Source organism: Ornithinimicrobium jinqii (assembly GCF_045032595.1).
GTDB lineage: Bacteria > Actinomycetota > Actinomycetes > Actinomycetales > Dermatophilaceae > Ornithinicoccus.
The window spans coordinates 114,564-172,234 of the sequence record NZ_JBJFZS010000012.1 but is presented as its reverse complement, the minus strand read 5'-3'; the positions used below and the strand labels follow the sequence as shown (position 1 = coordinate 172,234).

Here is a 57,671-nt window from a genome sequence, read left to right as displayed (position 1 = left end):
TCACCGGGCTCGAGACCGTAGATCCCGAGCATCGCGTCGCTCAGGCCGAGAGTGCCGGGCACCAGCGACGCCAGCTGCTCGCTGCCCCGGAGGACGTCGCCGTCGCGGGACGGGTCGATGCCCACCGCCTCGGTGGCGCCGGCCTCTCCCACGCTCAGGTATGCCGTGTCCGCCGCGTGGGCGGTCTCCACCCCCGCCGCGGCGCGGACCTGGTCGAGCACGTCCGGGGCGACCGCGCTGGCGTCGACCCGGTCGGTGCCGTCCTCGGCGTACTGCGCGCCTGCGCTGACGACGACGTCGACCGAGTACTCCTCGTCGATCTCCCCCAGGGCGGTGCGCTGCCCGGAGGCGGCACCGACGGAGGTCATCGTGATGAGGGTGACACCGACGATGAGCGCCGCGCTGGTGGCGGCCGCCCGGCCGGGGTTGCGCACGGCGTTGTCCACGGCCAGCCGGCCCGGGACGCCGGCTGCCCGGGCGAGCACCCCCAGGACCCGCACCGCCACCGGCACGACGAGGACCGCCGCGACGAGCACGCCGACGAAGGACACGACGCCGCCGGCGACACCGACGAGCACGTCACGGGAGGTCGCGGCGTGCACCATCGCTGCCACGCCCCCGGTGACCAGCAGGAGCGCCAGGAGGACCCGCACCCGGCCGACCCGCTCCCTCTCCCCCGACGGGCCGGACGGGCGCAGGGCCGCGAGCGGCGAGACCCGGGTAGCCCGGACGGCGGGCCACAGGCTGGCCAGGAGCGTGACGACCGAGCCGACCAACAGCGGCACGAGGAGGACCGTGGGGGTGATCGCGAGGCCGTCCGGCAGCGGGATCCCGAGGCCCAGCCGGCGGCCGACCACGAGGAGCCCCAGCGCGGCGAGCAGGCCGGCCCCCACCCCGCCCGCCGAGGCGACCAGCCCGAGGACGACCGCCTCCAGGACGACCAGCGAGCGCACCTGACGGGTGGTCGCCCCCACCGCGCGGAGCAGGGCCAGCTCGCCCGTGCGCTGCGCCAGGGTGATCGTGAAGGTGTTGGCGATGACGATCGCCGCCGTCAGCAGCGCGACCGCGCCGAAGCCCAGCAGGATCGCCCCCAGGACGTCGGTGCCCCCGGTGAGCATGCTCACGCGGTCGGCGGCGGCCTCCGGACCGGTCATCACGGTGGCCTCCGGCACCGCGTCGGCCAGCGCCTCGCGGGCAGCGGCCTCGTCGGCACCCTCGGCCAGCTCGACCATCACCGACCCGTAGGTGAGCATCGGGTCGACCTGCCTCAGGGTGGCGTCGGTCGCCGCGAAGGCAGGGCCGAAGGAGAGCATCGGGTTCGTGTCGCCGAAGTCGGCCACGCCGACGACGTCGACCCCGGCCTGGTCCCGTGCCACCACCTCCTCCTCCGCGTCGAAGACGACCGGCGTCAGCCGCAGCTCCTCCCCGACGCCGACATGCTCGGCGAGCTCGGTGTTGACGACGACCTCGCCGGCCACGTCCGGCATCTCGCCCTCGACCAGGGTGGTTCCGGTGGTCGGCACCGAGGCCCCGGTGACCCACTCGTCCGGCGTGCGCTCGGCCGTCACGACGGTCTCGCCCCGCACCCCGGCGACCTCGTCGAGGGCGGAGGCGGCGTCATACCCGGCCGTGCCGATCCCGGACCCGTCGACGGTGAGGACCAGGTCGGCGTCGCGCACCCCCGCGGCGACGGCGTCCTCCATGCCCTGGCGCGCGGTGGTGAGCAGGGCGAGGCTGGCGGTGAGGAAGGCGACGCCGATGACGATGGCGACGGCCGCCGACAGCAGCCGGCGCCCACGGGAGGCGATCCCGGCGGTTCTCCACGACGTGGCCATCAGGCCCTCCCGAGGTCGCGCACGGCGGCGAGGACGGCGTCGACCTGCGGGGCGACGATCTCGCCGGCGACCTGGCCGTCGGCCAGCAGCACGACGCGGTCGGCGAGGGCGGCGGCGTTGGCGTCGTGGGTGACCATCACCACGGTCTGGCCCCACTCGTCGACCGAGCGTCGGAGCAGCGCCAGCACCTCGGCGCCCGTCGTGGAGTCGAGGGCGCCGGTCGGCTCGTCCGCGAAGATGACCTCGGGGCGGGTCACGAGCGCGCGGGCCAGCGCGACCCGCTGCTGCTGGCCGCCGGAGAGCTCGCCGGGACGGTGGCCCAACCGGTCCGTAAGACCGAGACCGTCGACGACCCGCTCCTCCCACTGCAGGTCCGTCCCGCGGCCGGCCAGGTCGAGCGGCAGCCGGATGTTCTGCCGCGCGGTGAGCGTCGGCAGCAGGTTGAACGACTGGAAGACGAAGCCGACAGCCCGCCGCCGCAGCGTCGTCAGCTGCTTGTCCGACAGCGAGGTCAGCTCGGTGTCGCCGAGGAAGACCCGGCCAGAGGTGGGTGTGTCGAGCCCCGCCAGCAGGTGCATGAGCGTCGACTTGCCTGAGCCGCTGGGCCCCATGACCGCGGTGAACCGCTGGCTCTCGACGCCGACGGACACCCCGTCGAGGGCGTGCACGGCGGTCTCGCCGCTGCCGTAGGTCTTGGTCAGGTCGACGGTGCTGGCCGCCAGGGCCGCTCCGCGTCGGGGGCCGGTCGCGCCCTGGGCCGGCTCGGTGCCGGTCGTGGTGGTCGTGCCGGTCGTGGTGGTCGTGCCGGTCGTGGTGGTCGTCATGGTGGGAACGCTAGGAGCCTGCGGGCGGACCTCGCGTCGGCCCGTGGGCCCGACCCGGCACCGCAGGAGTCAGACCTCGGTATGACGTCGAGCGGCACGTCCTGGTCCTCCGGCGGAGCGGGACGGCGGCGCCAAGGTCGCCGGGTCAGTCGCGCCCGACCAGACCCGTCTCGTAGGCCGTGATCACCATCTGGACCCGGTCGCGCAGGTCGAGCTTGAACAGGACCCGGCCGATGTGGGTCTTGACCGTCGCCTCGGCGAGGAACAGCTCCGCCGCGATCTCGCCGTTCGTCAGCCCTCGACCGACGGCCTCGAGCACCTCGCGCTCGCGGACGGTGAGGGGGGCGAGACGGGCGGCGACCGCCCGGCGCTCCGCGGCCTGCGCGCGCTCCAGCTCGGCGTCGGGGAGGTGCGGGACGAAGCGCTCCAGCATCCGGCGGGTCGTCGACGGTGCCATCGCCGCGTCGCCGGCGTGCACGGACCGGATCGCGGCGAGCAGCTCCGCCGGCCCGGCGTCCTTGAGCAGGAAGCCGGAAGCGCCCGCCCGCAGCGCGGCGAACGCGTAGTCGTCCAGGTCGAAGGTCGTCAGGACCAGCACCCGGGGCGCGTCGGCGCTCGTCCGGATCCGCCGCGTCGCCTCCACGCCGTCGAGCCTCGGCATCCGGATGTCCATGAGGACCACGTCAGGGCGGGTGGCGGCCACCCCGTCCACCCCGGCCAGCCCGTCGCCGGCCTCGCCGACGACCGTCATGTCCGGCTGCGCGTCGAGGACCATCCGGAAGCCGGCCCGCACGAGCTCCTGGTCGTCGACGAGGAAGAGACGGACGGGCGGGTCGGTGGGCGTGCTCACGGGTGCTCCTTCAGGTGGGCGGTCACGAGGGTATGCCGTCGCGCCCGACGACCGGGATCGTCGCCACGACCTCCCAGCCGCGGCGCGCGGGGGCGCCCGTGCCGCCACGACCGGAGGCGTCGCGGGGCCCGGCGTGCACGGTGCCCCCGAGCACCTCGACCCGCTCGCGCATCCCGACGAGCCCATTGCCGTCGGTGTCCGCCCGGCCCTCGCCGCCGTGCAGGCCGCCGTGCGGGCCGACGGCCGCACCGTCGTCGGTGACGCGCACGAGCAGGACCTCCGGGGTCCGGAGCAGGTCGACGTCGACCGAGGCGTGCGGTCCCGCGTGCTTCATCACGTTGGTGAGGCCCTCCTGCACCACGCGGTAGGCCGCCAGGTCGACCTCCCAGGGCAGGTCCTCGGTCTCGCCCCGCACGGCGAGGTGGACCGGGACGCCCGAGTCACGGACCCGCTGCACCAGCTCGTCGAGCGAGGCCAGCCCCTGGGTCGGCCCCAGCTCCGCCCCGGACCCCTCGTCCCGCAGCACCCCCACGAGGCGGCGGGTGTCTGACAGCGACGTGCGCGCGGTCCTCGCGAGGGTCTCCAGCGTCTGGGACGCGCGCTCCAGCGCCTCCCGGTCAGGCCCGGTCGAGGGCGGCCGGTCGAGGGCGGCGCGAGCGGCATACAGCGCCCCGTCGGCCTGCACCACGACGACGGCGAGCGAGTGGGCGACGACGTCGTGCATCTCCCGGGCGATCGAGGCACGCTCGCCCTGGGCGACCAGCCGGGCGCGCTGGGCCTGGTCCCGGGCGAGGGCGGCGTTCTGCTGCTCGAGCCGGGCGAGGACCGCCCTGCGCCGGCGGACCACGTCCCCGAGCACCCAGGCGACCGCGACGAAGAGGGCCGTGAAGGTCGCCTGCGTCGCGACGACGACCAGCCACGCACCCATCCCCGGGTAGGCCACCGACCAGTCCAGGGCCGCCACGACGGCACCGACGAGACCGAGCCCGAGCACCAGCCGGGAGTCGCGTCGCGTGCCGTGCACCGCCGCGCTGTAGACCGCGACGAGCACCGCGACGTTCGCCGGGTGCGGGTTGTCGGTCAGGACCACCTGCAGCAGGCAGGCGGCGGCCACGCCGAGGGCCGCCTGCAGCGGGTGCCGTCGCCGCCAGAGCAGGGGCAGCACCTGCACCGCCCCGAGGGTCAGGTAGCCGACGCCGCCGACCGACGAGGTCAGCAGCAGCCACGCCAGGAGACCCCCCACGACCACCAGCTCGGGCCACCAGCCGCGCTCGCGCAGCGGCTGCCCGCCCCACAGGTCCAGCCACGACTCGCGCGCCGCCTCCAGGGTCACCTTCACCCGTGCACTCTAGGTCGGGGCGGGCGGCGACCACGTCATACCAGGGTCTGGTCCGGGTCCCGCCGCTGTCAGTCCTCGGGCTGAGCCGGCAGGAGGCTGACCACCTCGCCGTGCCTCGGCACGACGGCGTTCCAGTCGAGCTCGGCACCGATCCGCCCGGCGAAGGTCCGCGCCACGTCCAGCTCGCCGTGGGTCACGAAGACGGTCTCGGGCTCCTGGTCCAGGGCCCGCAACCAGTCCATGAGGTCCGAGGCGTCGCCGTGCACGGAGAACTCGTGGTCCTGCACGATCTCGGCACGGACCTTGATGTAGTGCCCGTTGATCTTGACCGACCCGGCGCCGTCCTCGATCGCCCGGCCCCGGGTGCCGGAGGCCTGGAAGCCGGTGAGGATCACGGTGTTGCGCCGGTCGGGCAGCAGCCGGGCGAGGTGGTGCAGGACCCGGCCGCCCTCGGCCATGCCCGAGGAGGCGACGATGATCATCGGGTCGAAGCGCCGGTTCAGCGCCCGGGAGTCCGCGGACGAGGCGGCCTCGATGAGCTCGGGCAGCCCGGTGAAGTCCTCCACGTCCACGTCCTCGCGGAGCTCGCCGAGCGACTCGTCGCGGTAGGCGTCCAGCACCTTCAGCGCCATCGGCGAGTCCACGACGACCGGCACCTCGGGGATGCGCCGCTCCCGCATCATCGTCACGAGGTCCTTGAGCACCCCCTGCGTCCGGTCGACCGCGAAGGCGGGGATCACCACGAGCCCGCCCCGCTGGATCGTGCGGGTGATGGCGTCAGCCATCTCCGCGTGCGCGACCTGCGGCTCGGGGTGCTCCCGGTCGCCGTAGGTGGACTCGCACACGACATACCTCGCGCCCCGGGGGGTGCCGCGGGCCTTGAGGATCGGGTGGTCGTGACGGCCGAGGTCGCCGGAGAAGAGCACGCTGGTCCCCTCGACCTCCAGGCGCACGCTGGCCGAGCCGAGGATGTGCCCGGCCCGGGTCCAGCGTCCGACCAGGCCGTCCCCGAGGTCGACGTCCTCCTCGAAGTCGACGGACCGGAACAGGGGCAGGGTCGCCTCGACGTCCTGGACGTCGAACAGCGGCTTGGGGTGCTCGTGCTTGGACCAGCCGCCGCGCCGCGCCTCCTCGGCCTGCTCCTCCTGCAGCTTGCCGGCGTCGCGCAGCACGATCTCGCCGATGCGGCGGGTGCCCTCCGTCGCCCACACCGGGCCGGCGAAGCCGCCGCGCACGAGCGCCGGGAGGTAGCCGACGTGGTCGGTGTGCGCGTGGGTGAGGACGACGTCGCTGATCGAGGCCGGGTCGACCGGGAACTCCGCCCAGTTCCTCAGCCGCCACTGCTTCTCGCCCTGGAACATCCCGGCGTCGACGAGGACCCGCCGGTCGCCGATCGTCAGGAGGTACTTGGAGCCGGTGACGGTGCCGGCGGCTCCCAGGAAGGTCAGGGTCACGCTGCGCTGTGCCATGCCTCCGACACTCCCACAGGTCAGGTGAACTGCGCCTCGATGCGCGCCAGCTCGTCGGTGGTCAGCTCCAGGTCCGGGGCCTGGGCGGAGTCGGTGACCGACGCGGGACGGCTCGCCCCCGGGATGGGGATGACGTGCTCGCCGAGGGAGAGCTCCCAGGCCAGCACGACCCGCTGCGGGCTGACGCCGCGCGCCGCACCGATGTCGGTGAAGACGGGGTAGGTGAGGCCGACGTCCTTGCTGGCCGCGCCGGTGCCGCCGAGCGGGCTCCACGGCAGGAAGGCGATGCCGTGCTCGCCGCAGTGCTCGAGCGTGTCGCGGCTGCAGCGGAAGCGCGGCGAGAACTCGTTCTGCACGCTGGCCAGGCCCCCCTCGCCGAGCACCTCCAGGGCCACGTCGATCTCCTCGACATCGGCGTTGGAGATGCCGATCGCCCGGATCTTGCCCTCCTGCTGCAGCTGCCGGAAGGTCTCGACCACCTCGCCGTAGACCCGCCAGCGGTCGGGCCGGTGCCACTGGTAGAGGTCGAGAACGTCACGGTCGAGCGCGCGCAGGGAGGCCTCGACGGCCCGGCGCAGGTAGTCCGGAGACCCGTCGCGCCCCCACGTCTCCCCCTCCCCGCGGGTGATCCCGCCCTTGGTCGCCACGACGACGTGGCTGGTGTCGCCGTAGGAGCGGAGGGCCTCGGCGACGACCTGCTCGTTGTGCCCCATCGTGTCCCAGGAGGGGGCGTAGATGTCGGCGGTGTCGATGAGGGTGATGCCCGCGTCCAGCGCCGCGTGCACGGTGGCGACGGCGCGGTCGCGGTCGGGGCGCTCGTTGGCGCCCATCGACAGCGGCATCGCGCCCAGGCCGACGGCGGAGACGGTGAACGGGCCGAGGGCGCGGGTCTTCATGGTGCCCAGCCTAGAAGTCTGCGCACCACCGCGGAGCAGCCCCTACTGCTCGACCCGGTCGGTCGGCGCGTCGTCCGGGGTCGCACCGTCGTCCGCGGTTGCCCCGTCGTCCGCCGCGCTGAGCTGCTTCGCCAGCGACATCATCATCACGCCGCCGATGAGGTCGAACACGCCGATGGCGAGCACGAGCCACGTCAGCCAGCTGCCCTGACCGTCGAACAGCCGGAAGACGCCCAGGACGGTGAGCACGACACCGATGCCCAGGTAGAGGTAGGCCCGCCGGCGCATCGCCGCGGGGTCCCGTCGCATGGCCGTCAGGGACTCCGCCCGCAGCGAGGTGGCCGGCTGGTCGTCCGGGACCCCGCTGTCGACGGCGACGGCCGACTCGTCGACGGTCCCGTCGAACGCGGCTCCACGCTGAGGGTCGTAGGCCTCGTAGCCGGTCTCCTCGGCCACGATCCGCACCGCCTGCCGCAGCTGGTCGTGGATCGCCTCGCGGTCGACGGCGTCTGCGGCGGGCGCGGCGTCGTCAGCCACCGTCGTCGCGTCGCCCAGGGTCGCGTCACCCAGCGTCTCGTTGCCCAGCGTCTCGTCGCCCAGCGTCTCGTCGTCAGACAGCACCTCGGCGTCAGGGTCCGAGAGCGAGACGGACGCCGACCGGTCGTACAGCTCGACCTGCAGCCCGCTGCCCGGCACCGTCAGCTCGCCGAAGACGTCCCCGCCGACCTCCTCGGCCACCCACGTCTCCACGTGCACGGTGAGCTGCTCACGCAGCCGCGCCTCGATCCGCCGGAAGACCGCCACCCCGGCGTCGAGGTCGCCCTGGTCACCCTCGGGCGACTCCACCTCGTCGGCGGCGAGGGCCTCGTCCCAGTCCTGGTCGGGCTGCCGCGGGAGAAGAAGGATGTCGTAGCTCATGGGTCCATCCTCCCAGGGAGGAGGCCCACTCCCGGAATGCACGCGCCGCCACGACGTTGACCACTGCCATGAAGCGCATCGGCTTTCTGTCCTTCGGTCACTGGACCCCCCACCCGCAGTCCGCGACGCAGTCGGCCTCCGACGTGCTGCTGCAGTCGATCGACCTCGCGGTGGCGGCGGAGGAGGTGGGCGCCGACGGGGCCTACTTCCGTGTCCACCACTTTGCCCGTCAGCTGGCCTCCCCCTTCCCGCTGCTCGCGGCGGTCGGGGCGCGGACCAGCCGGGTCGAGATCGGCACCGGCGTCATCGACATGCGCTACGAGAACCCGCTCTCCATGGCCGAGGACGCCGGTGCCGCCGACCTCATCTCCGGAGGCAGGCTGCAGCTGGGCATCAGCCGAGGATCGCCCGAGCAGGTCGTCGAGGGCTACCGCTACTTCGACCACCACCCCGCGGACGGCGAGACCGACGCGGACATGGCGCGACGGCATACCGCCCGGTTCCTGGAGGTGCTCTCGGGCGAGGGGTTCGCCGAGCCCAGCCCCCGGCCCATGTTCCCCAACCCTCCGGGGCTGCTGCGTGTCGAGCCGCACTCGGAGGGGCTGCGCGAGCGGGTCTGGTGGGGCGCCGGCACCCGGGCCACGGCCGAGTGGGCTGCGGCACAGGGGATGCACCTGATGAGCTCGACCCTGCTGACCGAGGACGGCGGGGTGCCCTTCCACGAGCTCCAGGCCGACCAGGTCCGGCGGTTCCGGTCGGCCTGGAGCGAGGCCGGGCATGCTCACGAGCCACGGGTCTCGGTGAGCCGCAGCATCTTCCCGCTGGTGACGCCGCAGGACCACGCCTACTTCGGGCTCGAGCGGCGCAGCACCGACCAGGTCGGGATGATCGACGGCGGGCGCGCGACGTTCGGGCGGACGTATGCCGCCGAGCCCGACGAGCTGGTCCGTCAGCTGGAGGAGGACACGGCGATCGCCGAGGCGGACACGCTGCTGCTCACCCTGCCGAACCAGCTCGGTGTGGACTACTGCGCCCACGTGCTGGAGACGGTGGTGAAGGAGGTCGCCCCGGCGCTGGGCTGGCGCTGAACGTCCTGCACCTGTGTCCTGCACCCCCGGGGCCCGAGCACCGGAACTGCCAGACGGTGCCCACGTCGCGCGTCAGACCTCCAGCGCGCGCACCAGCGGGACACCGACGCGGTAGGGGATGTGCAGCCAGCTGGGTGCGTCGACGAGCGCCATGTCGGCGCGCATGCCCACGGCGATCCGGCCGATGTCCGTGCGGCGCAACGAGGTCGCTGCCGTGAGCGTCGCGGCCCGCAGCGCCTCCGCCGGTGTCATCCCCATCTCGCGGACGGCCAGGGCGATCATCAACGGCATCGACGAGGAGTAGCAGGTGCCCGGGTTGCAGTCGGTGGCGATGGCGACCTGCACCCCGGCGTCGAGCAGCCGGCGGGCGTCCGGGTAGGGCTGCCGGGTGGAGAACTCCACGCCCGGCAGCAGGGTTGCCACGGTGTCGCTGCCGGCCAGCGCCTCGACGTCGGCAGTGGTGAGGAAGGTGCAGTGGTCCACGCTCGCGGCGCCGAGCTCGACGGCCAGCTGCACGCCCGGCCCCTGGCCGAGCTGGTTGCCGTGGACACGCAGCCCCAGACCCGCGTCGCGACCGGCCTCCAGCACGCGGCGCGACTCCTCCCCGTCGAACGCGTGCGGGCTGGCCGGCTCGCAGAAGACGTCGATCCAGCGGGCGTGCGGGGCGCACGCCTGCAGCATCTCCCCGCAGACCAGGTCCAGGTAGGCAGCGCGCTCGGCGGCCGAGCCCCTCGCCTCGGGCGGGACGACGTGGGCACCCAGGTAGGTCACCTCGGGGGTGACCTCCCGGGCGAGCCGCAGGGCCGTGACCTCGTCCTCGACCGTCAGCCCGTAGCCGCTCTTGACCTCCACGGTCGTGGTGCCCTGGGAGCGCATCTCGGAGACACGCTGCTGCAGGAGCTCACGCAGGCGGGGCCGGTCGGCGGCCCGGGTCGCCTCGACGGTGGCCGCGATGCCGCCACCGTCGTAGGGCGTCCCGGACATCCGGGCGGCGAACTCGGCCGAGCGGTCGCCGTCGAAGACCAGGTGGCTGTGGCTGTCGACGAACCCGGGGACCACCGCGCGGCCCTCGAGGCTGACGGACCAGTCGGCGGCGGGGGCCCGGTCGGCCGGGCCCACCCACTCGACCGTCGGCGCGCTGTCCTCGCTGCCCCCTCCGAGAACGACGGCCGCGTCGCGGATCACCCCGAGGCGGGCGTGCAACGGGTCGTCGACGGCGCCGTCGACGGTCTCGTCGTTGGTGACGAGCTCGCCGATGCCGGTGATGAGCATGGACACGGTCAGCGTTCCTTCCACAGCGGGGTGATGGCCTCGTGCAGCAACCGGCCGACGTCCCCGAGCCGGTGCTGGCCGTCCTGCACGACGACCTCGCCGTCGACGACCACCGTATCCACGTCGGCGGCGGTGGCCGAGAGCAGGATCTGCGCGGGGTCTGACCCTGCGGTGCGCACGGTGTCCTCCCGGACGGCGACGAGGTCGGCCCGGGCACCGACCTCCAGGCGGCCCGCGTCCACCCAGCCGATGCTCTCCTGCGCGGTGGCTGCGTCGAGCAGCTGCTCCGGCGTCAGCCGGCCGCGCTCGAGGCTGGCCAGCCGCTCGTGCATCTCCAGCGCCCGCGCCTCCTCGAGCAGGTCGACGACGGCGTGCTGGTCGGACCCCAGCGACAGCCGGGCCCCCGCCCGGCGCAGCGCCGAGGCCGGCCCGATCCCGTCGGCGAGGTCGCGCTCGGTCGTCGGACAGAAGCAGGTCCACGCACGGTGGCGGCCCAGCAGGCCGATGTCCTCGCCGGTCAGGTGGGTGGCGTGCACGGCGCTCAGGTCCGGCCCCAGCACGCCCTCAGCCTCGAGCAGACCGGTGGGCGTCAACCCGTGCGCGTCGAGGCAGGCCTGGTTCTCCGCCGGCTGCTCGGAGAGATGGATGTGGAGCGGACGCCCACCCGCGCGCACCGCGGTCGCCACCGCAGCCAGCTGCTCCCGGGGGACGGCGCGCACGGAGTGGATCGCCCCGCCCACGCGCAGGTGGGCCGGCCCCCCGTCGGTGGAGTCGCGCAGGTCGGCCACGCGCAACGCCCAGGTCTCCGCGTCCCCGTCGCCGAACCGCAGCTGCGGGCCCTCGAGCGCGACGTACCTCTCCCCCGACAACCCGCCCGCCAGGTAGCAGGTGTCGAGCAGGGTCAGCCGGATCCCCGCGTCCGCGGCGGCCTCGCTGAGGGCCTGCCCCATCGCGTTGGGGTCCATGTAGCGCCGACCGTCGGCGCCGTGGTGCAGGTAGTGGAACTCGCCCACGGCCGTGACACCGGCCAGCGCCATCTCCGCGTAGACGGCCCGCGCCAGCGCGAGGTAGCTGTCCGGGTCGAGGCGGGCGGCGACGGCATACATCCGCTCCCGCCACGTCCAGAAGGTGCCGCCCCGGTCGTGGGTGCGTCCGCGCAGCGCCCGGTGGAAGGCGTGGCTGTGGGCGTTCGCGAGACCGGGCAGCACGACGCCGGGCAGCCGCACGTCCCCGGGGTCGGCTGCAGCATCTGGCTCGACCGCGGTCAGGCGCCCGTCGGCGACGGTGATCCGCACGTCGGCGGCGACGCCTCCGGGCAGGTGCGCGTATGCGGCGTGGTAGGTCGCGCTCACGCGTCGGCGCCGTCCGCGGCCGGGGCTGCGCGGAGCGAGGTCAGGTCGCGCACGCAGGCGACGAGCGCCTCGACGCCGGCGTGGCAGTCGGCGCGCTCGGCGTGCTCGGCCGGGCTGTGCGAGACGCCGGTGGGGTTGCGGACGAAGAGCATGGCGCTGGGCACGCCGGCGGTGGCCAGGATGCCCGCGTCGTGGCCGGCTCCGGTGCCCAGGACGGGGACGGAGAGCGGCTCGGCAGCGCCGCCCGCGCGGGCCAGCACCTGACGCAGACGGTCGCCCAGCGCGGCGTCGAACCGGGTCGTGGGCGTCCAGCTCTCCCGGACGACCTGCGCCCCCGTCTCGCCGGCCCGCCCGGTGAGCTCGTCGACGAGCGCCCTCACATGGTCCTCCTGCGGACCGCGTGCGTCGAGCCAGCCGGTGACGTGCGAGGGGACCGCGTTGACCGCGCCCGGGGTGACCGCGACCTTGCCGACCGTCGCCACGCACCCCCGCTGGGTGGCGACGTGGCGCGCCCCCAGGACGAGATCGGCATACCCGAGCATGGCGTCCCGGCGGTCCTCGAGCCGGGTGGTGCCGGCATGGTTGGCCTCGCCGGAGAAGTCGAAGCGCCAGCGCCCGTGCGGCCAGATGTCGCTGGCGACGGCGACCGGGGCGCCGAGGTCGACGAGGGCGCGGCCCTGCTCCACGTGCAGCTCGACGAAGGTGCCGACCCGCCGCAGCGTCTCGTCGTCCGGGCCGAGCTCGGCGGGGTCGCGACCGGCGGCCCGCAGGGCCTCGGCGTAGGTGGTGCCGTCGACGTCGCGCAGCGCCAGGGCGCGTTCGGGCGTGAGCTGGCCGGTGAGGACCCGGGAACCGGCGCAGGCGATGCCGAAGCGGGCACCCTCCTCGTCGACGAAGTTGACGACGGCCAGCGGCACGTCCGGCCGCACGCCCGCCTCCCGCAGACGGTCGACGGTGGCAAGGGCGGAGACGACTCCGAGGGGGCCGTCGAAGGCACCCCCGTCGGGGACGGAGTCCAGGTGGGAGCCGATCGCGACGCCGGGGCGGCCGGCGGCGACGGCGTCGTCGACGGTGCCCGGCCCGTCCCACCACCAGGCCCACTGGTTGCCCACCCGGTCGACCGTGAGGTCGAGGCCGCGGCGGGCGCACTCGGCGGCGAACCACTCTCGCAGCGTGCGGTCCTCGGGCGTCCAGGCGAACCGCCGGTAGCCGCCGCTGCCCACCCGGCCCACCTGCTCGAGGGCGGACCACATGCTGTCGAAGGCGGCGCTGCTCACGCCGTCGACTCTAGGGCCACCGCCAACGCCGTTGCAGCACCAGATCCAGCACCAGATCCAGCACCACAGCTACCGTGACGCCATGAGCGAGCAGCGTGCCCTGGACGCGGTCGTCGCCAGCGGCCTGGAGCACATTGTCACCCGGCACGGCCGCGTCGGGAGCCTCGAGGAGGCCGCCGCGGTGCGGGGCGTCCAGCCGCGGGACATCGTCAAGACGATGGTGGTGCGGCGAGGGGAGGACGACCACCTCTTCGTCCTGGTGCCCGGCGATCGCCAGATCTCCTGGCCCCGGCTGCGTGCGGTCCTCGGGGTGAGCCGGCTGTCGATGCCGGACGCCGAGGCGGCCAGGGAGGCCACCGGCTACGCCCGCGGGACGATCACGCCGTTCGGCTCCAGCACCGCCTGGCCGGTCGTCGCCGACGCGACCCTTACCGGCGACCCCGACCGGATCATCTCGTTGGGCGCCGGCGCCCACGGCGTGGCGGTGTCGGTCAACGCCGAGGCGGCGCTGGCCCACCTGGGCGCGCAGGTCGCCGACGTCACCGACCCCGAGGCGTCGACCGCCACCTGACCCACCCGCGGCGTCGGGCAAAGAAAGGGTAAAGAAAACTTCAAGTTTGCGTCTTCCCAAGGTGTTCACGCCCGGTCTAGTGTGTGACGCACGTCATGCGGCGGTTGCCGCGCGCCTCGGGGAAGGGCCCTGACGATGGGTGTACGTGAAGTTCGGAGACCGGTGCCGCCTCCGACCCGTGACCGGTTGCTGCCACGCGGCAAGGGCAGCCCGCCGTCTCGCGCCCTCGGCCTCCTCCTCACCGGGCTCACGGTCGCTCTCGCGGTCGGTTTCCTGCAGGTCCGCGGGGACGCCGCGATCGCGCCGGCACCCGGCACGCTCGCCGCGGCCGGCGCATCCGTCCTGCCGGCCGTGCTGGCCGGCCTCCTCGCCCGTGCCGCGGCCCGGAGAGGCCTCACCCACCGGCTGCCGGGGGCGCCCGCCCTGCGGGCCGCCCTCGGACTCGTCCTGCTGGCCGTCACCGTCGTGGTGACCACCGTCGTGCTGTCCCTCCTCGGCGGCCTCCTCGCCGACGGTGGCCACCAGCACGCCGCCCCCGGGGGGCACCCCGAGATGGCCCAAATGGGGGTGCTCGAGCACGCCCTGCACGTCGGGGCCGGCGTCACCCCTCCCGTGGTGGCCGTCGTCGCAGCGATGGGGGCGGTCGCCGTCACCGTCCGGGCCCTGGCGGACACCACCCGGCGCGTGCGGACCGTCGGTGCGGGGGCGGTGGGCCGCCTGTCGGTCGGGTGGGCGGCCGCCGTCTCGATGCTCGCCGGGGGCATGCTCGTCACGCTCCCCGCGACGCCCGGGTCCGCGGCCATCGTGCCTGCGGCGCCCGCCTGCACGGCGGAGACCGCCGTGCGCTCCTACGACGTGGCCGCGGTGCGGGCCTTCATCCCCTTCAGCCGGTGGGGCAACGACACCGGCGATGCCGCCGTCGACCCCGTCACCGGCACGCAGCAGCTGACCGACGGCGACCCTGACGGGATGCTCTTCGCCCTGGAGCAGGACGTGGCGGCCGTGCAGCACTGGCACGTCCCCCTCGCCGGGGACCCGGCCGACGACCCGGCAGGGAACCGGCGGCTCCGCCCCCGGCCGCTCGTGCTGCGGGCCAACGTGGGCGAGTGCCTGGAGATCACGCTGCGCAACGGTCTGCTGGACACCCCGGAGGGCGACATGCCGCCGTGGCTGCCCCAGGTCGACCCGCACGTCTCGCTCCAGGCCTTCGGCGTCTCGTACAACCCCCAGACCAGCGAGGGCAGCAGCCTGGGCTACAACGCGGACAGCACCGTCGCCCCCGGCCAGACGCACACCTACTACTGGGTGGCGCCACAGACCACGGGCCTCTACCTCTTCCGCGACCAGGCCATGCCGGGCGGGGCGGACAGCGACGGCGGTGGCGCCGAGCACGGCCTCTACGGGGGGCTCGCCGTCCAGCCGGCGGGGGCCCGGTGGTTCGACCCGGTGAGCGGGGCCGAGCTTTCCTCCACCGTCCCCGACCAGCAGTACGCCTCCGTCGCCCGGCGGAACGGCGACCTCTACGTCGACGCCGTGGTCACGGTGCCGAGCGAGGGCACCTTCCTGCGCTTCCGGGAGAGCGTGCTGGTCAGCCAGGACCTCATCCCGATGAGAGCACCCGCGCCTGACGCGGAGCCGCTGTTCGAGCGGTTCAGCATCAACTACGGCTCCGAGCCGGAGTACAAGCGCATCCAGTGGAACCGGGAGGGCGACCCGTGGTGCGAGGAGTGCGTCTCGGAGGAGACCGTCCTGTCCTCCTGGGTCTACGGCGACCCGGGCATGGTCAAGCTCGCCTCGGGCACGGGCCCGTGGCTGCCGACCGAGCCGGACTGGGCGGGGACCGACCCGGCGACCGTCCCCGGTGGCCTGCCGGCCGAGAACGTGGAGGGCTGCGGCCTGACCCTGGCGACCGACGACGACGCCCCGCTGTCCTGCTACGTCGCCAACGTCACGCGCGCCTACCAGGGCGACCCGATCAAGCTGCGGTTCGGCCAGGCCGGCGTCTACGAGACCCACGTGTTCCACCTGCACGCCCACACCTGGCCGGCGGAGCCGGACGAGCTGGGTCCGGCGTGGAGCATCCCGCCGCGCCCGACCCCCACGGCCCAGCCGCGCGCGACCACGATCGACTCGCAGACCTACTCCCCCTGGACCGCGTTCACCGCCGACCTCAACTACGGTGCGGGCGGCCGCGTCGGCACCGTCGGCGACTCCATCTACCACTGCCACCTCTACACCCACTTCTCGTGGGGCTTCTGGGCCCTCATGCGGGTCCACGACACCTACGAGGACGGCGCCCGGGCGCTGCCCGACGGCACCCGGGTCAACCGGTGGCTGGCCCTGAACGAGATCTCCCCGGACCAGCCCACCCACCCGCGCGTGCCCCCGGCCAAGAACGCCCCCACCCTGGAGAACCCCGGCTACCCGCGCTTCATCCCGGGTGAGTACGGCTCCCGCGCCCCCCAGCCCCCGCTCGGCGTCTGGCAGCGCGAGTTCGCCGAGGACGGCAGCGTCGTCCTCGACGCGGCGGGCGACCCCGTGGAGGTTCCCGCGGTCCGCAGCGTCGGCACCACCCCCCTGGACCCGGCGCTGCTGGAGGCGACCCAGGAGGTCGCCCTCGTCGACCCCGGGGCGGACCTCACGCTGTCCTTCGCAGGTATGGAGTCGCCCCCGCTGGCGCCGGACGCGACCGCCGCGCAGGTGCGGGCCGCGCTGGAGTCGCTCGAGTCCGTGAGGTCGGTGGCCGTCACCGGCGACGCGGGCGGACCGTGGACGGTCCAGCTCGGGCTGTGGACGGCCACCCCCGACCTGTCCGTCGGTGGCACCAACGTCACGGTCACCCCGAGCGAGGGGTTCGACCCCGCCGACGCCGCGGTGGCCCGCACGGCCCACCGGCTGGCGCTGGAGCAGCAGGTCACCCGCGCCTACCACGACCCCGCCTACGTCTTCGGCGACGAGCTGGACCCGGACGCCCAGCCGCTGCCCGGAGCCCCCGTGGTCGACCCGTGCGTGCCCGGGGCACGGGAGATCACCTACCGCGCCTCGGTGATCCAGCTGCCGCTGACCTACGTCGAGGGCGACCAGGCCAACCCGCAGGGCTGGCGCGACGTCCAGGGCCGGATCATCGTGGCCGACGCCGACGTCGATGCCGTGCTCGCGGGCGAGATCGAGCCGGAGCCCTTCTTCTTCCGGGTCAACGCCGGCGACTGCATCAACTTCGAGCTGACCAACCGCACGCCCAACTGGATCGGGGACGACGCCTACCAGGAGCTCGTGGCGACCAACATGGTCGGCTCCCACATCCACCTGGTGAACTTCGACGTCCTGGCCTCCGACGGGTCCTCCAACGGCTGGAACTACCAGCAGGCGGCCTTCACCCAGGAGCAGGCCGCCTTCACCCAGGGCGTCCTCGACGGCACGATCCCCTGCGCCGCGGGCCAGCCGTGCGTGCCGACGGCCCCCACCGGACGCGACCCCGTCCAGGAGGCGGCGGACCCGCGGGCGAGCTGGCTGTCGGAGGGACAGACCATCAAGGAGCGGTGGTACGCCGACTACGAGCTGCGCACCGCGTTCATGCACGACCACCACTTCGCCGGGACGCTGCAGAACCGCGGGCTGTTCTCGGCGCTCGTCGTCGAGGGGCAGGGCTACGACAGCCGCGACCCCTTCACCGGTGAGTTCCACCAGCCGGTGAACACGGCCGGTCGCGGGGTGCCGGTCTGCGAGACGTCCTGCCTCGGCACCGCCCACGGCTCGGTGATGGACCTGATCGGCCCGGCGGGCCAGGACGACTTCCGCGAGTTCGGCGTCGCGATCGCCGACTTCATCCCCGTCTTCCAGCGCTCGGCGACCCACGCCGACATCCTCGACCGCGCCAACGCCGTCGAACCGCCCCTGGTCCCGCTGGAGGCCGCGCGCAACGACCAGGGCGGGATGGGCATCAACTACCGCAGCGCCCCGATGCTCCTGCGCCAGTTCGCCGGTCCCGGCGTGGGTCCGGTCACCGACCCACAGGCCCCGCCGCCGACGCGGGCGGCGCTGGGGGCGGCCGGCTGGGTCGACCCTGCCTACACCTTCAGCTCACGGATCTGGGGCGACCCGGACACCCCGGTCCTCATGGCCAACCGCGGGGACAACGTGCGCTACCGCCTGATCCAGGGTTCGCACGAGGAGATGCACAACTTCAGCGTGCACGGGGTGCGGTGGCGCCGGGACGCGCTCGACCCCGCCTCCCCCTACATCAACGCCCGGCACATCGGCGTCTCCGAGGCGTTCAACATCGACGCCGTCGGCGTGGACTGCGGGCTGGGCGGCGACGTGGTCTGCCCGACCCCGCCGCTGGGCAGCCAGCCCCGCGTCTCGGACTTCCTCTACGGCGGGACCGGGGTGGAGGACATGTGGCTGGGCGCCTGGGGCGTCATGCGGGTCTTCGACCAGACCACCGACAACCCGCTCGTTCCGCTGCCCGACAACCCGGTCGGCCTGATGACGGGATACCCGCTGCCCGCGCCCAACCCGCAGGCGAACATCCCCCGGGCGCAGCAGCCGCTGCCGGCGGCGTGTCCGACGGGCGCCCCGCAGAAGTACTTCCAGGTCTCGGCCATCGACACCGAGATCGTCTACAACCGCTACGGCGACAACGACCCCTACGGCCTGGCCTATGTCCTCTCCGCGGACGTCGCGGCGGTCCGGGCCGGGGAGAAGGAGCTGGAGCCGCTCGTCCTGCGGGCCAACGAGGGCGACTGCGTCATCGTCAGCCTGACCAACGCGGTGGACTGGGACCGCTTCGACGAGCACGGGCTGCGGGGCACCCTGGACGGCGACGCCGCGATCGCGCTCGAACCGGAGTTCCCGGTCCCGCCCGACGAGGACGGTGCCGGCGTGTTCGCGCCCGGCGTGCCCTGGTATGCAGGGACCCGGGTCTCCCTGCACCCCTCCCTCGTGCGCTACGACGTGCGCACGAGCGACGGGACCACGGTGGGGTACAACTTCGACCAGACCGCCGGGCCGGGCGACACCGTGCAGTACGTCTGGTACGCCGACCAGGTGACCTACCAGGACCCCGCGCGCGAGCCGGCGCTCACCGACGGTGAGCTCGGCGCGCTGCCGCTCACCGAGTTCGGGGACGTTCGCGGGCACCGGCACCACGGGTTGCTGGCGGGGCTCGTCGTCGGTCCGCCCGACGCCGTCTACCGCGACCCGATGACGGGGGAGCGGGTGACCTCCGGCACCCAGGTGGACGTCCTGCCGGGACGCGTCGGTGCGGACTACCGCGACGCCGTCCTCGTCCATCACAACGGGCTCAACCTGCGCTCGGCGGACGGGACGATCCTCCACGACCCCATCCCCGACGACTGGCCCGACGCCGGCGAGCGGGCGATCAGCTATCGCAACGCCCCCTTCCACCACCGGTTGGGTCTGCCCGGCCCGATCACGGACGTGACCGCCGACCCACCCCGCGACCCGGACGGTGCACCCTTCACCGACCCCGGTTTCGGCGAACGGCTGGCCAACGTCTTCAGCACGACCTATCCGGTCGACGGGGCGCCGATCGGCGACCCGGACACGCCGATCATCCGGGCCCACCAGGGTGACCCCCTGCGGGTCCACGTCCTGCACTCCGCCGACCGGGCCCGGACCGTGGCCTACTCGCTCGGCGGGCACAGCTGGCTCGAGCACGCCTTCGACGCGGACTCGGTCCGCCAGGGCGTCGCCGGGTCGCTGGCGACCGGCAGCTCCGCGACGATGCACGTGGAGGCGGCCGGCGGGCAGCTGCAGTCGGTCGGCGACTTCCGCTACGGCGTCGCCAACGGGACGATGGGGCTGTCCTCGGGCAGCTGGGGGTTGCTGCGGGTGCACCAGCAGCCCGCCCCCGGGACCGAGCGCTTCCCGGTGCCCCTCGAGCAGTGCCCCAGCCCCTACATGAACTGCTCCCCGCTGCGGGTGATCAACGAGGCCTCCACGCCGGTGCCCGGCGCGCCGGTCCTGGAGCTCGCCGCCGAGCCGCTCGTGGTGACCGCGCTCCCCGGCGAGGTCACCGTGACCGCGGCCCTGTCCGTCGACGGCCGACCGCTGGGGTCGGGCCACCAGGTCAGCCTCACCGTCCCCGAGCCCAACGTCTTCAGCACGACCGTGACGACCGGCCGGGACGGGACCGTGGAGGTCACGGTGCCGGTGACCGCATACCCCTCCCGGGGCGTGCTGGAGGTCTCGGCGACGACCACGGTGACGAGGACCGACCCCTACGGGGGGACCGAGAGCTATCCGCTGGCCGGCGTCGTGCAGGTCCTCGTGCTGGACGCCGACGACACTGCTGGTCCGACCGTGACCGCGGTCGAACCCCCGGACGGCTCCGGGGACGTCCCCCGCAACGGCACGGTGACGGTGACCTTCTCCGAACGCATCGATCCCCAGGGCCTCGCCGACCGGGTGCGCCTCGTCGACGTCGCCACCGGGGAGCCGGTGCCCGCCACGGTCACCGAGGACCACAGCCTCGACGTCGCGGTCTCCACCGTCACCCTCGACCCGGACGACCGGCTGGGACGCTCGAGCGACTACCGCGTCGAGGTCGACGCGACGGTCACCGACCTTCGCGGCAATGCGGCCGGCGCACCGTTCACCAGTGCGTTCACGACCGCCAGCGCGGTGGTCGACCGGATCTCGGGGCCGGACCGGTTCAGCACCGCCGCGGCGGTCAGCGCCTCCCGGTTCGCGACCGGGGTGGACACCGTCTTCGTCGCCAGCGCCGCGACCTTCCCGGACGCCCTGGCCGCGGGGCCCGCGGCGGCCCGGGCACAGGCACCCCTCCTGCTGACGTCGCCGTTCAACCTCCCGGCCCCCACCGCGGACGAGCTCACCAGGCTCGCCCCGCAGCACATCGTGGTCCTCGGCGGGCCGGTCGCGGTCGACCCGTCGGTCGTCGCGGCCCTCGAGGCCCACGTCCCCGAGATGACGGGCACGGTGACCCGGCTGGCCGGCGCCGACCGCTACGGCACCGCCGCGGCGATCAGTGCCGCGACCTTCGCACCGGGCGTGGACACCGTGGTCGTGGCCAGCGGCGCCAACTTCCCGGACGCCCTCGCCGGGAGCGCACCGGCGGCCCGGGACGGGTCACCCGTCCTGCTGACCACGCCCGGTGGCCTGCCGTCGGTGGTCGCCGACGAGCTGTCCCGCCTGCAGCCCACCCGCGTGGTGGTGCTGGGCGGTCCGGTGGCGGTCGAGGACGTCGTCCTGGGTCAGGTCGCGGACGCGGCGGGAGTGACACCAGAGCGGATCGCCGGCGACGACAGGTACTCCACGGCTGCCGCACTGAGCGCGGCCTTCTTCCCCAGGGCCGACCGGGTGTTCCTCGCCACCGGTGCCGACTTCCCGGACGCGCTGTCCGCCGGTCCGGTGGCCGGGCTCGACGGGGTCCCCATCCTGCTGACGAACCCGACCGCCGTGCCGCAGGCGGTGCAGGACGAGCTGGTCCGGCTGGACCCGCTCCGGGTGACCGTCCTGGGCGGACCCGTGGCCGTCGCCCAGGCCGTCGAGGACGCCGTCCGGGTGCTGCTCGAATGACCACCGCCCCGGACCGGCTGCGGACCGCGACCGACACCGAGGCGCCGGCTCCCCGACCGTTGCGACGCAGCCAGGCCTGGGGGCTGGTGCTCCTCGGTGTCGTGCTGCTGCTCGGGCTCACGGTCTGGGGCCAGGTGGCTGCGGACGGTCGGGCCCTGGTCGGCAGCGAGGTCGAGCACGACGGCGGACGACTGGTCGTCACCGGCGCCTGGACGATCCAGGACCCGATGATGCTCATGCACCCCGACGACGCCGACCGGTTCGAGAGACTGGGGATGCAGATGGGCTCGGCGATGATCTCCGACGCCGTGCCCGAGGGATCCAAGCGGGTGGCCGTGGAGATGGTCGTCTCCGCCGGGGAGGAGGGCACCGAGTTCCCGGCCAGCGACGTCACGCTGACCGTCGACGGGCAGGAGCACTCCCCCTACCTCGCCCTGCTCGGCGACGAGTCGCTGACGCCCGGGGCCATGATCAACGGGGTCGTGGTCTTCGAGGTGCCCGGCGGGACCGGCCCGGCACAGTTCCGGCTCGGTCCCGGCACCGAGCCGGTGCACGTCGACGTCTCCGGCGGGCCCGGTGGCGGCGGCGAACCTCACGAGACGGACCACTGAGGGACCCCGTCCGTGCCAGTGACCAGGTCGTCGTCCGGGGTGGTCCTGCTCCGCCGGCTGCTCGCCCTCGTGGCCCTGCTGCTCCCCCTGCTCCTCACCGCCTCCCCGGCCCGGGCGCACACGTCGCTGGTCTCGACCGACCCGGTGGCCGACTCGGTCCACGACGTCGCACCGGAGAGCGTCACGCTGCGGTTCAGCGCGCCCGTGGACGTCGAGCTGGGGGGCCTGCGCGTCGTCGGTCCCGACGGGGAGCGCGTCGACGACGACACGACGACGCGGGACGGCGGGTCGACCGTCACCGCGCAGGTGGACGCCGAGGACCCGGGCACCTACTCGGTGTCCTGGTCGGTCGTCTCGACCGACTCGCACGTGATCTCCGGCAGCTTCGTCTTCCAGGTGCAGGAGGGCTCGGACGACGCCGCCACCCCTGACAGCTCGACCACTCCCGCTGCGACCTCGTCTCCCCCCACCACCACGGCCAGCCCCGTCGCCCCGACCCCGACCTCGACCCCGACCGACCCCGTCAGCCCCACCCCCTCGCCCACCATCCCGGCTCCACCGGCCGACGCGGCCCCACCGGCCGACCCCGGCTCCGGCGACTCCTCGGCGGCGGGGTCGACGTCCGCCTTCGCGACCTCCACGACCGTGGCCGCCGTCCGGTGGGTGTCCCGGTGGGTCCTGCTGGCCGGCAGCACGGTGCTGGGCGGGCTGGTGCTCTTCCGGTCCTTCGTCGCCCCGACCGCGACCCTGCGGAGCACCCGGGCCGCCCAGGTCGCCACCGGCGCGGCGGCAGCGATCCTGCTGGGGTCGCTCGGCCGACTGCTGTCCCACGTCGCCGAGGCCTCCGGGCGTTCCCTGCTGGAGGCCCTCCCCCTGCTGGACGACGCCGTGCTGGGCACCGCGGCCGGTCTGCACGACGCGGTCCGGATCCTGGCCGGGCTCGCCGCCCTCGGCGCTGCCCTGCTGTGGCGCCGGACCAGCCCGGTGGTGGGGATCGTCGCCAGCGCGGCGGTGCTCGTCGTCATGGTGTCGCTCGCGCTCAGCGGCCACCCCTCGACCGCGGCCGTACCCTTTCTCGCCGTCACCTCCGACGTCGCGCACCACGCGGCGGCCGCGGCCTGGATCGGCGGTCTGGCCGCCCTCGGCCTCGTCCTGTCCCCGACGAGCGGCGGCGCCGACGAGGAGACCGCCGGGGCCGTCCGCCGGTTCTCCACCCTGGCACTGGGGTCGGTCGTGGTCGTCGCCGTCACGGGTGTCGCCTCGGCCGCCCAGCAGAGTGGGATGAGCCCCGGGACGCTCCTGACGACGCGCTACGGGGCCACCCTCATCGTCAAGCTCGTCCTCGTCGCGATCCTGCTCGGCCTGGGCTGGTGGCAGCGGACCCGGTTGGTCGCTGCCGTCACCACGTCGGCCGGCGTCTTCCGGACGGCACGGCTGGAGCTGGTGGTCGTGGCCCTGGTCCTGGGGACGACCGCGATGCTGGTCAACACCCCACCGGCGCGCGAGGCCCTGCAGCCCCGGTCGTTCGCCAGCACCGTGGACGACGGTGCCGGCGCGGTGGACGTCATCCTCACCCCCGCCCGGGCGGGCGGCAACGCGCTCCACCTGACCTTCTACGACCAGGTCGGCTCCCCCCGGGCCGTCGACGTGGCCACGGCGACGGTCGCCCGGGCCGGCCTGCCCCCGCGCGAGGTCGTCCTGCAGTCGTTGTCCGGCAGCTACTGGGTCGCGCCCGAGGTGAGCCTCCCCGCGCCCGGCACCTGGACGGTGCAGGTGACGTCCCTGGGCCGGTCCCTGGAGGGCAGGTTCACCGTGGACGTGGTGGTCGCCGAGCCGGTCGGCTGAAGGACGGCACCGGGAGCCGCCCCCACCTCGGGTCGGCGCGGACCCACGTCACCCCACCGGCCCCACGTCACGTCACCCGCCGCGCCTCAGCGCGAGGGCGTCCCGCACGACCCCGCGGTGAGCACCCGCTGGGCGAGGCCCACGACCACGAGCGCGACGGCATACCCCTGGGCGGTTCCGGCGGCCCCCTGGGCCAGCTGCGAGACGCCGAGGAGCGGCAGGCAGAACCCGGCGACCCCGCACACGCCGCCGAACGCCTGCCCCAGCGACTGGCCGGGGGCGGGTAGGTAGGTCGCCAGCGCGAGGCCGGTGCCCACGCTCACGAGCGCCACCACCCACCACGAGGCGCCGGGGGCGACCAGGACGCCGAGCGCGACGAGGAGAACGACGGCGATCACGGCCGCGCCCGCGAGCCGGTGGCCGGCCCAGGTGCCGCGCAGCAGGTCCAGCATCGTGGCCTGCGACGCGATGACGGGCGTCGCGGGGCTCTGCGTCAGCACGCGGATGCGCTCGAGCGCAGCCTCGTCCTGCGGGCTCGGCCGGGTGGGGGTGGTCATGCCGGGTCCTTCCGTCGGGTGCGGACGATCATACCCCAGGGGGTATGACGTCGCGCAGGCCGGCGGCTTCCCGGGCACCTCCGGCGGCTGGTCCCTTCCGCCGCCCCACCCCCGACGCCAGCAGGACGCCGCCGATCACGAGTGCACCGCCGACCAGCTGGACGAGCGTCGGGGGCCGGCCGAGCAGCGCGGCGATGACCACGGTGAAGACGGTGACGAGGTTCATCGAGGTGCCGGCGACGCCGGGCGGGACGCGTCCGATGGCCAGGTTCCAGCACAGGTAGGAACCGATCGACGGGAACACCACGATGAACAGGACCGCTCCCCACGCCCCGCGGTCCGGCGGCACGGTCAACCCGGTGAGCAGCACGACCGGTGTCAGGAGGATCGCCGTCAGCACGACCTGCACGGCCGTCGCCGCCAGCACCGGCAGCCCGAGCCGTCGCCCGATCAGCGTGTAGGCCGTCCACACCGTGACCGCGCCGAGCATGAGCACGTCGCCGCCGTTGAAGGACAGCGTGAGCAGCCGCCCGACCTCGCCCCGGGTGAGCACGAGCAGGACGCCCGCGAGCCCAGCCGCCACCCCGACCCAGGTCCGCCGTCCGGCGCTCGCCTGGCCGAGCAGGACGGCCGCGACGACGATCGCCGCCGGGTTGAGCGCGTTGACGATCGAGGCGTTGACCGCGCTCGTCCGCTCCAGCGCGGCGTAGAGCAGCAGGCCGTAGCCCCCCACGCCGAGGACGCCGGCCAGCAGCAGGACCCGCCACCGGGCCAGCACCCGCCGCCAGTCCGGCCGTTCGACCAGCTGGGCCAGGACGACGAGCGGCACCGCCGCCATCGTCCACCGCCACCACGTCAGCGACAGGGGGTCGAGGGTGGCGACCACCCGCTCGCCGACGAGGTAGTTGCCCGCCCAGAACAGCGTCGCAAGGACGAGCAGGAGGAGGGCGGGCACCTCCCGAGGCTAGCGAGCGGGGTATGCGGTGCAGCTCACCCCTCGCGCATCGGCACCCGCACGCCACGCTCGTGCGCGACCTGCTCGGCCACCGCATACCCCGCGTCCACGTGCCGGATGACACCCGTGCCGGGGTCGTTGGTGAGGACCCGCTCCAGCTTCTGCCGGGCCAGGTCGGTCCCGTCGGCGAGACAGACCTGACCGGCGTGCATCGAGCGACCGATGCCGACGCCACCGCCGTGGTGCAGCGAGACCCAGCTGGCGCCGGACGCGGTGTTGAGCAGGGCGTTGAGCAGCGGCCAGTCGGCGATCGCGTCCGACCCGTCGGCCATCGCCTCGGTCTCGCGGTAGGGGCTGGCCACCGACCCGGCGTCCAGGTGGTCGCGGCCGATGACGATGGGCGCGGAGACCTCGCCCGCGGCGACCATCTCGTTGAAGCGCACGCCGGCCTTGTCGCGCTCGCCGTAACCCAGCCAGCAGATCCGGGCCGGCAGCCCCTCGAAGGCGACCCGCTCACGGGCACCCCGGATCCACCGCTGCAGGTGGTCGTTGTCGGGGAAGAGGTCCATGACGGCCCGGTCGGTGGCGTAGATGTCCTTCTCGTCGCCCGACAGGGCCACCCAGCGGAACGGACCCTTGCCCTCGCAGAACAGCGGTCGGATGTAGGCAGGGACGAACCCGGGGAAGTCGAAGGCACGGTCGTAGCCGCCCTGGCGCGCCTCGTCGCGGATCGAGTTGCCGTAGTCGAAGACCTCGGCGCCGCCGTCCAGGAAGCCGACCATCGCCTCCACGTGCCTGGCCATCGATGCCTGCGCGCGCTCGGTGAACTCCTCGGGCTTCTTCTCGGCGTACTCCGCCCAGTCGGTCAGGTCGATGCCCTCCGGCAGGTAGGACAGCGGGTCGTGCGCGGAGGTCTGGTCGGTGACGATGTCGATCTCGACGCCGCGGCGCAGCAGCTCCGGGAAGACCTCGGCCGCGTTGCCGACGACGCCGACCGAGACGGCCTCCTGGGTGGCCCTGGCGGCGAGCACCCGCTCGACCGCGGAGTCGAGGTCGTCGGCCACCTCGTCGAGGTAGCGGCTCCTGACCCGGCGGCGGAGCCGCGCCTCGTCGACGTCGACGATGAGGCAGGTGCCGCCGTTGAGCGTGACGGCCAGGGGCTGCGCGCCCCCCATGCCGCCGCAGCCTCCGGTCAGGGTCAGCGTCCCGGCCAGGGTGCCGCCGAACCGCTTGGCCGCCACCGCCGCGAAGGTCTCGTAGGTGCCTTGCAGGATGCCCTGGGTGCCGATGTAGATCCAGGAGCCGGCCGTCATCTGGCCGTACATCGTCAGGCCGAGGTGCTCCAGCCGCCGGAACTCCGGCCAGTTGGCCCAGTCGGGCACGAGGTTGGAGTTGGCGATGAGCACCCGCGGCGCCCACTCGTGGGTCTGGAAGACGCCGACCGGTCGACCCGACTGGACGAGCATCGTCTCGTCCTCGCGCAGGTCGGTCAGCGTCCGGACCATGGCGTCGAAGCTCCTCCAGTCGCGGGCGGCGCGACCGGTGCCGCCGTAGACGACGAGGTCGTCGGGCCGCTCGGCCACCTCGGGGTCGAGGTTGTTCATCAGCATGCGCAGAGGGGCCTCGGTGGCCCAGCTGCGGGCGGTGAGCTGGGTGCCGCGGGCGGCACGAACGGGGCGGGCGCCGTCCATGGTGGTCTCCTTCGACTCGGGCTGGGCTGCGGGGCTTCGGGGCGTCGGTGGCCGGGGGGCTGTGGGGCGGTCGTGGCAGTGGGGCTTCGGGGGTGTGGGGCTGTGGGCGTCGTGAGCGACCTAGCTCTCCCCCATCAGACCGCCAGGGTCGTCACGTGCGCTACGGCTGCCGCGGCCTGCATGTCTCAGATCTCGGACGAGCGGCCACCTTCTGACGGCTCTGCACGACTGGCCGACGACCTGTGGCCCCTGTCGGGGCCATGACTCACTGCACACTTTTTCGCTGCACACCTCACGACGCAACCTCAGTGCGCAACCCACTCCACGGTCGTGCGGAGACGATCGGAGCCGATGGTCGCAGGGCATCCCGGTGAGCACGGCACGAGCGCTCCCGACCACCCGCGGCGCAGCAGGGTGCGCCCTACGTCCCCCGCCAGCTCGCACGGGGTGCGGTCCAGCTCGAGGTAGGTCATGCGCAGGGTCACCTCACCGCGCCCCGCGGCCCGACGGTCCCTGGCGCGGTCGCCGTGGAACCGTTCCCCTGCGTGCCAGAGCTGGCCGTCGATCTCTACGTTGACCCCATGGACGTCATCCTTCAGATCCGTCCTGGTGGAGTCGGGCTCCTTCGCCTGACGCCTGAAGTCAGGCAGGCCGTGAGGTCGCTGAACCCTGGTCACGAACCACACCTCGGGCAGGCTCTCCGCCCCCTCTCCTATCTGCCCGAAGGCCAGTCGCAGCTCTCTGCGCAGACGGTGCCGTCCCCGGGACTCGAGCTCCTCCAGCAGTGCGCGCTCGTCGACCGACCGCTGCTGGCAGGCTCTGGCTGCCACGGAGACGGCGTCGTCAAGGGTGCAGTGGGCGCGGTCGGCCAGGTCGATCACGGTCTGTGCCAGCCGCGTCGTGGGGAACCCGTCGACCTTCACGTGTCGCAGCCGCGTGCGCTGGACCACCCGGACGCCCCGGACCGGTCGAGGATGACGCCCGGCGGGCACGCCGATCGCGATGATCGCCGGCTCGACCCTCTCCAGCCGCCACAGGAGCGCGGCCGCCTCGAGGATCAGCACGCTCCCCGTCCCGCACCTCAGCAGGCCGGCCCACGCCCGCGCCCGCCACGTCAGCGCCCCGGTGTTCGTGAGGTAGACGCCTGCGTGGATCGTCTGCCAGTCACCACTCTCGACGCGCCACCGCACCTGCTTGGCGGTCAACCCAGTGGCCATCGCCTGCGCACGACTGACCACCCCGTGCTGACGCCGAGCCACCGATGAGACATCCACCTTCGTCATCCTGGACGATCGGTCCGACACCGCGCCGATGCTGTCCACAGCCCGTGAGGATGCGACGGCTCGCGAGACCCCGTCATCGCCCGGCCGGAGGACGTCCAGCCACGCTCTCGCGGACTCAAGCCAGTGACTTCGCGCCCCCCCGGGGGCCACACGTCGCTGCCTTGTCGATGCTACGGACGGCCTTGGCCGGGGGACGGGTAGTGGTGGCGGTATGCCGGGTGATGACGACGAGCTACCTCAGCGGCCCGGTCACACCCTCAGCGGCCGACCGGACGCGGCCGTCGAGCACCAGCTCGACGACGGCCTCGATCTCGGGCGAGAGGTGGCGGTCGGGTCCGGGGCCCTGGACACCGGCTCCGCGCAGCAGGGCGACGACCGCCGCGGTGGCCGGCGCCGGCGTCAGCGGTGCGCGCAGGTCCAGGGCGCGCGCCGCGGTCAGCACCTCGACGGCCAGCACGCGCGCCAGCCCGTCGATGCTGCGGCGCAGCTTGCGCGCGGCGCCCCAGCCCATCGACACGTGGTCCTCCTGCATCGCCGAGGACGGTATGGAGTCGACGCTCGCGGGGGCGGCCAGCCGCTTCAGCTCCGAGACGATCGCGGCCTGGGTGTACTGCGCGATCATGTGCCCGCTGTCGGTGCCGGGGTCGTCGGCCAGGAACGGCGGCAGGCCGTGGTTGCGGGCCACGTCGAGGAAGCGGTCGGTGCGACGCTCGGCGATGCTCGCCACGTCGGCCGTGACGATCGCCAGGAAGTCGAGGACGTGCGCGACCGGCGCACCGTGGAAGTTCCCGTTGGACTCCACCCGCCCGTCGAGCGTGACGACGGGGTTGTCCACGGCGGCCGCGAGCTCGCGGTCCGCCACCAGCCGGGCGTGGTCGCAGGTGTCGCGCGCCGAGCCGTGGACCTGCGGCGAGCAGCGCAGGGAGTAGGCGTCCTGCACGCGGGTGCAGGCGTCGGTGCGGTGGCTCTCGCGGATCTCGCTGGCGCGCAGGAGCGCCCGCAGGTTCTCCGCCGAGGCGGCCTGACCAGGGTGCGGGCGCAGGGCCTGCAGGTCCGCGGCGAAGACGTCGTCGGTGCCGAGCTGGCCCTCGACGCTCATCGCGGCCGACACGTCGGCGGTCGCCAGCAGCGTCGCCAGGTCGTGCAGGCCGAGCACCAGCATGCCGAGCATGCCGTCGGTGCCGTTGATGAGCGCCAGCCCCTCCTTCTCCGCCAGCTGCACCGGGCTGATCCCGGCCGCAGCCAGCGCCTCCCCCGCCGGGACCCGCTCACCCGGCGCGGAGGCGGGGCCGACGCGCACCATACCCTCGCCCGTCACGGCCAGCGCGCAGTGCGCCAGGGGGGCGAGGTCGCCGGAGCAGCCCAGCGAACCGTACTCGTGGACGACCGGCGTGATGCCCGCGTTGAGCAGGTCGGCGTAGGCCTGCGCCGTCCCGACCCGGACCCCGGTGCGCCCGGTCGCGAGGGTCGACAGGCGGAGCAGCATGGTGGCGCGCACGACCTCCCGCTCGACCTCCGGGCCGGAGCCGGCGGCGTGGCTGCGGACCAGGCTGCGCTGCAGCTGGGCGCGCTTCTGCGGCGGGATGCTCGTGCTGGCCAGGGCGCCGAAACCGGTGGAGATGCCGTAGTGCGGCTCGGTGTCGCCGGCGAGGTCCTCGATGATGAGGCGGGTCGCGGCGATGCCCTCGAGGGCCGCGTCGGAGAGCACCACGCGCGCGTCGTGACGGACGACGGCCACCACCTCGTCGTGGGTCAGCGGACCGACGTCGACGGTGACCGTGCTGGGCAGCTCAGGGCGCGCGAGACGACTCATGCGTGCCATCACACCCGCTGAGGCCCTGCTGCGGCCACGCCCACGCCGGCCAACCGTCTCGGATGCCAGACGGCCTCGGCGGGCCGCTCCCCGCGCCGCCGCTCCTCAGACCCCAGACGGCCTCAGCCCTCAGCCCAGGCCGTTGCGCTTCGCGGCCCGCCGGGCACTCGCCGGCACCACCACCACGAAGCGTTCGAGCACGACGAGCGTGTCGTCGGTGACCTCCTGGCCGGGCGGTGCGGTGCTGGCGAAGATCGCCCGGTGGACCGCACGCCACTCGTCCAGGGACCCCTCCCCCTCGCGCCGGGCGTGCTCCTCGTCGACCTCCCCGAAGCGCACGACCTGCACACGCGTGGTGCGGATCAGCGCGCGTGGCACCCCCGCGCCGTCGAGGACGATCGACAGACCCCCGGGCCGGGGCAGGTCGACGGCGATCTCGGCCCGGACCAGCAGGTCCCCCTCGGCGCTCCGGCCCGCACCGGGGGCGCCGCGCAGCGCGTCCTCTGCGTACTCCCAGCGGGCACTGGCCGTCGCCGTCTTGCGTCCTTCCAGGACGAGGGCGAGCAGCCGGTCGGCCACCTCGGCGGTGTCCCCGAAGGACCACGCCGGCGGCGGCAGGGTGTCGGACGCGGTGGACCCGAGGTAGGCGCTCGCCGGGTTGAGGCCCCCGCGGATGCGTGCGTCCGTCCAGAAGTCGCGGATCTCGCGGTCGTCGTCCATGCCCCCACGGTATGCCGCACGCGAGCGCCATACTGAGGCCCGTGGCGAACGCACCCGCAGCCGCGCACGCCCTCGACGTGCTCACCTTCCTGGCCGGCCGCGCCGGGCCGCTCCCCGCGGCGACGATCGCCAGGAGCCTGGGTTTGCCGCGCTCCACGACCTACCACCTGCTCGGCGTGCTCGTCGAGCGCGGTTTCGTCGTGCACCTGCCCGAGGAACGGCGCTACGGGCTGGGCGTCGCGGCGTTCGAGCTCGGGTCGGCATACACCCGCCAGGCGCCGCTCGAACGTCTCGCCCGCCCCCGCCTGACCCGTCTCGCCGACCAGACGCGCCACAACGGGCACCTGGCCGTGCTGCACGGCCGCGACGTCCTCTACGTCATCGAGGAGCGGGTGGCCGGCCGTCCCTCGCTCGTCACCAGCGTCGGCGTGCGCCTGCCCGCGACGCTCACCGCCACCGGCCTGGCCATCCTCTCCGCCCTGCCCGCCGCCCAGGTGCGCGCGCTCTTCCCCTCCCCCGACGTCTTCGTGCAGCGGCACGGGCTGGGCCCGACCTCGCTGAGCAGCCTGCGCTCGGTCCTCACCACGACCAGGACCAGGGGGTATGCCGTGGAGGACGGGCTCGTCACGCCCGGTCTCGCGTCGGTCGCCGCGCCGGTGCTGGACCACTCCGGGCACCCGGTGGCCGGGGTGGCCGTCACCTTCCCGTCGGAGGACGACGCCCACGTCGAGCAGACGGTCCAGCACGTGCTGGCCTGCGCCGCGGAGCTGTCGACGCGGCTGGGTCACCGGGGGACGGTCTGATCCGTCGGCTACGGTCACGGGCATGAGCCAGATGCAGGCAGTGACGATCACCGGGGCCGGCGGTCCTGAGGTCCTGGTCCTCTCGACCGTGGCGGCTCCCGAGCCGCGCGAGGGCGAGGTGGTGGTCGAGGTCGTCGCGGCCGGCGTCAACCGGGCGGACGTGCAGCAGCGCAAGGGCCTCTACCCGCCGCCGAAGGGCGGGTCGGAGCTCCCGGGCCTGGAGGTCAGCGGACGGGTCGCCGCCCTCGGCCCGGGCACCGAGGACTCCGGCTGGGCCCTCGGCGACGAGGTGTGCGCCCTCCTCTCCGGCGGCGGGTATGCCGAGTCCGTCGCCGTCCCCGTCGGGCAGCTCCTCCCGGTCCCCCACGGGGTGCGGCTCGCGGACGCGGCGGCGCTGCCCGAGGTGGCGTGCACGGTGTGGAGCAACCTGGTGACCGAGGCCGGCCTGCGGGAAGGCGAGACCGTGCTGGTGCACGGCGGGTCCAGCGGGATCGGGACGATGGCGATCCAGGTGGCCTCGGCGCTGGGCGCGCGGGTGGTGGTGACCGCGGGGTCGCAGGCGAAGCTGGACGCCTGCCGGGAACTGGGGGCCGACGTGCTGGTCAACTACCGCGAGCAGGACTTCGTGGAGGAGGTGCGCGCCGCGACCGAGGGCCGCGGTGCGGACGTCATCCTCGACGTCGTGGGCGCCACGTACCTCGGCCGCAACCTCGAGGCCCTTGCCCCCGACGGACGGCTCGTGGTGATCGGGCTGCTCGGCGGTCGGCGCGCAGAGCTGGACCTCGGCACGCTGCTCATGAAACGGGCGCGCGTCAGCGCGACGTCGCTGCGCTCCAGGTCGGTGGCGGACAAGGCGCGGATCGTGGCCGACGTGCGCGAGCACGTGTGGCCGTGGGTCGAGCAGGGTCGGGTGCGGCCCGTGATCCAGTCGCGCCACCCGCTCGCGGAGGCGGGTGAGGCGCACCGGGAGATGGAGACCTCGGGCCACGTCGGCAAGATCCTGCTGGACGTGCGCGCGGGGTAGACCCCCTCTGCGCGGTCAGTCCGCGGCGCCGAGCAGCCGGCCGGGGCGCCCGGGCTCGGCGGCCGCGCGCAGCGTCTCGAGGATCCCGCGGGTGTCGCGGTCGGCCTCCTCCTCGGACAGCTCGTGGGGGTCGACCCAGCGGGCCTTGCGCGCCTCGGTGGCCAGCTCCAGCGACGGCCGGTGGTCGAGCCGGACGTGGAAGACGACGTCGATGCCCTGGTCCACGTGGTCGACCCTCACCACCACCGGGTCGCCGGGGTCGACGTCGAGACCGATCTCCTCGGCCACCTCCCGGCGCACCGCGACGGCGGGAGCCTCGCCCCGGCCCAGCAGCCCGCCGGGCAGGCTCCACCCGCGCCGGTGCGGCTGCCACAGGAAGAGCACCTCCCCCTCGTGCTCGAGGACGCAGACCGCTCCCGCCGTGTAGGTCGGGGCGCCGACGCGCACCGCCGCCCGCCTCAGCGGTCCCGGCATCAGGCGGAAACCCACCAGCGCCGCGGTCCCCGCCTTGCGCCGCACCGTGCTCATGTCCACCGGCTCACCCAACCACAGGAGAGGCACGGACGCCGGACGGCGGGCAGGGGGCGGGTGGCGGGGGGCGGACGCCGGACGGCGGTCCCGGGCGGGCGAGGGCCGCCGACGGGGCGGGCGACGGGGGCGGGCGACGGGGGCGGCCCGGCGCCCCGATGTCAGCGGCGCCGACTACCCTGGGGCACCGATGGCAACCCGTGAACGCCCCCGTGAGCGCGTCAGCGCAACCGTGACCAGATGGCTCCGCCGCACACTCGTGGTCGCGGGCCTGACGCTGGTCGCCTACCTGGGGGGCGTGGCGACCACGCAGATGTGGCCGGTCCACACCGAGACGGCCTACTTCGCCGCCATGGTCTCCGTCGAGCCGACCCTCGACTCCACGGTCCGCCTGCCCATGGTCGTCGGCGACGTGATCATGACCTTCCACGGTCCCGTCCCCGCGCCGGGACTGTCGGCCGACGTGCAGGTGCGGGAGGAGGTGACCGACCTCATCCGCTCCGGCACCCTGCAGACGGCCCAGCTGCAGCCGAGCCAGGAGGAGCTGCGCAGCGCGATCAACCGCGGCGTGCAGGAGGTCGCCTGGAAGTTCGCGGCCGGGTCGATGACCACCTCGCTGCTGGTCCTGCTCATGTATGCCGTGGCCCGGCCCCACCACCTGGGCCTGGTCGTCGCGGCCGCCGCGGGCGCCACGGTGGTCGCCCTGGCGGTCCCCGCGGGAGCCGCCTACCTGACCTACCGGGTGGACCGGGTCGCCGAGTTCCGCGCGACCAGCCTGCTGTCCCTGGTCCAGACCAACACCGGCCTGCTCACCGACCTCGACCGCAAGGCCGACCAGGGCGCGGTCTACGTCACCAACCTGCTGGCGCTCTCGGACGCGATGCGCCAGGAGTTCACGCCGTCAGCCGTCGACGCCCCGGTCGCCGCCAAGTTCCTGCTGGTCAGCGACCTGCACGGGATGGACCAGTTCCCGCTCATGCGGCAGATCGTGGCCAGCCAGGGCATCGACGCCGTCATCGACACCGGCGACCTCATCAACTTCGGGCAGCCGAGCGAGGGCGACCTGACCGACATCTACGACGGCATCCAGAGCCTGGGGGTGCCCTACGTCTTCGTGCGCGGCAACCACGACGCCGTGTCCGCGACCGACGAGGCGCTGCTCCGGCGGATGGCGCAGGTGCCCAACGTGGTGCTGCTCGAGCCGACGGCCGGCGACTTCCGACGGGTGGACGTCCACGGGGTCTCGATCAGCGGCTTCAACGACACGCGCTACTTCAACCAGCGCAGCGACGACTTCGCCGCTGAGCAGGCCGACACGGCTGCGCTCTTCCGCGACGCCACCGAGGGGTTGGAGCCGACCGACCTCGTCGTCACCCACCAGCCCTACGCCGCCCACCGCGTGCAGGCGCGGGCCTTCACGCTCAACGGCCACATGCACGTGCCGGAGGCGGTCCGGGGGCACGTGCAGATCGGGTCGTTGACGGGTGGCGGGCTGGTCAACCAGTTCCGGATCCCGCCGCTCACGGAGGCGGCCAAGGAGGCCGCGGCGGAGGACCCGGAGACCGCCGGCGAGCTGCTGGGCCACCCCTACAGCTTCGACGTCCTGACCGTCGGGGAGGACTGCTCGGTCGCGTCGCTGACCCGCTACAGCTATCGCAACCTCGTCGTCGGCCGGCCCCAGTTCGACGATGTCAGCATGATCAACGGACTCTCGCTGCAGGCGCGGGAGCCGGCTGCGGGCCGCACCTGCGGACCGGACCTGGGCGTCGTGACCTCACCGCTGCTGCCCCCGGCCCAGGACGACGCCGCACCGGCGACCGCGCAGGTGCCCTGACGTGCGTGCGTTCCTCGCCGTCGTGCCCCCGCCCCAGGTGGTGGACGCGCTGCTCGACCACGTCGGCCCCCGGCGCGACGCCCTCGCCGCAGAGGGCCTGTGGCGCTGGACCCGCCCCGAGCACCTGCACCTCACGCTCGCCTTCCTGCCCGACCTCGCGGAGTGGCGCGAGGAGGAGCTGCTCGAGTCAGGGGCCGGGTATGCCGCGCGCCAGGACCCCCTCGAGCTGCGCCTGGTCGGCGCCGGGGCGTTCCCGGACCCCGGAGGGGCCAGGGTCCTGTGGGCGGGGGTCGAGGAGAGCGTGCCCGGGACGCTCGGCTCGTGGTCCAAGGGGCTGCGGGCGGTGGCCAGCCACGCCGGGGCAGGGGTCGACGGCACCCGCTTCAGCCCGCACGTCACGGTGGCCCGCGCGTCGGGACGGCCGCACCCGGCCGGCCACCTTCTCCAGGCGCTCGACACCCTGCGCACGCCTCCGTGGCGGGCCGAGGAGGTGGTGCTGATCGGCTCCCACCTCGGCCAGGGGCCGGGCGGCACCCCGCGCTACGAGACGCGCCACACCTGGGAGATCGGCTCCTCCTGAGTGTGCGAGGCTGGGCCGGTGACCGCTCCAGCGCCCGACTCCCCGCCCGCCGACGACAGCCGGTTCGTCTCGATCGTGTGGGCGGTGGCCGTCATCGTCGTGGCGCTCGTCGTCGGACTGATCGCCTGGTTGGCGCTGGGCGACCGGGACGGCGCCGGGACCGCCGGCCCGCCGGCCGGCCCTGGGACGACGGCGAGCGCGCCGACGACCGAGGACGAGCCGACCGCAGAGGAGGGGACGACCGAGGGGCAGGGGACGACCGACGGGGAGGGGACGGACGCCCCGGCCGAGGGCACCGCTGACGCGGCCGAGCAGACGGCGCCGCCGGAGGTGCGCCAGCTGATGCTCGACCTGCAGCGACGCGACCCCGCCGACCCGATGGCCGTCGGCGAGGTCGAGGCTCCGGTCGTGATGATCGAGTACGCCGACTACCGCTGCCCCTACTGCGCGAAGTTCGCCGCCGACACCCGCCCGCAGCTGCAGGAGCTGGTCGACGACGGGACGCTGCGCATCGAGTTCCGCGACCTCGTCCTCTTCGAGGACGTCTCCCGCCAGGCTGCGGTCGCAGCCCGCGCCGCCGCGGAGCAGGACCGGATGGAGGCCTACCAGGAGGTCCTCTTCGCCCGGTCGGTCGACGGCCAGGCCGAGCTGGACCGCGACGACCTCCTCGCCCTCGCCGAGGAGGCGGGGGTGCCGGACCTCGAGGCCTTCGAGGAGTCGCTCGACGACCCGGCCCTGGCCGCGCTCGTCGACGAGGACACGGCCGAGGCGCGGGCGCTGGGCATCACGTCCACGCCCACCTTCCTCGTCAACACCACCGTGGTCGCCGGCGCCGCCGAGCTCGACCACTTCCTCGACGTCGTCGAGCAGGAGCGGGTGACGGCGGAGGCCGCCGCCACCACGACCGGCTGACGCGCGCACCGCATACAGTCCGGGCATGAGGATCGTCATCGCCCTCGGGGGCAACGCGCTGCTGCAGCGCGGTCAGGTGCCCGACGCCGCGGCGCAGGTGGAGAACATCCGCCGCGCGATGCACGCCCTCGCGCCGCTCACCGACGACCACGAGGTCGTCATCACGCACGGCAACGGGCCGCAGGTCGGCATCCTGGCGATGGAGAGCGCGAGCGACGCCCGGCTCTCGCAGCCCTACCCCTTCGACGCCCTGGGGGCGATGACGCAGGGGCTGATCGGCTACTGGATCCTGCAGGCGGTCGGCAACGAGCGTCCCTACCGGCAGTTCGCGGCGGTCCTCAACCAGACCCTCGTGGACGCCGACGACCCGGCCTTCTCGGACCCGACGAAGTTCGTCGGCGAGACCTACGACCAGGCGACCGCGCGCGAGCTCTCCGACCGGCACGGCTGGCAGGTGCGCCAGGACGGCGAGCACTGGCGGCGGGTGGTGGCCTCGCCGCGGCCGCGGGAGATCATCGAGACCCGGCTCATCGACCACCTGCTGGACGAGTCCGTCATCGTCGTCTGCGCCGGGGGCGGGGGCGTGCCGGTCGTGCGGACCGAGACCGGCGACCTGCGCGGCGTCGAGGCCGTCATCGACAAGGACCTGTCCGCCGCGCTGCTCGCCCACCGCCTCAAGGCCGACCGGCTGGTCGTGCTCACCGACGTGCCGGCCGTCGTGGAGGGCTACGGCACGGACCGGGCGCGCGAGATCCGCCGCACCACCCCCGCGGAGCTGCGTGCGCTCGACCTGCCGGCCGGGTCCATGGGTCCCAAGGTCGAGGCGGTGTGCCGCTTCGTCGAGGCCGGAGGACGCGGGGTCGCCGCGGCGGTCGGCAACCTGGAGGAGGCGGAGGCCCTGGTGCGCGGCGACGCCGGGACCTACGTCACGCTCGAGGGGTAGTCCGTCCGCGGTCGTCGGACGGTGGCCGCCCGGACGGAGGTCAGAGCAGTCCGGCGAGAGGCCCCTCCAGCCAGGACCCGAGGACCGGGTCCCAGCCGTGGACGACGACCTGCTCGACGAGCCCCTGCTGCTGGAACGGGTCCTCGCGCAGCAGCTCGAGCAGGGCCTCCTCCGACTTCCCCTCGAGGATCAGCAGGGCGGCGTCCGGACCGTCGGCCCGGGCCGCCAGGGGGCCGGAGAGCAGCACGACGCCCTCCTGCGCCAGCCCACCGAGGAAGGCGCGGTGGGCCGGGCGGTGCTCGTCCCGGGCGGACGTGTCGTCGGAGTAGGCGTACTGCACGGCGAAGATGCTCATGCCGCCGATCCTAGGACCGCCCGAGGGGCTAGGTTGGGACCTGCCCGACCCGACCGAGGAGCTGCACATGAGCCCCCGCCCCGCCCTGACCGTGCGCCCGATCCGCTTCACCGACGACATCCCCGGCTGGCAGACCGTGCTCGGGGCGCTCGGTGCCGTGCTGCTGAGCGAGCACCCCGGCTGGCTCGTCTACCAGCTGGGCGCGGGACGCCTCGCCGTGCACGCCGCCTCCGGCGCCGGCTCCGGCTCCGGCTCTCCCGCCGGGACCACGGTGCTGGGCTTCGAGACGGGTATGCCGTTGGCCGAGGCGGTCGCGTCCGCCGCCGAGCGCGGGGTGCCGGTCGAGCTCGGCGGCACCGGCCACGGCGAGGCGGGGATCGTCACGGCGGCCGACGGGACGAGCTTCACGCTGGACACGCCGACCCCCAACCCCGAGGACCTCGAGGCGACCCGCCCCGAGCTGGCCGTCCTGCCGATCTGGCACGCGCCCCGTCCCCGGGTGGCCCTGGACGTCCTCGACGGTCTGGGGATGCGACGCCGGGTGATCGAGGAGGACGGGTCGTGGGTCGACCTGACCGCCCGCTCCGGCGGGCTGCACGGGGTCCACCGCCGCGAGGAGGCTGGGGCCGAGCTGTCCTTCGAGCTCGAGGGCGACGTCGCGCAGCTGCAGGAGGCGCTGGCCGAGGTCGGCGTCGACGCGCAGCTGCACGAGGAGTCCTTCGGCCGGAGCCTGCGGATCGCCGACCCGGACGGCCGTGCCCCGGTGTGGGTCGTCGAGCGGCAGCCGGACCTCTACAGCTACGCGCTCTCGGAGCTGTGAGGAGCGGCCGACACGTCGACCCCGGTCAGCCCAGGGCCGCCGACAGGTCTGCCCACAGGTCCTGGGGGTCCTCGATCCCGACCGAGAGCCGCAGCAGGTTGACCGGCACGCTCGCGACCTCCAGCGGGTGACGGCGGCGCCGCTCGATCTGCGACTCGACGCCGCCCAGGCTGGTCGAGTGCGTCCACAGCTGGACCGCGGCGCAGACGGCCTCGGCCGCGTCCGCCCCGCCGACGACCTCGATCGAGACCATCGCTCCGAACCCGGGGTAGCGCACCCGCTCGACCGCCGGGTGCTCCTCGAGCCGGTCCACGAGCAGCTCCGCCGTCGCGGTCGCGCGCTCGACCCGCAGGTGGAGCGTGCGCACGCCCCGCAGCACGAGCCAGGCCTCCATCGGCCCCGGGATCGCCCCGTGCAGCGTGCGGTAGGTCCGCAGCCGCCCGAGCAGGTCGTCCCTCTCGGGTGCGACGACGAGGGCCCCGAGGACGGTGTCCGAGTGCCCGGCGAGGTACTTCGTCGCCGAGTGGACCACCACGTCCACGCCCCAGCGCAACGGCTGCTGCGCCACGGGAGTGGCAAAGGTGTTGTCGCACAGCACAACCGGCCGGCCCACGCCATACCTGGTCCGGAGCCCACGCATGACGCCGACGACGTCGGTGAGCTCCATCATGGGGTTCGTGGGCGACTCCAGGATGAGCAGGTCCGCCCCGTCGCAGGCCTCGACGATGCCGCCGAGGTCCTCGGCCTCCACGCGCCGCACGGTGAGGGCTCCGGCGGCCTCGCGCTCAGCCAGCAACCCCGTCGTGCCGTTGTAGACGTGCCGCGGCACGACCACCACCCCGCCGACCGGGACCAGGCCGACGACCGCGGCGATGGCGGCCATGCCTGATGAGAAGGTCAGCGCGGGCCCACCCTCGAGCGAGCCCAGCACCTCCTCCAGCGCCTCCCACGTGGGGTTCGACACGCGCGCGTAGGTGACTGCGCCGTCGGCCAGGTAGGTGCTGGTGAGGGTGACCGGGACGTTGACCGGCGCGCCGGGGGTGCGGGCGGGGCGGCCGAGGGCGACGGCCCGGGTGGAGGGCTGGAGCCCGGCGTGCGGGCGCGACCCGGGGGTGCGGCCGACGCTGTCGTCGTCGGGGTGGGTGCTGCTGGTGTCGCTCACTCGGCCTCCTCGGGGGATGCGGCCCCGCGGGCCGCCTGCCGCTCACGATAGGCCGCCGCGGCCACCCGGTTGCCGCAGGTGGTGCTGCAGAACCGGCGCGAGCGGTTGCGGGTGAGGTCGACGAGCACGTCCTCGCAGTCGTCGGCCTCGCACCGGCTGAGGCGGTCCAGCTCGCCCGAGCGGACGACGTCGATCATCGCCATCGCGGACTCCACGACCATCCGGGTGGCGAGCGGGGCGTCGTCGGCGGTGGCGTGCAGGTGCCAGCCCCAGTGGTCGTGGTCGACCAGCCGCGGCAGCGCACCGGCCTGGGCCAGCAGGGTGTTGACCAGCTCGGCCACGCCGGCCTCGTCGAGGTCCCAGAACCGGTGCAGCGTCGGGCGGAGCGCCCGGACGGCGTCGAGCTCGGCCCGGTCGTGGGTGCGGCTGCCGGTCCACTGCCAGGTGCGGGTGAAGTCGTCGAGCTCCGCGACCGTCGTCAGGGTGTCCTCGCCGTCGCTGCCGAGCGTGTTGACCAGGGCGGCCGTGCCCTGCAGCGCAGCCTCGGTGTCATGGGCAAAGTGCATGTTGACTCCTGATGCTCCGGAGGATTATCGTCATGAGCGTCAACGTCTGACACCCATGATCCCACGTCGGGCCGCGAGGCGGCCCGCCGGACCGAGAGGAGGCGCGCGATGGCGACCTCGACCACCAGCCCCACCCCCAGCAGCCCCACCCCCAGCAGCCGCACCCCCACCCTGACCACCAGGCCGTCGGCCCGACGCCTGCTCGTCGTCGGACTGCTGCTCGCCGTGGTCTCGGCCGCGACCTTCGGCACCGCCGGCGCGGTCGCCAAGGGTCTGCTCGTGCAGGGCTGGTCCCCGGCTGCCGCCGTGACGCTGCGCATCCTCATCGGCGCCCTCGTGCTGATGGTCCCGGCGGTGGTCTCGATGCGCGGCCGGTGGCACCTGCTGCGTCGCCCCGGCACCCTCGCCCACATCGGGATCTTCGGCGGTCTGGCCGTCGCCGGCTGCCAGCTCTTCTACTTCCTCGCCGTCGAGCAGCTCTCGGTCGGCGTGGCGCTGATGCTGGAGTACCTCGGGCCGATCCTCGTCGTCGCCTGGCTGTGGCTGATGCACGGGCAGCGGCCCCGCACCCTCACGGTGGCGGGCGTCGTCCTGGCCCTCGTCGGCCTGCTGCTCGTCCTCGACGTGCTCGGGGACGTGCAGGTCAACACGGCCGGGGTGGTCTGGGGCCTGCTGGCCGCCGTCGGGCTCGCGGTCTTCTTCGTCATCGGCGCCGACGAGTCGAACGGCCTGCCGCCCGTGGCGTTCTCCGCCTTCGGGATGGCGATCGGTGCCGTGGCCCTGGCCCTCGCCGGCCTGCTCCGCGTCGTGCCGTTCCGCGTCAGCACCGAGCCGGTCGCGCTCGCCGGGGCACAACTGCCCTGGTGGGTGCCCGTCCTGTGGCTGGGCGTCGTGGCCGCCGCCGTCGCCTACGTCGCCGGCATCGCCGCCAACCGCAGGCTCGGTGCCAAGGTCGCGTCGTTCGTCGGCCTGACCGAGGTCATGTTCGCGGTCCTGTGGGCCTGGCTGCTCCTCGGTGAGCTGCCCGCCCCGGTCCAGCTGCTGGGCGGTCTGCTCATCCTGGCCGGCGTCATGGCCGTCAAGGCCGACGAGCGCCCCGGCGAGCCCCACCCTGAGGTCGAGCCTCTCCCCGAGGTGGAGCCGCTCGCCGACGCGCAGCCCCTGGCCGACGCGCAGCCGTCTGCCTGACGCGCAGCCGCACCCCTGACGCACGGCGGAGCATCTGGGTCGTTGCGGAGCATCTGGGCTGTCAGGGCAGCCCAGATGCTCCGCAACGAGCCGGATGCTCCGGCCCTCAGACCAGCGCCGTCAGCTCGCCCTTCGCCGCTGCGCGCACGGCCTCCAGCCCGTCGACGGCCGTCCGCGCCGAGGTCGCGAGCGTAGCGAGCAGCTGGCACTCCGGCAGCGAGTGCAGCGACAGCGCGAGGCGCACCAGCGGCACCTTGCTGGGCGCCATCGACAGGCTGGAGACACCCATCCCGACCAGCACCAGGGCGAGGAGGGGGTCTCCCCCGGCCTCACCGCAGACACCCATGGGTCTGCCCACGCGGGCCGCGCCGCGGCACGCCGCCTGGATGACGTCCAGGACGGCCGGCTGCCACGGGTCGAGCAGGTCCGACAGCGCACCCTGCATGCGGTCGGCGGCCATCGTGTACTGCGCGAGGTCGTTGGTGCCCAGGCTGCCGAAGTCGCAGTCGGCGAGCACGTGCTCGGCGCGCAGGGCGGCGCCGGGCACCTCGATCATCACCCCGGCCTTGGGCAGGCCGTTCTCGCGGACCCGCCGGGCGAACCAGTCGGCCTCCTCCGCGGTCGCGACCATCGGGGCCATCACGCGCACGTCGGCGCCGGTGTCGCGGGCGGCGACGGCGAGCGCCTCGAGCTGGGTGTCCAGCAGCTCCGGCAGCTCCGCCGACAGCCGCAGCCCGCGGCGGCCCAGGGCAGGGTTCTCCTCCGGACCGAGGTCGGCGAAGGCGAGGGGCTTGTCGGCGCCGGCGTCGAGGGTGCGCACGACGACGCGACGGCCCTCGAAGGGGGCGAACACCTGCCGGTAGATCTCGGCCTGCTCGTCCAGGGTCGGGGCGGTGTCCGCGGAGAGGAAGACGAACTCGGTGCGGAACAGCCCCACGCCCTCGAGGTCCTGGGCACCCGCCTCGACCGCGTCGGCGACCCCGCCGATGTTGGCGAGCAGGGCGACGGCGTGGCCGTCGCGGGTGACGCCCGGGCCGGCGCTGCCGGAGAGGGCTGCGGTGAGCTTGGCGCGACGGACGGACAGCGAGGCGACGAAGTCCTCGCTCGGGTCGACGACCACCTCGCCGGCGTCCCCGTCGACCGCGACGAGCGTGCCGACCGGCAGGGCGGTGGCCTCGGCGACCTGGACGACGGCGGGGATCCCCATCTGGGCGGCGAGGATCGCGGTGTGGCTGGTGCGGCCGCCCGCCGAGGTGACGATGGCCACGACCTTGGACCGGTCGAGCGTGGCGGTCTCAGACGGCGCGAGGTCGTGCGCGACGACGACCGAGGGGCCGGTGAGCTCGGGGATGCCGGGGGCAGGGACGCCGAGCACCTGGGCCAGCGCCCGGGAGCCGACGTCGCGCAGGTCGGTGACCCGCTCGGCGAAGTAGCCGCCGAGGGCCTCGAACTGGGCGGCGAACTCCTCGACACCGGCGTGCACGGCGTTCGCCTTGCCCGTGCCGGTGGCGAGGTGCTTGGCGATCGCCTTGGACAACGACCTGTCGCGCGCGATGAGCACCGTCGCCCGCAGGATCTGCTGGGCGGTGTCGTCGGCGCGTGCGGCGCGCTCCTCCAGGTCCAGCGCCACCGCCTCGAAGGCCGCCTTGACCTCGACCAGCGCCGCGTCGGCGTCGGTCGTGGCCGGCTCGTCGGCCGGGGCCCGGACCGGCGGTGCGACCTGCACCACCGGTCCGGACGCCGTGCCGGGGCTGACCCCGATCCCTCGGAGGGTCCGTCCCTGCACCGGGTCAGCCACGGCAGGTCACTCCGCGTCGAGGTCGGTCGCGAGCAGCTCGACGAGCTCGTCCAGCGCCGCGTCCGCACCGTCGCCGTCGGCGGTGAGCACGACCTCCTCGCCGAACTTGGCGCCGAGGGCCATCACGCCGAGGATGCTGGTGGCGTCCACGGCGTCCTCGCCGGGACGGCCGATCTCGACGTCGAGGCCGGTGGCCGACGCCTTCTCGACGAAGAGGGCGGCGGGGCGGGCGTGCAGCCCGACCGAGCTGGCGATGGTGACGGTGCGCTGGGCCATGGGTGTCTCCTTGAACGGGTGTGGTCGATCCTAGGACGGGTGGGGTATGCGGTGCAGGCGCCGGGTGCGCCTGCACCGCCGGGCGGCACCTCAGGCGGTGGCCGCCACCGCCGCCACGGCCTCGCGGCTGCGGTCGGAGCGCTTGAGCACGACGATCATCGTCGCGGTGATGAGGACGCCGACGACCAGCGCGATGAGGAAGCCGAGGAAGTTGCCGATGAGCGGCAGCACCCAGATCCCGCCGTGCGGCGCGCGCAGCGTGGAGCCGAAGGCCATCACCAGACCACCGGTGACGGCGGACCCGACCAGCGAGGAGGCCATGATGCGGACCGGGTCGGCCGCGGCGAACGGGATGGCACCCTCGGAGATGAAGGAGGCACCCAGCAGCCAGGCGGCCTTGCCGTTCTCCCGCTCGGGCTCGGTGAACAGCCCCGGGCGGACGGCGGTGGCCAGGGCGCAGGCCAGCGGCGCGACCATGCCGGCGGCCATGACCGCGGCCATGATCGTCAGCTGCGGGGCGTCGGTGGCGGCACCGACGCCGGCCAGGCCCGCGGTGGCGAAGAAGTAGGCCACCTTGTTGACCGGTCCGCCGAGGTCGAAGCCCATCATCGCGCCCAGGATGAGACCCAGGACGATCGCGCTGCCACCGGCCAGCCCCTCGAGCCAGGTGTTCAGGGCGCTCATCATGGCCGCGATCGGGCGGCCGAGGATGGTGATGAAGATGCCGGCGGTGAGCAGGGTGGACAGCAGCGGGGTGACGACGACCGGCATGACGCCGCGGACGCCCTTGTGGACCTTCCAGCTGGAGATCCACCGGGCGATGAAGCCGGCGAGGAAGCCGGTGGCGATGCCGCCGAGGAAGCCGGCGTCCATCTGGACGGCGACGGCGCCGGCGACGATCCCGGGCACCAGGCCGGGCCGGTCGGCGATGCCGAAGGCGATGAAGCCGGACAGGATCGGCACGAGGAAGTTGAACGCCGCGCCGCCGATGACGAAGAGCAGCGCAGCCCAGGACATCAGGTTCAGCGGGTTGAAGCTGGTGCCGATGTTGGAGTCGTCCTCGGCGGTGAGGTTGTACTGGACGACCTCGATCGCACCCTGCTCCCCGACCGCGAGCTGGGCCAGCATGAAGCCCAGGGCGATGAGGATGCCGCCCGCGGCGACGAACGGGATCATGTAGGAGACACCGGTCATCAGCCACTGACGGATCTTCGTGCCGGTGCCGACCTTCTTCTGGTCGCCGCCCCCCTGGGGGCGGGAGGCGGCAGCGGCGGCGGCCTGCTGGGCGCGCGCCGGGTCCTTGCTCCACTCGTGCGCGAGGCGCTCGGCCTGGGCGACCAGCCCGGGGCCGTCGGAGATGGCCGTCTTGACGGGCACGTCGACGGTCGGCTTGCCGGCGAACCGGCTCTTGTCCTTCACCTCCAGGTCGTGGGCGAAGATCACGGCGTCGGCGTCGTCGATCTGCTCCTGCGGGATCGGCGTGGACCCCGCCGAGCCCTGGGTCTCCACGGTGATCTCGTGCCCAGCCGCCCGCGCCGCGCGCTCCAGAGCCTCGGCGGCCATGTACGTGTGCGCGATGCCGGTCGGGCAGGAGGTGACACCGACCAGCCGCAGCGAGCGGGTGGTGGGCTCGGCGGCCGGTGCCGCGGGTGCGGCGGGGTCGGCAGTCGCGGGAGCAGCAGCGGCGGGAGCGGCAGCGGCGGGCGCAGCGGCGGGCGCAGCGGCGGGAGCGGGGTCGAGGGCGACCTCCTCGGAGACGATCCGGACGACCTCGTCCTGCGAGGTGGCGGCCTTGAGCGCCGCGCGGAACTCGGACTTCATCAGCGCCCGGGCCAGCTTGGGCAGCATCTGCATGTGCGCGTCGCCGCCGCCCTCGGGCGCGGCGATGAGGAAGATCAGGTCGGCGGGGCCGTCCTTGGCTCCCCAGTCGATGCCGTCGCTCGAGCGGCCGAAGACGAGCGAGGGCTCGGTGATCGCGGCGCTGCGGGCGTGCGGGATGCCGATGCCGCCGGGCAGGCCGGTGGCCATCGTCTCCTCACGCGTGCGCACGTCGGCGAGGAACTGCTCCAGGTCGGTGCACCGGCCCGTGCGGACGAGCGTCTCGCCCAGGATCCGGGTCGCCGCGTGGCGATCGGGCGCGACGAGGTCGAGGACGACCTGGTCGGTGGTGATGAGTGACATCGGGGGCTTCTCCTTCGGGTGGGACGGCAGGGGGGTGTGCCGTCAGCTGAGTGACCGGGTGAGGTCCGGGTCGAGGGTGAGGACGGCCTGGACGTGGGCCAGGTCGTCGGGGGTGGGGACCGCGCTGCCGGGCAGGGCGACGGCCGCGCTGCCCCAGCGCACGCCGGCGCTGACGACGTCGGCGGCGGGCAGTCCACGGCTGAGCGCGTCGAGACAGCCGGCGAGGAGGCAGTCGCCCGCGCCGACGGTGGACAGCGGTGCGTCCACACGGGCCGCGGCGTGCACGAGCGACGTGGCGTCGACGAGCAGCGCGCCGTCGCTGCCGAGGGAGACGACGACGGTGCCGACGCCCCCGTCCACGAGGCTGCGGGCGGCGTCGCGCACGTCACCGAGGGTGGGCAGGCGGCGGCCGACCAGTTCCTCGAGCTCCTCGAGGTTGGGCTTGATGAGGTCCGGGCCCGCGGCGACGGCCGGGTGCAGCGGAGCCCCGGACGTGTCGACGGCGACCAGCGCGCCAGCCTCGTGGCCGCGGCGCACGAGCTGGGCGAAGAGGTCCGCGGGCGCTCCCGGCGGGAGGCTGCCGCAGCCGACCAGCCATCCGCGGGCGGCTGGGTCCGCGCCCGGGGCGGACGGCACGGCATACGTCGCCAGGGTGGTGGCCAGGAGGGCCTCGACGTCGTCCGGCCCGAGCACGGGACCAGGCTCGTTGACCTTGGTGGTGGTCCCGTCGGGCTCGAGGAGGGCGACGTTCATGCGGAGGGTGCCGGCGACCGGCACGGGGGCGTGCGGCACCGACGCGCCGGTGAGCAGCTCCTCCATGAGGTGGCCCTCCGGACCGCCGGAGGGGAAGACGGCGGTGGTGGTCGAGCCCTGGGCGGCGAGCGCTCGGGAGACGTTGATGCCCTTGCCGCCGGGGTCGATGCGGCTGTCGGTGGCGCGGTTGACCTCCCCGGGGCGCAGGTCGGGGACGGTGATCGAGCGGTCGATGCTCGGGTTGGGGGTGAGGGTGACGATCATGCGCGGGCGACCTCCGGGGCGTCGTCGGCGGCGCGCAGCTCTTCGGCGTGCTCGTCGTCGAGGGTGGTGTCGGTGATGACGAGGTCGACCTGGTCCAGGTCGGCGAACCGGTGCAGGTGGACCTCGCCGACCTTGCTGGAGTCGGTCAGGACGACGACGCGTCGGGCAGCGCCGACCATCGCGGCCTTGACCTCGGCCTCCGCCTGGTCGGGCGTGGTGAGGCCGCGGTCGGCGGTGAGGCCGTTGGTGCCGAGGAAGGCGACGTCGACGCACAGTCCGCCGAGGGCCTCGAGGGCCCACTGGCCCACGGCCGCGCCGGTGAGCCGGCGGACGTGCCCGCCGAGCAGGAGGACGGTGACCTCCGGCAGAGGGCTGAGGACGGCGGCGTGGGCGAAGGAGTTGGTGATGACCGTGAGCCGGGCCGTCTGCGGGAGGAGCTCTGCCAGAGCGCCCGTGGACGTGCCGGAGTCGAGCAGCACGGTGCCGGCGTCGGGCACCTCCTCGAGCGCGCGGGCGGCGATCCGGCGCTTCTCCGCCTCGAAGCGGCGTTGCCGGGTCTGCACCGCGGGCTCGAGCTCCACGCGCTCGATGGGCAGCGCGCCTCCGTGCACCCGGCGCAGGGCGCCCCGGCGCTCCAGGACGGTGAGGTCGCGCCGGACGGTCTCGGTGGTGACGTCCAGCTGGTGGGCGAGCGCGAGCACCTCGACACGGCCGTGGGCGCGGGCCTGCTCCACGATGTGCTGCTGCCTCTCCTGCGCGTACATGAACCCAGCGACTCCCTTGTCGGCGCGGCCCGGCTGCCCGGGACGGGTGGTGCTCGGCGACGGACGGTCACCGGTACAGACGAGTCTGCACCACACAAGTCCACACGGTCAAGAGTGAAACCACATTTATTTTTGTGGCTTCGCGGTGGCGTCCTCGCTCGCCCGACGCACGAAGTTGCTGATGCCCTCGGCCTCCTCGACCCGGGTCGAGGCTCCGACGTAGGGCATGTGCCCGGTCTCGAACCAGGCGTGCTCGATCCGGTCCAGGGCCTCCTCTGGCAGGCGCAGGTGGGCGACCATGTCCTCCGCGGCGCCGTAGGGGGTGGCGAGGTCGTAGTAGCCGTACTCGATGCGCACCCGCAGGTGCGGGTTGGCCCGCATCACCCGCTCGAGCTTGTCGGTGACGGTGATCGGCCGGCCCTCGAACTCCTTGTAGGACCAGGTCTCGATGGCGTCGGAGAAGACCGCGTAGGGCAGGTCCAGCTCGGAGCGCAGCTCGCTGCGCAGGTAGTGGTGGACGGCCGCCGCGTAGGGGCCCATGATCGCGTCGATGGAGGGGTCGGCGTCCATGTTCTCGGCGATGCCCGACTGCAGGACGCCGGTGATGCGCCCATCGATCCGGCCCACCGTGCGCCCCTGGTCGCGCAGGAGCTCGGTGCAGAAGCGCCAGTGCTCGGGCCGCAGCTCGCACCGCTGCAGGTAGTCCTCGGACAGGCCGGTGAGCCGGGAGAGGTCCGCCGCCACGGCATACCTCTCCTCCTCGGTGAGCCGGTTGCCCCGCGCCAGCGCCCAGCGGTAGCTGCCGGCGGCGAGCTCCTCGGCCTCGGCGAGGACGTCGCGCAGCGACCGGTCCGGGTGCTTGCCGTGGTAGTGCGCGATCGCCGCGTAGGTGGGCAGGTAGGACAGGCAGGCCTCGTCGTGCCGGACGAACCGGAAGTCCTGGGTGCCGAAGTCGAGCACGCTGGAGATGAGGACCAGCCCGTTGAGCTGCATGCCGAAGCGCGCGAGGAGGTGGTCGGCGACCGAGACGGCACGGGTGGTGCCGTAGGACTCGCCGCACAGGAACTTCGGGCTCATCCAGCGGTCCTCGCGCGTGCACCAGAGCCGGATCACCTCGCTGACCTGCTCGACGTCCTTCTTCCAGCCGTGGTAGTCCTTGGCCTTGCCCCCCTCGACCACCCGCGACTGGCCGGTGGACATGGGGTCGACGAAGACCAGGTCGGAGACGCGCAGCAGCGTCTCCGGGTTGTCGACGAGCGCGTAGGGAGGCGGGGTCGGCGCCCCGGGCTCCCCCGCGTCCACGATGCGCGGGCCCAGCAGACCCAGGTGCAGCCACACCGAGCTCGACCCCGGGCCGCCGTTGAAGACGAAGGTGAGGGGTCGCCCGGTCTGGTCCTGCCCCTCCTCCGCGTCGAGGGTGTAGGCCGTGACCGCCAGCTCCGCGCGCGCCTTCCACCCCTCGAAGATGTCGTCCTTGACCTCCTCCTCGCGGAGGACGATGCGACCGGTCCTGGCGGTGTAGCGCAGCTCCCCGTCCGCGGTCTGCAGCGCGTGGCTGGTCTCGACGAGCAGGTCGCGAGGTTCGGGACGGTCCTTGGCGGGGGCCCTGGCCGGGTCGGGGGTGGCGGTCGTGGCGTCGTTCTCCGGGCTCATGCGGTCAACCTAGTCGGCGCGGGTGGCGGGACGTGGTGGGATGGGAGGATGACCAACCCCTTCCTCGCGCCCTCGACGCTGCCCTACTCCCTGCCGGACTACGCCACGATCACCGACGCGCACGTGCGCGAGGCGCTCGAGATCGGTATGGAGCAGCACCTCGCGGAGCTCGAGGAGCTCGCGGCCGACACCGCTCCCGCCACCGTCGAGAACGTCCTGCACGCCTGGGAGCGCAGCGGCGCCACGCTGGACCGCACGCTGTCCGCGTTCTGGGTGGCACGCTCGGCCGACACCAACCCCGAGCGGGACGCGATCATGGCCGAGTTCTCACCGCGGCTGGCCGCGCACAGCGACGCGATCATGCTGCACCCCGGCCTCTACGCCCGGCTGCGCCGGCTCGCGGAGCGCGCCGCGGCCGGGGAGGTCGAGCTCGACGAGCAGGACGCCTTCAACCTCGCCGAGCGGATCCGCGGCTACGCGCGCGGCGGCGTGGACCTGCCGCAGGACCAGCAGGCCCGGCTGCGCGAGCTCAACGGCGAGCTCGCGACCCTTTCCACGACGTTCGACACGGCGCTGACGGCCGGCCGCAACGCGGCGGCGGTCCACGTCACGGACGAGGCCGAGCTGGCCGGGCTGGCCGACGACGACCGGGCGCGGCTGCGCGAGGCGGCCCGGGCCGCGGACCTCGACGGCTGGCTGGTGCCGGTCGTCAACACCTCCGGGCAGCCGCTGCTGGACAGCCTCGAGCACCGCGGGCTGCGCGAGCGCCTCCACCGCGCGTCCGTCGGACGGGGCCTCGGCGGTCAGGACCCCGAGCACGACACCCGCGACACCCTCGTGCGGATCGCCCGGCTGCGGCTCGAGCGTGCTCGGCTCCTCGGCTACCCCCACCACGCGGCCTACGCCCACGAGGTCACCTGCGCCCGCACGACCGACGCGGTCAACGACATCCTGGCCCGGCTCACCCCCGGCGTCGTCGCCCTCACCGACCGGGAGGCGCAGGCGCTGGGGGCGCGACTCCATACCCTCGAGCCGGGCGCCACGCTGGAGCCCTGGGACTGGCAGTTCCTCGCCGTCCGCGAGGCGGCGGAGACGTCCTTCGACGCCGACCTCCTCAAGCCCTACCTGGAGTTCGAGCGGGTCCTGCAGGAGGGCGTCTTCGCCGCGGCCACCGCGCTCTACGGCATCACCTTCCACGAGCGGCCCGAGCTCGTCGGCTACACCGCCCAGGCGCGCGTCTTCGAGGTGCGCGAGGAGGACGGCCGCGTGCTCGGCGCCGTCGTCGTCGACGCCTGGACGCGGCCGACCAAGAAGGGCGGCGCGTGGATGACCTCGATCGTCGACCAGTCGCACCTGCTCGGCGACCTGCCGCTCGTCACCAACACGTGCAACGTGCCGCCGCCTGCCCCGGGCTCCCCGAGCCTGATGACCTGGGACAACGTCATCACGCTCTTCCACGAGTTCGGCCACGACCTGCACGGGCTGCTCTCCGACGTGCGCTACCCGTCGCGCTCGGGGACGTCGGTGCCGCGGGACTTCGTCGAGTTCCCGAGCCAGGTCAACGAGATCTGGGCGTGGGAGCCGGCGCTGATCCAGCGGTATGCCGTGCACCACGAGACCGGCGACCCGTTGCCCGCCGAGTGGTTGGACGCGCTGGTCGCGAGCCGGCAGGAGTCCGGGCGCGACACGCTCGAGCTGCTGGCCGCCATGCTGCTCGACCAGGCCTGGCACCAGAGTCCCCTCGAGGACCTGCCCACCGACGGGTCCGGCGTCGAGGCCTTCGAGGCGGCGGCGCTGGGACGGGCCGGCGCGGCCCACCCCCTCGTCCCGCCGCGCTACCGCTCGGCCTACTTCCACCACATCTTCGGCGGCGGCTACGCGGCCGGCTACTACTCCTACCTGTGGTCCGAGGTCATGGACGCCGACACCGTGGCGTGGTTCCGCGAGCAGGCGACGCCGGGACAGCCGGGGGGTATGACGCGCGCCGCCGGCGAGCGCTTCCGTCGTGAGGTCCTGGGCCGGGGCGGGTCGATCGAGGCGATGGAGTCCTACCGCCGCTTCCGCGGCGGGGACCCGGACGTGTCGCACCTGCTGTCGCGGCTCGGCCTGCCGGCCTGAGGGGTCGTGCCCGCGCAGGACGGCACCGGGCAGGACGGCGGCCCGGCGTCACCAGCGCGTGAGCCGACGGGAGCGGCTCAGAGGTGGCTCGAGGGCCACTCCGGCTGGTGGCCGTCCTCGCGGACGACGGCCTCCTCCTTGGCGCGCTTGTGGACGACCTTCGCCTCGGCGGCGCCGACCTTGGCGACCCAGAGCAGGTGCAGGATCCCGGCGACGACGATCACGAAGAGGAACCCCAGGGCTGCGACCGCGTCGGTGGTGAGCCACCAGACGAGGGCGGCGACGGCGAGGACTGCGTAGACGGCACCGAGGATGCGGGTGTTCTTCATCGAAGACTCCTTGATCGGTTCGATCCCTCCAGGCTAGTCCTGCCCGGGCCGGGCCGCCGGGTCAGGACGCACCGCGTCGCGAAGGTCACGCGGTCAGCCGATGACCTCCCGAGCGATCGCGGCCGGCAGGTAGTCGTAGCGGACGAACTCACGGGTGAACGAGCCGGAGCCGTGGGACACGGACCGCAGGTCGATCGGGTAGCGGGCCAGCTCGTGCTGCGGGACCTCGGCGCGGACGACGGTGTGACCCTCGGTGCCGGCCGGCTCGGTGCCGTGCACCTGGGCGCGGCGACCGCGCAGGTCGGCCATCACCGCGCCGACGTAGTCGTCGGAGATCGTGATCTCGACGGCGTCGACGGGCTCGAGCAGCGAGACGGTGGACTCGTTGGCGGCCTCCCGCAGGGCCAGTCCGGCGGCCGACTGGAAGGCCATGTCGGAGGAGTCCACCGAGTGCGCCTTGCCGTCGACGAGCGTCACCCTGACGTCGACGCACGGATACCCGGCCAGGACACCCTCCCCGAGCTGGGTGCGCAGACCCTTCTCGACGGAGGGGATGAACTGGCGGGGCACGGAGCCGCCGACGACCTTGTCCACGAACTCGAAGCCGGCCCCGCGCCCCAGGGGCTCGATGTCGAGGTGCACCACGGCATACTGCCCGTGCCCGCCCGACTGCTTGACGAGGCGGCCCTGCACCTTGACCGGACGGACGAAGGTCTCGCGCAGCGAGGTGCGCACCGGCTCGGTCTCGACCTCGAGGTGGAAGCGCTCGGTCAGCTGGGTGAGCACGTCCTCCATCTGGGCCGGACCCAGCGTCCAGAGGACGACCTGGTGGGTCTCGGGGTTGTGCTCGAGGCGCAGCGTGACGTCCTCGCCGAGCAGCCGCTGGAGCGCGGACCCCAGCTTGTCCTCGTCCTTGCTGGCGGCGGCGCGCAGGGCCAGCGGCAGCAGCGGCTCGGGCAGCAGCCAGGGCTCGACGAGCGCCGGCCGGTCCCCGGAGGAGAGCGTGTCGGCGGTCTCGGCAGCGGCGAGCTTGGTCACCAGGACGAGCTCGCCGGCGATCGCCGAGTCGCGCGGCTCGGCCCCACCCGGGAGCGGTGAGGAGATCTGGCCCACGCGCTCGTCGTCCTCGTCGTGGCCAGGGTGCCCGGCGACCTGGTGGCCGACGACCCGCTCGAGGTGACCGCTGACGTGCACGCGGTCGCCGGTGGTGAGGATGCCGGAGAAGATGCGCACGAGCGAGAGGCGGCCGACGTAGGGGTCGGTCGTGGTGCGGACGACCTCCGCCACGAGGGGCTGGGCCGGGTCGACGACCACCTCCACGAGGTTCTTGCCGTCGGGGGTCGTGACCAGCGGCAGCCAGGCCTGGTCCGGCGCCGGGAAGGCCCAGACGATGAGGTCGAGCAGCCGGGGGACACCGGCGCCGGTGGGGGGGTTGACCGGGACGATCGGGAAGAACTTCGCGGACGTGATGGCCGCGCCCAGCGTGGTGCGCAGGTCGCCGAGGTCGAGCTCCTCGCCGGAGAGGTAGCGCTCGAGCAGGGTCTCGTCGTCCGACTCCTCGATGATCGCCTCCACCACCGTCTGGCGGCGGCCGGCGACCTCGGCGGCCTCGTCGTCGGTGAGCGGACGCGTCGCCCCGTCGGCGTCGAGGACGATCTCGTCGAGCAGGTCGACGACCCCGACGAGCTGCTGGTCCTCCAGCACCGGGACGGCGAGCGGGACCGCGTCGCCGAAGATGCGGCGACAGTCGGAGACGACCTGGTCGTAGTCGGCGCGGGCCAGCTCGAGCTGGGTGACGGCGACGAGCCGCGGGACGCCGACCGCGTCGCACTCGCGCCACAGCATCCGGGTGGCCTCGTCGATGCCGCTCCCGGCCGCGACGACGAAGACGACGGCGTCGGCCGCGCGCAGCCCCGCGCGCACGTCGCCGACGAAGTCGGGCCGTCCCGGCGTGTCGACGATCGTGACGACGGTGCCGGTCGCCTCGTGGACGGTGCTGGCCACCCCCATCCCCGTGGACGCCTCCTCGGCGGCCTTGACGTGCCCGAGCTGACCGGTGGTCAGCTGCTCGAGCAGCGCGCTCTTGCCCGTCCCCTGTGGTCCCACGAGGACCACGTTGCGGATCTGCGACGGAGAGCGGGGGGCAGTGAACACCGGGGCACCGTTGCGGCTCATGGCACAAAACCTACGCCCGGACCCCCCGCCCGGTCGCGCGGGGTGGTCCCCCTACGTCTCCTCGCGTCGCGCTGCACCGCGCTCGGCCTCGACCTCGTACGCGGCGTCGCGCATCCGCGTCACCAGCCTGGCCAGCTCGCACATGTCGTTGTTGTCGAGGCGGTCGAAGATGAGCGACTTCACCTGCTGGACCGGTGTCTCCAGGTCGGTGAGCAGGGTCTGAGCCTCGGGCGTCAGCCGCAGGAGGACGCGCCGACGGTCAGCCGGGTCGTGCTTGCGGACCACCCAGCCCTTGGACGCGATCCGGTCCACGATGCCGCTCATGGTGGGGTTCGAGACGCTCATCGCCTCGGCCAGCTGCTGCCCCGTCGTGTCCGGCATGACCCTCAGGAAGGCGAGGACCTGCAGCTGCCGGAGGGTGAGGTCGCCGGAGGTGGCGACCGGGTCGACCCAGCGCATGGCGATCGCGTGCAGCTCGGCCTCGGCGTCCGCGACCTGCCGGTAGAGGGCGCTCCTGCTCGCCGGCGTCAGAGCACCGGCCTCCTGCGGGGCAGCTGGCACGCTGCGCCACCTCCTGTGTGGTTACCGTGAGGCTAACTGTTGGCCGTACGCTAGGCATCCTATGTCGCGCCTCACGCTGTTCAGCGTCAGAAACCGTGCCCTGATCGCCCTCATCACCCTGTTCTCGGTGCTCGCCGGGCTCTGGTCGACCTCGGTGCTGCCGCGCGAGCTGTTCCCGTCGCTGCAGTTCCCGGTGCTCCTGGTGACCACCCCGGTCCAGGGCTCCAGCAGCTCGGTCGTCGAGGAGCAGGTCACCAAGCCCGTCGAGGTCGCGGCGCTGGGCCTCAACGACGTCGTCGAGGTCACCTCCAACAGCAGCGACGGCTTCTCCTCGGTCATCGTCGAGCTCGACTACGGCACGAACATGGGCTCCGCCCAGCTGGACCTGCAGCGTGCCGTGCTCGCGCTGCCCACCCTCCCCGAGGGCGCCGAGCCGCAGATCTTCGCCGGCAGCCTCGACGACTTCCCGATCATCCAGCTGGCGGCGTCGGGCGGCTCCGACCCCGAGGACCTCGTCGACCGACTCGAACGCTTCGTCATCCCCGAGATCGAGGACCTCGAGGGCGTGCGTGCCGTCACCCTCTCCGGCGTGGCCGACCGCGTCGTCACCGTCGACCTGGACGAGGAGGAGGCCGCCGCTGCCGGAGCCACCGTGCCGACCGTCGCGCAGCTCCTCCAGGCCAACGGCGTCGTGCTGCCCGGTGGGCAGGTCCTGGACGGCGAGTCCGAGCTGCCGGTGCAGGTCGGCTCCCGCCTGACGTCGGTCGAGGACATCGCCGACCTGCCGCTGCTCACCCCGCAGACGGTCGGTGCCCGCCAGGCCGCAGCGCAGCAGCAGTCCGCCGTCGCCGACGCGCAGACCGCCGCCACCGAGGCCCAGCAGGCGGCCGCCGCCGACCCCACCAACCCCCAGCTGGCCGCCCAGGCCGCCGCAGCGACCGCCGCCGCCGAGCAGGCCACGGCCGCCGGCGACGTCGAGCTGCCGGAGATCCCCACCCTCGGCGACGTCGCCGAGGTGACGCTGCAGACCCAGGAGGCCACGGCATACACCCGCACCAACGGGGAGCCGAGCGTCGGGCTGGCCATCACCAAGACCCCCGACGGCAACGCCGTGGAGATCTCCCACGAGCTGGCCGCGCTGCAGGACGAGATCGGCACCTCCCTCGAGGGCGGGGAGCTCGTCACGATCTACGACGGCGCACCGTTCATCGAGAAGTCCATCGAGGACCTCGCGACCGAGGGCCTGCTCGGCCTCGGGTTCGCGATCCTCGTCGTGCTCGTCTTCCTTCTCTCGGTCCGGCTGACCCTGGTCACCGCCCTGTCGATCCCGCTGTCGCTGCTCATCGCGCTGATCGGCCTGCGCGTGGCCGGCTACAGCCTCAACCTGCTCACCCTCGGCGCGCTGACCATCGCCATCGGCCGCGTCGTCGACGACTCCATCGTCGTCGTCGAGAACATCAAGCGGCACATCGCCCGCGGCGACGAGCGACGCACCGCGGTCGTCGAGGCCACCCGCGAGGTCGCCGGCGCGATCACCTCGGCGACCATCGCCACCGTCGCCGTCTTCCTGCCGCTGGGCTTCGTCGGCGGCCAGGTCGGTGAGCTCTTCAAGCCGTTCGCGGTCACCGTCTCCCTGGCGATGATGGCCTCCCTCCTGGTGGCGCTGACGATCATCCCGGTCCTGGGCTACTGGTTCCTCGGCGGCGGTCGGCAGCACGTCGACGCGGAGAAGGCGGAGCGCCCCGACCGGCTGCAGCGCACCTACCTGCCCGCCCTGCGCAGCGCCCTCGCGCACCCCTGGATCACCGTCGGGCTCGCCGCGCTCCTGCTGGGCGGGACCGGGTATGCCGCGACGCAGCTGAAGACCGACTTCATCGGCAGCTCGGGCGAGAACACGCTGCAGGCCACGCTGACGATGCCCACCGGCACCCGCCTGGCGGACACCGACGCGCAGGCCCGCGAGATCGAGGCGTGGCTGGCCGACAACGAGGACGTCGAGACCTACCAGGTGACCGCCGGCAGCCCCGGGGGCATCGAGGCCGTCTTCCTCGGCAGCGGCGCCAACAGCGCGAGCGTCGCGCTGACCCTCGCCGAGGGCGTGGCCGGCGACACGTTCGGCGAGGAGCTGACGCGGGCCTTCGAGGGCGACCTGCCCCAGGGGGGCAGCCTGGTGGTCTCCGCCGGCCAGCAGCTCGGCTCGAGCAACCTCGAGGTCGTCGTCCAGTCGCAGGACACCGAGGACCTCCGGACCACGTCGCAGGAGGTCGAGGAGGTGCTGGCCGCTGCCGGGGCCGCCGACATCACCAACGACCTGACCGACACCGTGCCCGCGCTCCAGGTCCAGGTGGACCGTGCCGCGGCCGCCGAGGTCGGCCTGACCGAGGTCCAGCTCGGCCAGGTCGTCCAGGCGGCGACCGCCGGTGCGCAGGTCGGCCAGGTCGAGCTCGACGCGCGCCGGCTCGCCGTGGTCGTGCGCCAGGGCAGCGCGGAGGACCGCGCCGACCTGGAGGAGCTGCAGGTCGCCACCGACGCGGACGGCGACCTGGTGCTGCTCACCGATGTCGCCACGGTGCAGGAGGTCGAGGAGTCCGTGCGCATCACCCGCATCGACGGGCTGCGCGCCGCGTCCGTCGAGGGCCGCCCCACCGGCGACGACCTGGGCGCGGTCACCGCCGACCTCACGCAGCGGCTCGAGTCGCTCGACGTGCCGGAGGGCACCTCGGTCGAGCTCGGGGGCGTCAGCGCCGACCAGCGGTCGGCCTTCGCCTCCCTGGCCCTGGCCCTGCTGGCCGCCATCGCCATCGTCTACGTCGTGATGGTCGCGACCTTCAACTCGCTGGTGCAGCCGCTCATCCTGCTCGTCTCGGTGCCGTTCGCGGCCACCGGCTCGATCGGCCTGCTGCTGCTCACCGACAACCCGTTGGACGTCGCCGCGATGATCGGCATGCTGATGCTCGTCGGGATCGTGGTGACCAACGCGATCGTGCTCATCGACCTCATCAACCAGTACCGCGCCAGGGGTCTGGGCCGCCACGAGGCCCTGGTCGAGGGGGCCCGTCACCGCCTCCGGCCCATCATCATGACGGCGCTGGCCACGATCCTGGCGCTGACGCCGATGGCGCTCGCGGTCACCGGCGGCGGCGCGTTCATCTCCCAGCCGCTCGCGATCGTCGTCATCGGCGGCCTCATCACCTCCACGCTCCTGACGCTCATCCTCGTCCCCGTGCTCTACGAGCTGGTCGAGCGCGGCGCGGCCTGGTTCGCCCGCAGGACCCGGCGCACCGCCTGAGCCGAGGCATGCCGTGCATGCCGTGTCTTCCGTGCGCGCCCCGCTGCGCCACGGGGAGCCGGACCCTTG

General features: G+C 73.8%; 44 protein-coding genes (1 of these 44 only partly in view). 15 read left to right on the top strand and 29 right to left on the bottom strand.

All coding sequences use genetic code 11. From position 1 onward, the window contains the following. From ACI3ET_RS05995 to ACI3ET_RS05965, 7 genes are all read right to left on the bottom strand, one after another. Nucleotides 1-1,835, bottom strand: partial view of an ABC transporter permease gene (locus ACI3ET_RS05995; RefSeq protein ID WP_405032069.1) — the 5' portion only. It extends 664 nt beyond the left edge of the window; 1,835 of the gene's 2,499 nt are visible here — the first part of the coding sequence; its start codon is at nt 1,833-1,835; its stop codon lies off the left edge, out of view. Beyond that, the gene (locus ACI3ET_RS05990; protein ID WP_405032068.1) at nt 1,835-2,659 is read right to left on the bottom strand and encodes an ABC transporter ATP-binding protein; all 825 of its coding nucleotides are present in this window, start codon (nt 2,657-2,659) and stop codon (nt 1,835-1,837) included. The genes ACI3ET_RS05995 and ACI3ET_RS05990 overlap by 1 nt, the downstream gene beginning before the upstream one ends. Before the next feature lie 145 nt (nt 2,660-2,804). Then, nucleotides 2,805-3,509, bottom strand: a complete 705-nt coding sequence (locus tag ACI3ET_RS05985; protein WP_405032067.1) for a response regulator transcription factor — start codon at nt 3,507-3,509, stop codon at nt 2,805-2,807. A gap of 22 nt (nt 3,510-3,531) precedes the next feature. Continuing rightward, the gene (locus tag ACI3ET_RS05980; RefSeq protein ID WP_405032066.1) at nt 3,532-4,848 is read right to left on the bottom strand and encodes a sensor histidine kinase; all 1,317 of its coding nucleotides are present in this window, start codon (nt 4,846-4,848) and stop codon (nt 3,532-3,534) included. A 68-nt stretch (nt 4,849-4,916) separates the two neighbouring features. Beyond that, nucleotides 4,917-6,317, bottom strand: a complete 1,401-nt coding sequence (locus ACI3ET_RS05975; protein WP_405032064.1) for an MBL fold metallo-hydrolase RNA specificity domain-containing protein — start codon at nt 6,315-6,317, stop codon at nt 4,917-4,919. Nucleotides 6,318-6,337: 20 nt separating this feature from the next. Then, nucleotides 6,338-7,213 (bottom strand): aldo/keto reductase, encoded by an 876-nt coding sequence (locus tag ACI3ET_RS05970; RefSeq protein ID WP_405032063.1) that lies wholly within the window; start codon nt 7,211-7,213, stop codon nt 6,338-6,340. 42 nt (nt 7,214-7,255) lie between these two features. Continuing rightward, a complete protein-coding gene (locus ACI3ET_RS05965) occupies nt 7,256-8,131 on the bottom strand; it encodes a DUF308 domain-containing protein (RefSeq protein WP_405032062.1) in 876 nt (291 codons plus the stop codon). A gap of 68 nt (nt 8,132-8,199) precedes the next feature. Between ACI3ET_RS05965 and ACI3ET_RS05960 the strand changes: the two genes are divergently transcribed. Then, a complete protein-coding gene (locus ACI3ET_RS05960) occupies nt 8,200-9,219 on the top strand; it encodes an LLM class flavin-dependent oxidoreductase (RefSeq protein WP_405032061.1) in 1,020 nt (339 codons plus the stop codon). 72 nt (nt 9,220-9,291) lie between these two features. On the opposite strand, the gene hutI is transcribed toward ACI3ET_RS05960, so the two are convergent. The 3 genes from hutI to ACI3ET_RS05945 are packed head-to-tail and all read right to left on the bottom strand — an operon-like array spanning nt 9,292 to nt 13,120. After that, nucleotides 9,292-10,497 carry an imidazolonepropionase gene (hutI, locus tag ACI3ET_RS05955; protein ID WP_405032060.1) on the bottom strand — a complete coding sequence of 402 codons (1,206 nt, stop codon included), beginning with the start codon at nt 10,495-10,497 and terminating at the stop codon, nt 9,292-9,294. 2 nt (nt 10,498-10,499) lie between these two features. Further along, entirely contained in the window at nt 10,500-11,843 is a 1,344-nt protein-coding gene (locus ACI3ET_RS05950) for a formimidoylglutamate deiminase (protein ID WP_405032058.1), read from the bottom strand. Next, nucleotides 11,840-13,120 (bottom strand): allantoate amidohydrolase, encoded by a 1,281-nt coding sequence (locus tag ACI3ET_RS05945; RefSeq protein ID WP_405032057.1) that lies wholly within the window; start codon nt 13,118-13,120, stop codon nt 11,840-11,842. Before ACI3ET_RS05945 ends, ACI3ET_RS05950 begins: the two co-directional genes overlap by 4 nt. A gap of 82 nt (nt 13,121-13,202) precedes the next feature. Here ACI3ET_RS05945 and ACI3ET_RS05940 point away from each other — a divergent pair, with 82 nt between their 5' ends. The 4 genes from ACI3ET_RS05940 (at nt 13,203) to ACI3ET_RS05925 (ending at nt 23,707) form a co-directional block, all read left to right on the top strand. Further along, the gene (locus ACI3ET_RS05940) at nt 13,203-13,691 is read left to right on the top strand and encodes an aminoacyl-tRNA deacylase (RefSeq protein ID WP_405032056.1); all 489 of its coding nucleotides are present in this window, start codon (nt 13,203-13,205) and stop codon (nt 13,689-13,691) included. 162 nt (nt 13,692-13,853) lie between these two features. Further along, nucleotides 13,854-21,251: a cell wall-binding repeat-containing protein gene (locus ACI3ET_RS05935; RefSeq protein ID WP_405032055.1), complete on the top strand. Its 7,398-nt coding sequence runs from the start codon at nt 13,854-13,856 to the stop codon at nt 21,249-21,251. Next, on the top strand, nt 21,248-21,862 hold the full coding sequence (locus tag ACI3ET_RS05930; RefSeq protein WP_405032054.1) for a hypothetical protein: 615 nt from the start codon (nt 21,248-21,250) through the stop codon (nt 21,860-21,862). The genes ACI3ET_RS05935 and ACI3ET_RS05930 overlap by 4 nt, the downstream gene beginning before the upstream one ends. A gap of 12 nt (nt 21,863-21,874) precedes the next feature. Further along, nucleotides 21,875-23,707: a copper resistance CopC/CopD family protein gene (locus ACI3ET_RS05925; RefSeq protein WP_405032053.1), complete on the top strand. Its 1,833-nt coding sequence runs from the start codon at nt 21,875-21,877 to the stop codon at nt 23,705-23,707. Nucleotides 23,708-23,793: 86 nt separating this feature from the next. Here the strand turns inward: ACI3ET_RS05925 and ACI3ET_RS05920 are convergent, their stop codons facing one another. The 6 genes from ACI3ET_RS05920 to ACI3ET_RS05895 all read right to left on the bottom strand — a co-directional run bounded on the left by ACI3ET_RS05920 (nt 23,794) and on the right by ACI3ET_RS05895 (nt 30,726). Beyond that, a complete protein-coding gene (locus ACI3ET_RS05920) occupies nt 23,794-24,264 on the bottom strand; it encodes a hypothetical protein (protein ID WP_405032052.1) in 471 nt (156 codons plus the stop codon). Between the two features lie 28 nt (nt 24,265-24,292). Further along, nucleotides 24,293-25,219, bottom strand: coding sequence for a DMT family transporter (locus ACI3ET_RS05915; protein ID WP_405032051.1), 927 nt, complete (start codon nt 25,217-25,219; stop codon nt 24,293-24,295). A gap of 35 nt (nt 25,220-25,254) precedes the next feature. Beyond that, nucleotides 25,255-26,910 carry a urocanate hydratase gene (gene hutU / locus ACI3ET_RS05910; RefSeq protein WP_405032050.1) on the bottom strand — a complete coding sequence of 552 codons (1,656 nt, stop codon included), beginning with the start codon at nt 26,908-26,910 and terminating at the stop codon, nt 25,255-25,257. Between the two features lie 305 nt (nt 26,911-27,215). After that, nucleotides 27,216-28,193 (bottom strand): type IV toxin-antitoxin system AbiEi family antitoxin domain-containing protein, encoded by a 978-nt coding sequence (locus tag ACI3ET_RS05905; RefSeq protein WP_405032049.1) that lies wholly within the window; start codon nt 28,191-28,193, stop codon nt 27,216-27,218. A 232-nt stretch (nt 28,194-28,425) separates the two neighbouring features. Further along, the gene (gene hutH, locus ACI3ET_RS05900; protein ID WP_405032048.1) at nt 28,426-30,006 is read right to left on the bottom strand and encodes a histidine ammonia-lyase; all 1,581 of its coding nucleotides are present in this window, start codon (nt 30,004-30,006) and stop codon (nt 28,426-28,428) included. Nucleotides 30,007-30,135: 129 nt separating this feature from the next. Then, complete coding sequence (locus ACI3ET_RS05895) at nt 30,136-30,726, bottom strand: ASCH domain-containing protein (protein WP_405032047.1); 591 nt, start codon at nt 30,724-30,726, stop codon at nt 30,136-30,138. Between the two features lie 41 nt (nt 30,727-30,767). Here ACI3ET_RS05895 and ACI3ET_RS05890 point away from each other — a divergent pair, with 41 nt between their 5' ends. Together ACI3ET_RS05890 and ACI3ET_RS05885 are read left to right on the top strand one after the other, a co-directional pair. Then, nucleotides 30,768-31,529 (top strand): IclR family transcriptional regulator, encoded by a 762-nt coding sequence (locus ACI3ET_RS05890; RefSeq protein ID WP_405032046.1) that lies wholly within the window; start codon nt 30,768-30,770, stop codon nt 31,527-31,529. Between the two features lie 31 nt (nt 31,530-31,560). Further along, nucleotides 31,561-32,553, top strand: coding sequence for an NAD(P)H-quinone oxidoreductase (locus ACI3ET_RS05885; protein WP_405032091.1), 993 nt, complete (start codon nt 31,561-31,563; stop codon nt 32,551-32,553). A gap of 15 nt (nt 32,554-32,568) precedes the next feature. Here the strand turns inward: ACI3ET_RS05885 and ACI3ET_RS05880 are convergent, their stop codons facing one another. After that, complete coding sequence (locus ACI3ET_RS05880; RefSeq protein ID WP_405032090.1) at nt 32,569-33,081, bottom strand: NUDIX hydrolase; 513 nt, start codon at nt 33,079-33,081, stop codon at nt 32,569-32,571. Between the two features lie 190 nt (nt 33,082-33,271). Between ACI3ET_RS05880 and ACI3ET_RS05875 the strand changes: the two genes are divergently transcribed. The 4 genes from ACI3ET_RS05875 to ACI3ET_RS05860 are packed head-to-tail and all read left to right on the top strand — an operon-like array spanning nt 33,272 to nt 37,350. Then, nucleotides 33,272-34,915: a metallophosphoesterase family protein gene (locus tag ACI3ET_RS05875; protein WP_405032045.1), complete on the top strand. Its 1,644-nt coding sequence runs from the start codon at nt 33,272-33,274 to the stop codon at nt 34,913-34,915. Between the two features lies 1 nt (nt 34,916). Beyond that, complete coding sequence (thpR, locus tag ACI3ET_RS05870) at nt 34,917-35,495, top strand: RNA 2',3'-cyclic phosphodiesterase (protein WP_405032044.1); 579 nt, start codon at nt 34,917-34,919, stop codon at nt 35,493-35,495. 18 nt (nt 35,496-35,513) lie between these two features. After that, nucleotides 35,514-36,407 (top strand): DsbA family protein, encoded by an 894-nt coding sequence (locus tag ACI3ET_RS05865; protein ID WP_405032043.1) that lies wholly within the window; start codon nt 35,514-35,516, stop codon nt 36,405-36,407. Between the two features lie 25 nt (nt 36,408-36,432). Further along, entirely contained in the window at nt 36,433-37,350 is a 918-nt protein-coding gene (locus tag ACI3ET_RS05860) for a carbamate kinase (RefSeq protein WP_405032042.1), read from the top strand. A gap of 40 nt (nt 37,351-37,390) precedes the next feature. On the opposite strand, the gene ACI3ET_RS05855 is transcribed toward ACI3ET_RS05860, so the two are convergent. Beyond that, nucleotides 37,391-37,705, bottom strand: a complete 315-nt coding sequence (locus tag ACI3ET_RS05855; RefSeq protein ID WP_405032041.1) for a YciI family protein — start codon at nt 37,703-37,705, stop codon at nt 37,391-37,393. A gap of 67 nt (nt 37,706-37,772) precedes the next feature. Here ACI3ET_RS05855 and ACI3ET_RS05850 point away from each other — a divergent pair, with 67 nt between their 5' ends. Continuing rightward, nucleotides 37,773-38,525: a hypothetical protein gene (locus tag ACI3ET_RS05850; protein WP_405032040.1), complete on the top strand. Its 753-nt coding sequence runs from the start codon at nt 37,773-37,775 to the stop codon at nt 38,523-38,525. Nucleotides 38,526-38,550: 25 nt separating this feature from the next. Here ACI3ET_RS05850 and ACI3ET_RS05845 read toward each other — a convergent pair whose 3' ends face one another. Then, nucleotides 38,551-39,687: a trans-sulfuration enzyme family protein gene (locus ACI3ET_RS05845; RefSeq protein ID WP_405032039.1), complete on the bottom strand. Its 1,137-nt coding sequence runs from the start codon at nt 39,685-39,687 to the stop codon at nt 38,551-38,553. Further along, nucleotides 39,684-40,253: a CGNR zinc finger domain-containing protein gene (locus ACI3ET_RS05840; protein WP_405032038.1), complete on the bottom strand. Its 570-nt coding sequence runs from the start codon at nt 40,251-40,253 to the stop codon at nt 39,684-39,686. Before ACI3ET_RS05840 ends, ACI3ET_RS05845 begins: the two co-directional genes overlap by 4 nt. A gap of 108 nt (nt 40,254-40,361) precedes the next feature. Here ACI3ET_RS05840 and ACI3ET_RS05835 point away from each other — a divergent pair, with 108 nt between their 5' ends. Then, nucleotides 40,362-41,441: an EamA family transporter gene (locus ACI3ET_RS05835; RefSeq protein WP_405032037.1), complete on the top strand. Its 1,080-nt coding sequence runs from the start codon at nt 40,362-40,364 to the stop codon at nt 41,439-41,441. A 106-nt stretch (nt 41,442-41,547) separates the two neighbouring features. On the opposite strand, the gene ptsP is transcribed toward ACI3ET_RS05835, so the two are convergent. The 6 genes from ptsP to ACI3ET_RS05805 form a co-directional block, all read right to left on the bottom strand. Continuing rightward, nucleotides 41,548-43,239, bottom strand: coding sequence for a phosphoenolpyruvate--protein phosphotransferase (ptsP, locus tag ACI3ET_RS05830; RefSeq protein WP_405032036.1), 1,692 nt, complete (start codon nt 43,237-43,239; stop codon nt 41,548-41,550). 6 nt (nt 43,240-43,245) lie between these two features. Then, nucleotides 43,246-43,515, bottom strand: coding sequence for an HPr family phosphocarrier protein (locus tag ACI3ET_RS05825; protein WP_405032035.1), 270 nt, complete (start codon nt 43,513-43,515; stop codon nt 43,246-43,248). 90 nt (nt 43,516-43,605) lie between these two features. After that, complete coding sequence (locus ACI3ET_RS05820; protein ID WP_405032034.1) at nt 43,606-45,696, bottom strand: PTS fructose transporter subunit IIABC; 2,091 nt, start codon at nt 45,694-45,696, stop codon at nt 43,606-43,608. 42 nt (nt 45,697-45,738) lie between these two features. Continuing rightward, a complete protein-coding gene (locus tag ACI3ET_RS05815; RefSeq protein ID WP_405032033.1) occupies nt 45,739-46,713 on the bottom strand; it encodes a 1-phosphofructokinase family hexose kinase in 975 nt (324 codons plus the stop codon). Further along, nucleotides 46,710-47,477 carry a DeoR/GlpR family DNA-binding transcription regulator gene (locus ACI3ET_RS05810; protein WP_405032032.1) on the bottom strand — a complete coding sequence of 256 codons (768 nt, stop codon included), beginning with the start codon at nt 47,475-47,477 and terminating at the stop codon, nt 46,710-46,712. The genes ACI3ET_RS05815 and ACI3ET_RS05810 overlap by 4 nt, the downstream gene beginning before the upstream one ends. Before the next feature lie 126 nt (nt 47,478-47,603). Further along, nucleotides 47,604-49,130, bottom strand: coding sequence for a S10 family peptidase (locus tag ACI3ET_RS05805; protein ID WP_405032031.1), 1,527 nt, complete (start codon nt 49,128-49,130; stop codon nt 47,604-47,606). Between the two features lie 48 nt (nt 49,131-49,178). Between ACI3ET_RS05805 and ACI3ET_RS05800 the strand changes: the two genes are divergently transcribed. Then, on the top strand, nt 49,179-51,248 hold the full coding sequence (locus ACI3ET_RS05800) for a M3 family metallopeptidase (RefSeq protein WP_405032030.1): 2,070 nt from the start codon (nt 49,179-49,181) through the stop codon (nt 51,246-51,248). Nucleotides 51,249-51,325: 77 nt separating this feature from the next. Here ACI3ET_RS05800 and ACI3ET_RS05795 read toward each other — a convergent pair whose 3' ends face one another. The 3 genes from ACI3ET_RS05795 to ACI3ET_RS05785 all read right to left on the bottom strand — a co-directional run bounded on the left by ACI3ET_RS05795 (nt 51,326) and on the right by ACI3ET_RS05785 (nt 54,313). Then, entirely contained in the window at nt 51,326-51,577 is a 252-nt protein-coding gene (locus ACI3ET_RS05795; RefSeq protein WP_405032029.1) for a hypothetical protein, read from the bottom strand. 93 nt (nt 51,578-51,670) lie between these two features. After that, nucleotides 51,671-53,752, bottom strand: a complete 2,082-nt coding sequence (locus ACI3ET_RS05790; protein WP_405032028.1) for an elongation factor G — start codon at nt 53,750-53,752, stop codon at nt 51,671-51,673. Nucleotides 53,753-53,803: 51 nt separating this feature from the next. Then, nucleotides 53,804-54,313: a MarR family winged helix-turn-helix transcriptional regulator gene (locus ACI3ET_RS05785; RefSeq protein ID WP_405032027.1), complete on the bottom strand. Its 510-nt coding sequence runs from the start codon at nt 54,311-54,313 to the stop codon at nt 53,804-53,806. Between the two features lie 61 nt (nt 54,314-54,374). On the opposite strand from ACI3ET_RS05785, the gene ACI3ET_RS05780 reads away from it, so the two are divergent. Continuing rightward, a complete protein-coding gene (locus ACI3ET_RS05780) occupies nt 54,375-57,602 on the top strand; it encodes an efflux RND transporter permease subunit (protein ID WP_405032026.1) in 3,228 nt (1,075 codons plus the stop codon). Nucleotides 57,603-57,671 lie beyond the last annotated feature (69 nt).

Bases quoted from the DNA above. Each gene is read 5' to 3' on its own strand.
- ACI3ET_RS05780 (WP_405032026.1), top strand. From the start codon at position 54,375: ATGTCGCGCCTCACGCTGTTCAGCGTCAGAAACCGTGCCCTGATCGCC.
- ACI3ET_RS05960 (WP_405032061.1), top strand. From the start codon at position 8,200: ATGAAGCGCATCGGCTTTCTGTCCTTCGGTCACTGGACCCCCCACCCG.
- ACI3ET_RS05970 (WP_405032063.1), bottom strand. From the start codon at position 7,213: ATGAAGACCCGCGCCCTCGGCCCGTTCACCGTCTCCGCCGTCGGCCTG.
- ACI3ET_RS05930 (WP_405032054.1), top strand. From the start codon at position 21,248: ATGACCACCGCCCCGGACCGGCTGCGGACCGCGACCGACACCGAGGCG.
- ACI3ET_RS05860 (WP_405032042.1), top strand. From the start codon at position 36,433: ATGAGGATCGTCATCGCCCTCGGGGGCAACGCGCTGCTGCAGCGCGGT.
- ACI3ET_RS05795 (WP_405032029.1), bottom strand. From the start codon at position 51,577: ATGAAGAACACCCGCATCCTCGGTGCCGTCTACGCAGTCCTCGCCGTC.
- ACI3ET_RS05940 (WP_405032056.1), top strand. From the start codon at position 13,203: ATGAGCGAGCAGCGTGCCCTGGACGCGGTCGTCGCCAGCGGCCTGGAG.
- hutH (WP_405032048.1), bottom strand. From the start codon at position 30,006: ATGAGTCGTCTCGCGCGCCCTGAGCTGCCCAGCACGGTCACCGTCGAC.
- ACI3ET_RS05825 (WP_405032035.1), bottom strand. From the start codon at position 43,515: ATGGCCCAGCGCACCGTCACCATCGCCAGCTCGGTCGGGCTGCACGCC.
- ACI3ET_RS05920 (WP_405032052.1), bottom strand. From the start codon at position 24,264: ATGACCACCCCCACCCGGCCGAGCCCGCAGGACGAGGCTGCGCTCGAG.
- ACI3ET_RS05835 (WP_405032037.1), top strand. From the start codon at position 40,362: ATGGCGACCTCGACCACCAGCCCCACCCCCAGCAGCCCCACCCCCAGC.
- ACI3ET_RS05905 (WP_405032049.1), bottom strand. From the start codon at position 28,193: ATGACGAAGGTGGATGTCTCATCGGTGGCTCGGCGTCAGCACGGGGTG.
- ACI3ET_RS05810 (WP_405032032.1), bottom strand. From the start codon at position 47,477: ATGTACGCGCAGGAGAGGCAGCAGCACATCGTGGAGCAGGCCCGCGCC.
- ACI3ET_RS05990 (WP_405032068.1), bottom strand. From the start codon at position 2,659: ATGACGACCACCACGACCGGCACGACCACCACGACCGGCACGACCACC.
- hutU (WP_405032050.1), bottom strand. From the start codon at position 26,910: ATGGACGGCGCCCGCCCCGTTCGTGCCGCCCGCGGCACCCAGCTCACC.
- ACI3ET_RS05965 (WP_405032062.1), bottom strand. From the start codon at position 8,131: ATGAGCTACGACATCCTTCTTCTCCCGCGGCAGCCCGACCAGGACTGG.
- ACI3ET_RS05840 (WP_405032038.1), bottom strand. From the start codon at position 40,253: ATGCACTTTGCCCATGACACCGAGGCTGCGCTGCAGGGCACGGCCGCC.
- ACI3ET_RS05820 (WP_405032034.1), bottom strand. From the start codon at position 45,696: ATGTCACTCATCACCACCGACCAGGTCGTCCTCGACCTCGTCGCGCCC.
- ACI3ET_RS05885 (WP_405032091.1), top strand. From the start codon at position 31,561: ATGCAGGCAGTGACGATCACCGGGGCCGGCGGTCCTGAGGTCCTGGTC.
- ACI3ET_RS05805 (WP_405032031.1), bottom strand. From the start codon at position 49,130: ATGAGCCCGGAGAACGACGCCACGACCGCCACCCCCGACCCGGCCAGG.
- ACI3ET_RS05800 (WP_405032030.1), top strand. From the start codon at position 49,179: ATGACCAACCCCTTCCTCGCGCCCTCGACGCTGCCCTACTCCCTGCCG.
- ACI3ET_RS05855 (WP_405032041.1), bottom strand. From the start codon at position 37,705: ATGAGCATCTTCGCCGTGCAGTACGCCTACTCCGACGACACGTCCGCC.
- ACI3ET_RS05875 (WP_405032045.1), top strand. From the start codon at position 33,272: ATGGCAACCCGTGAACGCCCCCGTGAGCGCGTCAGCGCAACCGTGACC.
- ACI3ET_RS05880 (WP_405032090.1), bottom strand. From the start codon at position 33,081: ATGAGCACGGTGCGGCGCAAGGCGGGGACCGCGGCGCTGGTGGGTTTC.
- ACI3ET_RS05850 (WP_405032040.1), top strand. From the start codon at position 37,773: ATGAGCCCCCGCCCCGCCCTGACCGTGCGCCCGATCCGCTTCACCGAC.
- ACI3ET_RS05975 (WP_405032064.1), bottom strand. From the start codon at position 6,317: ATGGCACAGCGCAGCGTGACCCTGACCTTCCTGGGAGCCGCCGGCACC.
- ACI3ET_RS05790 (WP_405032028.1), bottom strand. From the start codon at position 53,752: ATGAGCCGCAACGGTGCCCCGGTGTTCACTGCCCCCCGCTCTCCGTCG.
- ACI3ET_RS05815 (WP_405032033.1), bottom strand. From the start codon at position 46,713: ATGATCGTCACCCTCACCCCCAACCCGAGCATCGACCGCTCGATCACC.
- ACI3ET_RS05895 (WP_405032047.1), bottom strand. From the start codon at position 30,726: ATGGACGACGACCGCGAGATCCGCGACTTCTGGACGGACGCACGCATC.